Origin of the sequence: Gordonia bronchialis DSM 43247 (assembly GCF_000024785.1) — a bacterium.
In the GTDB taxonomy this organism is placed as follows: domain Bacteria; phylum Actinomycetota; class Actinomycetes; order Mycobacteriales; family Mycobacteriaceae; genus Gordonia; species Gordonia bronchialis.
Genome location: NC_013441.1, coordinates 626,562 through 684,232 on the forward strand (window position 1 = coordinate 626,562; position 57,671 = coordinate 684,232).

Below are 57,671 nucleotides of genomic sequence, written 5' to 3' on the forward strand. Positions count from 1 at the left end.
GAGTTTGCCCGGATCGACGCCGAGTTCCACCAGCTCATCGCTGCGGCCGGCGACAATCGGCTGCTGGCCGCCTTCTTCGTCAGTCTCGGCGAACGCCACCGCCGGATGACGACGCTCAGCGTGCACCGCGACGCCACGATCGCCACCCGCATCCTCGACGATCACGCGGATCTGGTGAGCGCCATCGCCGACGGTGACGCCGCCGCCTACGACGCCCAACTGGCTCGGCACCTCGCCGCCGTGCACGACCTGCGGGAGGCACGCTCATGACCGCCCGACTGTCCGCACTGGGCTGGCCGGCCGTCGCGCTCGCCGTCTTCGCGACCGCGTGGGGCGGCAATGAGTTCACACCGCTACTGGTGATGTACCGCGAGACGTCGGACATGTCGGCGGTCACCGTCGACGCTCTGCTGTTCGCCTACGTCCTCGGCATCGTGCCGGCGCTGCTGATCGGCGGTCCGCTTTCGGACCGACTCGGCCGGCGGCCGTTGATGCTGCCCGCACCTGTCTTCGCCGCGCTGGGGTCGGCGATGCTCGCCGCCGGAGCTGGATCGGCGGCGATGCTCGCAACCGGTCGCGTGTTCAGCGGTATCGCGCTCGGCCTGTCGATGGCGGTCGGCGGCAGCTGGATCAAGGAACTCGGCGACGCCGACGGCGCCGGTGCAGGCGTCGGGGCCAAACGCGCCGCAATGAGCCTGACCGCCGGCTTCGGCGTCGGTGCCGGCGTGGCCGGCGCGCTCGCCCAATGGGGACCGTGGCCGCATGTGCTGCCCTACCTGGTCAACATCACCCTGGCCGCGCTCGCCACATTGCTGCTGATCAGGGCACCGGAGACCCGGGCCCGGCAGACACAGTCCGGCCGCCTGATCGACGACCTCAAGATCCCGTCCGCAGGTCACCGCCGCTTCCTGTTCGTCGTGTTGCCGGTGGCGCCCTGGGTGTTCGGGGCCGCCGCGTCGGCGTACGCGGTGATCCCGGGACTCATGGCAACGCGGATCGCCGGCGTGCCGATCGCCTTCGCCGGCCTCTGCTGCGTGCTCGGACTGGCCGCGGGCTTCGGCCTGCAGTCGCTCGGACGGCGCATCGACCGGCCGTCCGGGGTGCGCGGCGTGGTCGTCGCGCTCGTCATGGTCGCGGCGGGAATGGCGATCGCCGCACTCGCCGCCCACGTGCTGACGGTCTGGGCCGCGCTGCTCGCCGCGGTCGTCCTCGGCTGCGGCTACGGCATGGCGATGATCGCCGGCCTGCTCGAGGTGCAGCGGATCGCCGGGCCCGACGACCTCGCCGGGCTGACCGCCGTGTTCTACGGCGTCACCTACCTCGGGTTCGCGGTGCCCGCCATCCTGGCCTGGATCTCCGAGACCTCGGTCAGCATCGGCTACCCGCAGATGTTCGGATTCGGCGTGGTGGCCGCCCTGGTCTGTCTCGCGATCACCGTCGTCGGGCACCGCACCGGCGCGGATGCGCAGTCGCCGGCGCAGGACTACGTCGATCGGGAGCTCACTCCCACCCGGTAACCTGCTGGTGTTTGATCACTGGCCGGCAGGAAGAAGGGCGCGCGCATGTTGCTGGGGGCATGGGTCGTCGTCGTCACCGCCCTGGTCCTGATCGTTCCGGGAGCCCTCGTCGGACGTCGGATGGCGCTGCCGTGGCCGGTCGCGCTGGCCGCCGGACCACCGATCACCTTCGGGCTGGTCGGCATCCTCACCGTGGTGTACGCCAAGGTCGGCTTTGAGTGGAATGCGATCAGCGCACTGGTCGGGCTGGTGCTCGCCATGCTCGGCGCGTGGGTCTACTCGGCGGCGCTGGGCACCCGCATCGGCCGTCGGCTCGCGCCGGCCCCCGACGTCGTCGACGACGAGAAACCGGCCTGTGCGAAAGCCATGTTGCGCGTGACCGCCGGGGTGGCCGTGGGCGGCATCATCATCGCCGTCACCTGCATCCGACCACTCGTCACCACCGCTTTCGCCGGACTGAACAACATCTCCCAGGTGTGGGATTCCCTGTGGCACGCAAGCTCATTGCGCTGGATCCACGAGACCGGCATCGGCTCGGGTCTGCGCATGGGCGAGCTGATGAACTACGACACCCACGGCTTCAACTACTACCCCAACACCTGGCATGCGTTGGGCGCGTTGCTCTTCCCGATCACCGGGGCCAACCCGGTGGAGCTCTACAACACGTATTCGCCTGCGGTGCTGGCCATCACGGTCCCGCTCGGCGTCGCATCGCTGGCCTACTGGTTTGCCCGGCACCGCTTCGACGTCGACACCTCGGCGGTCATCGCCGGTACCGGCGCGGCGATCAGTGCGCTGTTTCCTTCGTTGCCCTACGTCGAGGTGGAGTTGACATCGGTGCCCAACGCCGTCGGGGTCAGCCTCGCCCCGGTGGCCGCCATCCTGACGATCGGGGTGATCCGCGACCGACGGCGCATCGGACCGGCCGCACTCGCGATCGCCGGGGTCACCGCAACCCACCCGTCGGGCCTGATCCTCATCGCGGTGATTCTCGGACTCTGGTGGTTGTGCGAGGCGCTCTGGCATCCGGCGGCCGGACGCCTTCGGGATCTGGCGACGCTCGCGGTCACCGGCGTTCTCACGCTGGTGCTGATCGCGCCGGTCGTCTACGGGACGATCAATGTCGCCGACACCAATGATCTGCCCTTCTTCGACTTCCGCGTGGAGACCGTGAGCGTGGCGCGCGGCCTCGCACAGGCGGCGTTCAACGGGACGGTACCGCTCGGCGACTACTACCCGGCATGGGCGCTCATCATCGTGACCGCCCTCGGCCTGATCGTGTTCGCGTGGATGCGGTGCTGGACCGGACTGGCCGCCTGGGTGGTGTTCGTGCTGGTGACAGCCAACTCGGTGGTGTCGCTCGGGGCGCTGTCGTATCCGCTCGGCTCCATCGGCGGCTACTTCTACAACTCGCCGCACCGGCTGACCTTTGTGGTGGCGCTGTTCTCCGCGGCCGCCGCCGGGGTGGCGGTGGGTTCGGCGGGAATCTGGGTGGCGCGGTTGGTGAGTGGCCGGTTGTCCGCATCGGAAAGTAGTGACTCGCAACGATTCTCCCCGGCGGTAGTGTCGACGGCGGTGCTCGCGGTGCTGCTCGTGGGGATCGCCGGTGCCGGTGTCTGGAAGTATCCGCAGCACGCGCAGCTCGCGTCCAAGGAGCGCGGCGGCAAGTTCGTCGGACCCGACGATCTGGCCGCCTATCACTGGCTCGCCGGTCGCCCGGACGCCTGGAACTCGGTGATCCTCAACAACCTCGACCAGGGGACCGGCTGGATCTATCCGGTCACCGGTCTGACCCCGATGTTCCCGTTCTACCGCGCCAACGACTTCTCTCAGCGGCAACGCGACCTGTTCTGGGGCGTGGTCGACATCGGCGCCGATCCGCACATCGACCAGATCGTGCGGGACATGAAGGTGCACTACGTGATCGACTCGCCGCCCAGCTATTGGCCGTTCCAGCGCGGGGCCCCGGCGCCCGGGCATCAGGGCGACCCATTCCTCGCGGTGCGTCAGCACGGTGCGCCCGGGTTGACGGTGGTGTACCGCAAGGGGGATGTGACGATCTTCCGGGTCAATGAGTCGGTGTTGGCCGGGGGCTGAACCGCCGAATGCGTCGACGCCCGTGCGTTAGCATCCGAGAATGGTTGTCGAGGCGTGGATCTGCATGTTCTGCGGCAATGAGTATGTCGCCGACCTGCCGGACGTCTGTCACATCTGCGCCGACGACCGGCAGTTCATCCCGCCGGGTGGCCAGCGGTGGACTCTGCTGAGTGACGTCCGCGGGGGGGTCACCGCCGCCGAACTCGAGCCGGGTTTATTCGAGCTGACCGTCGATCCGCAGGTGGGCATCGGACAGAAGACCTATGTGGCGGCCACTCCCGACGGTTGCAACATCCTCTGGGAGCCGCCGGGATTCGTCGGGCCGGCGCTCCTGGACTGGCTGGCCGATCACGGCGGGGTCGGCGCGATCGCCGCAAGTCACCCGCACCTCGTCGGCGCGGCTGTCTCCATCAGCCATGAGTTCGGGCGGGTTCCGGTCTGGTACAACGCATCAGACCGGCGCTGGGTCACTCGCCCGGACCCGGTGGTGGCCTTCTGGACGGACCGGCAGGAGATCGCCGACGGCATCACGCTGGTGCAGTGCGGTGGCCACTTCCCCGGCAGCGCGGTGGCGCACCTGCGTGACGCCGCCGACGGGCGCGGCGCACTGCTGACCGGGGACACGATCATGGCGGTTCCGCATACGCAGATGGTGTCGTTCATGCGCAGCTATCCCAATCTCATCCCGCTGCCGCCGCGGCTGGTCCGGCAGATCGCCGACCAGGTCGGCACACTCGAATTCGACCGGCTCTACGCGGCTTTCGGCTCTCCGATCGAGCATGACACGGCACGGATCGTCGAGGAGTCCGCGCGCCGGTACATCGGCTGGGTCACCGACACCATCACCGATCCCGATGATCCGGGTGCACCGAACACCGGTCAGGCGTCGGGATAGCCGTTCGGGTTGCCCGACTGCCAGCGCCAGGTGTCGGCGCACATATCGTCGATGGTTTTGGTTGCGTACCAACCGAGTTCGGTGTTGGCGCGGGACGGATCGGCATACGATGCGGCGATGTCGCCGGGGCGACGGGGCGCGATCTCGTACGGGATCGGTCGTCCGCTGGCTCGCTCAAATGCCTTGACCACCTCGAGCACCGACAACCCTTGTCCGGTACCGAGATTCCACGTCGACATCCCCGGATCCGCCGTGCTGATGCGGTCGAGCGCGGCGACGTGACCGGCGGCGAGGTCGTCGACGTGGATGTAGTCGCGCACGCCGGTGCCGTCGGGGGTGTCGTAGTCGTCGCCGAAGACCGACAGCTTCTCGCGCCGGCCCACCGCCACCTGGGCGACGAAGGGCATCAGGTTGTTGGGGATGCCGCTGGGGTCCTCGCCGATCTGCCCGCTCGGGTGCGCGCCCACCGGGTTGAAGTAGCGCAGCGCGGCGATCCGCAGAGTCGTGTCGGCGGCGGCGACGTCGGAGAGGATCTGCTCGATCATCACCTTGGTCCAGCCGTAGGGATTGGTTGCCGAGGTGGGGAGGTCCTCGGTTATCGGCAGCTGGGGTTCGGCCCCGTACACCGTCGCCGACGACGAGAACACCAGCGTGTGCACGTCGTGCCGGTTCATCGCCCGCAACAGCGAGAACGTCGTGCCGAGATTGTTCTGGTAGTAGTCGAGCGGCTTGGCGACCGATTCACCGACGGCCTTGTACCCGGCGAAGTGGATGACCGCGTCCACATTCTCGTGGGCAAAGAAGTGTTCGGTCTTGTCGATGTCGGCGAGATCGAAGGCATGGACCGGGATCGAGGTGCCGGTGAGCCCCTCGAGGCGCCCCACCACCGTCGGCTTGGCATTGCTGAAATCGTCGACGACCACCACGTCGTGACCGGCCTCGATCAGCCGGATCACGGTGTGCGAACCGATGTAGCCGGCGCCACCACTCACGAGAACACGCATACCGACAACGGTAGGCGGGCGGCCTGGGCGTCGACCATGTGGCTGCTGTGTGTCGTCTACCACGGGTAGGCAGCCCGATGAACACGAGACCGTCTTCTCTGACGTCCTTGTTTCACGTGCTCTGCCGCACCGCTCACATCGTCATTGCCGCATGGTGACTTCGCGATCGAGTAGTGGCAGGGTGTACGGAGGCCGGTGGGGGCGGGCGTCGCAACTGTTGATGATCGATGACGGGGTGGGAATGCTGATGGCGCGATCCGATGTGTGGTTCGTTTCGGGCAATGCACGCTGCGCGGCCTGGTTGTATCTGCCCGAGGACGCCTCGACGCCGCCTCCGGTCATCGTGATGGCGCACGGTCTGGGTGCGGTCCGGCACATGCGCCTCGAGGCCTTTGCCGAGCGGTTCACCGCCGCGGGATACGCGTGCCTGGTCTTCGACTACCGGCATTTCGGCGACAGCGCCGGCCGGCCGCGGCAACTGTTGTCCATCCGCCGGCAGCTCGACGACTGGGCGGCCGCCATCGCGTATGCCCGGTCCCTGGATGTGGTCGATGCCGGCCGTGTGGTGCTCTGGGGGACGTCGTTCGGCGGGGGACATGTGATGGTTGCGGGGGAACGCGACGGTGCGGTGTCGGCGGTGATCGCACAGTGCCCGTTCACCAGCGGACCGTCGTCGACGCTGGCGATGGAACCGCTCAGCGCGATCAAGGTGACCGGTCGGGCGCTGGCCGATGTGGCGGCGATGGTGACCCGGCGCGCACCGGTGATGGTGGCCTTGGCCGGCGATCCCGGTTCGACGGCGCTGATGACCGCGCCCGACGTGGTGCCCGGTTATCTGCCACTGGTGCCCGACGGGTACCCGTTCACCAACGCCGTCGCTGCGCGCGTCGGCCTGAGCATTCCGCTGCACATCCCGGGGCGTGCCCTGCGTCGGCTGACCTGTCCGACGCTGGTGTGCGCCTGCGACGGGGACACGGTCGCGCCGGTCAAGGCGACCGTCAAGTACGCCTCGCAGAACCCCAACGTGCGGCTTCGGCGCTACGACGAGGGGCACTTCGACATCTACGTCGGCAACGGTTTCGAGCAGGTGATCACCGATCAGATTGCGTTCCTGCGCGACGTGGTGCGGGTCAGTTGATGACCTGCTGGGTCGCCGCGTAACCGGCCTCGACCGCCTGCTTGCCCGGCTGCCACCACGCGGTGTTGTCGCGGTACCAGTCGATGGTCGCCTGCACACCGGATCGGAAGTCGACATACTGTGGCCGCCAGCCCAATTCGGTGCGAAGTCGGGTGGAGTCGATGGCGTAGCGACGGTCGTGGCCGGGCCGGTCGGTGACGAAGTCGAAGGCGTCGGCGGGTTGACCCAGGAGTTCGAGTACGGTTTCCACGACGGTGCGGTTGTCCACCTCGCCGTCGGCGCCGATGAGGTAGGTCTCGCCGATCTGCCCGCGGTCGATGATGGTCCACACCGCGTCATTGTGGTCGTCGACGTGAATCCAGTCCCGCACGTTGCGACCGTCGCCGTAGAGCTTGGGGCGGATTCCGCTGAGCACGTTGGTGATCTGCCGCGGAATGAACTTCTCGACGTGCTGATACGGCCCGTAGTTGTTGGAGCAGTTGGAGATCGTCGCCGCGATCCCGAAGGACCGCACCCACGCGCGGACCAGCAGATCGCTGCCGGCCTTGGTGGACGAGTACGGGCTCGACGGGTTGTAGGCGGTCTGCTCGGTGAACCGGGCCGGGTCATCGAGGTTGAGGTCGCCGTACACCTCGTCGGTGCTGATGTGGTGATACCGCACGCCGTGGCGTCGGACGGCCTCCAGTAGGGCGTAGGTGCCCACCAGGTTGGTGTGCACAAAGGCCGACGGATCGGCCAGCGAATTGTCGTTGTGTGACTCGGCGGCAAAGTGGACCACGAGGTCGGTGTCGGCGATCAGCCGGTCGGTGAGCTCGACGTCGGCGATGTCACCCTCGACGAGGTCCACGCGGTCGGCGAGCGCCCGCACGGTCGCCGGGTTGGCCGCGTACGTCAGTTTGTCGAGCACGCGAATCTCGACGTCGGGACGGGTGGCCAGGGTGCGCAGCACGAAATTCGCGCCGATGAAGCCGGCGCCGCCGGTGACCAGTACACGCATGGCGCCCAACTCTACCGGCGACCACTATTGTGAGCCGCATGCGCGGAATCATTCTGGCCGGCGGCACGGGGAGCCGGCTGCACCCCATCACGCAGGGGGTCAGCAAGCAGCTCGTCCCGGTCTACGACAAGCCGATGGTCTACTACCCGCTCTCGACGCTGATGCTCGCCGGCATCCGCGACGTGCTGATCATCACCACTCCCCAAGACGCACCCGCGTTCCAGGGACTGCTCGGCGACGGCGGACAGTTCGGTATCAACCTGTCGTATGTCACCCAGGAATCCCCCGACGGGCTCGCGCAGGCCTTCGTTCTCGGTGCCGACCACATCGGCGACGACTCGGTCGCACTCGTCCTGGGCGACAACATCTTCTACGGTCCCGGACTCGGCTCACAGTTGCAGGGCTTCGAAAAGGTCGACGGCGGAGCGATTTTCGCCTACTGGGTGTCCAATCCGAGCGCCTACGGCGTCGTCGACTTCGACGAGAACGGGGTCGCGCGCTCCCTCGAGGAGAAGCCACTCGCCCCGAAGTCGAACTTCGCGGTGCCCGGCCTGTACTTCTACGACAACGACGTCATCGAGATCGCCCGCAACCTGAAGCCCAGTGCGCGAGGCGAATACGAGATCACCGACGTCAACGCCCACTATCTCGACCGCGGCAAACTCTCGGTCAAGGTCCTGCCCCGCGGCACTGCCTGGCTCGACACCGGCACCTTCGACTCGCTGCTCGACGCCGGCAATTTCGTGCGGACCGTCGAACAACGGCAGGGTCTCAAGATCGCGGTGCCCGAGGAAATCGCCTGGCGCCGTGGGTTCATCGACGACGACGGGCTGCGTGTGCGCGCCGAGAAGCTGCGCAAGTCCGGGTACGGTGACTATCTGCTCGAGTTGCTCCACCGCGGAAAGGGTTTCTGAATGCAAGTACGGCCGCTGTCCATCGACGGTGCGTGGGAACTCACACCGGTCCAGCACGGTGACGCCCGCGGACTGTTCGCCGAGGCCTTCAAGGCCGACCTGCTCGCCGAGGTGATCGGCCATCGCTTCGAACTCGCCCAGGTCAACCTGTCTGTCTCGGCCGCCGGCGTCCTGCGCGGGGTGCACTTCGCCGACGTGCCACCCGGGCAGGCCAAATACGTGAGCTGTGCACGCGGGGCGTTTCTCGACGTCATCATCGACATCAGGGTGGGCTCACCGACCTTCGGCGCCCACGACACGGTCCTCATCGACGATGCTGACCGGCGCGCGGTCTACCTCTCCGAGGGACTCGGGCATGCCATCTGTGCGCTGGAGGACAACTCCACGGTCACCTACCTGTGCTCCGCGGGCTACAACCCGTCCGCCGAACACGGCATCAACCCCCTCGACCCCGACCTCGGCATCGACTGGCCGACGACGGGCCGCGACGGCACACCGCTGCAGTACGAGCTGTCGGCCAAGGACACTGCCGCCCCCGGGCTGTTCGAGGCGCGCGACACGGGGTTGTTGCCGTCCTACGACGAGGTGACCGCATATCTGCGGTCACTTGCCGAGTCGTGACTTGCGCCGTGTCCGCAACCACCGGGCCGACGACGGTCGGTGTCGTGTTGTGGCACCAAAAATGGTGTCTCACTTGTGGTTTCGATACGCGTCGGGCTCGCAAGCTCGCTCGTCGCTACTCAACCAGCAAGTGAGGCGTCGGGCTCGCAAGCTCGCTCGTCGCTACTCAACCAGCAAGTGAGGCGTCGGGCTCGCAAGCTCGCTCGTCGCTACTCAACCAGCAAGTGGGGCGTCGGGCTCGCAAGCTCGCTCGTCGCTACCCCGCCGTCGACCGCCGGAACGCGAGAACCGCTGCCGTGTAACCGCCGACGAGATCGCGCACCAGACCAGCGCCCAGATCCACCGGTCGCCGAGTTCGGTGCCCATCAGCAACGCGCGGACCGTGTCGGCGATGGGACTGAACGGCTGATACTCGGCGAACTGCCGGATACCGTCGGGCATCGTGTCGGTGGGGACCAGTCCGCTGCCGAGGTAGGGGAGGAGCAGGAAGGGCACCGGAAGATTGCTGGCCGCTTCGGGATTGGGTGCGAGCACCCCGAGGGCGACGGCCACCCACACCAGCCCGACCATCAACAGCAGCACCAGACCGGCCACCGCGAGCCAATCGAGAACCCCCGCGTCGGTGCGGAAGCCGAAGGCGAACCCGGCGGCCACCACGAAGACCAGGGCGATGGCACCTTGAATGATCGCTCCCACAACAGGTCCGGCGAGGATCGCTGTCGCCGGTGTACCCAGCGAGCGGAGTCGGTTGATGAAACCGTCGGTGACGTCCTGATTGACCGCGACGGCCGCCGACACGGTCAGAAACGACGACACGAACAGCAGGATGCCGGGCAGCAGGTAGTTGATGTAGTTGCCGTGCAGGGGACTGTCGGCGCCGATGCCGGCCCCGATCGCACCGCCGAAGAAGAGGTTCATCATCGCGAGCACCACCACCGGCATGATGATCACGGAGAAGATCATCGCCGGATAGCGCCGAAGGCGAATCAGGTTGCGACGCACCATGAGCGTCGAGTCGGACAGCGTGTGGGTGAGCGTGGTGGTCATGATCGGGCTCCTGGTGTTCGAGTGGCGGAGATCAGGCCGCGGCGCGGCCGGTGAGGGTGAGGAAGACATCGTCGAGATCCGGTGTGTGCACGGACAATCCGGTCGCCTCGAGGCCGGCTGTGTCGAGGGTCTGCAGAATCGCGCGCAGGGCGTCGCTGCCGCCGTCCCCGGGTACGGCCAGGACGTGGGTTCCAGCGCGGGTGTCGACGACCGCCGTCGGAAACTGCTCGCGAGCGCGTTCCATTGTTTCGGCGTCGGCGAATTCGAGTGAGACGTGTCCGCCCGGGACGAGGCGTTTGAGTTGTGCCGCAGTACCTTCGGCGACGATTCGGCCTTGGTCGAGGACGGCGATGTGGTCGGCGAGCTGATCGGCCTCGTCGAGATACTGGGTGGTGAGGAAGACGGTGGTCCCACCGTCGACCAGGGCGCGGACCCGATCCCAGACCGCATGCCGGGAGCGGGGATCGAGGCCGGTGGTCGGTTCGTCGAGGAAGATGATCTGTGGATCGCTGACCAGTGTCATGGCGAGGTCGAGGCGTCGCGTCATACCGCCCGAGTACTCCTCGACGCGCCGGTCGGCGGCGTCGACGAGGTCGAAGTCGGCCAAGAGCGACTCCACTCGACCGCGGGCGACCGAACCAGGCAGATGTCGCAGACCGGCGATCAGTGCGAGATTCTCGCGGCCGGTGAGCTGGGTGTCGACGGCGGCGAACTGTCCGGTGAGACCGATGGCGGCGCAGACGGACAGGCGGTCGGCCTGCGGATCGAAGCCGGCGACGCGGATCTCGCCGGCGTCGGCGCGATCCAGCGTGGCCAGGATTCGGACGGTGGTGGTCTTGCCCGCACCGTTGGGCCCCAACAGGGCGTAGACGGTTCCGCGGGGAGGGAACTCCATTCATTCAGATTTGCGCGTATGTGCATGATTGGGAGACGTTCATCCCGGTGGGGATGACGTCGGTGGGTAGGTCGGGCAGGCGGGGTGTTACACGTCGAGATCTTCGATGTCGGGTCGCACCGCGGCGATCGCTCGTTCCAGAAGGCGCTGCGGCACCAGGTCTTTCAGTTCGTCGACGGTGTCGACGACGTGGACCTCGTAGTCGCCCCAGTCGGGGAGGTCTGCGGTGAACAGGCTGCGGACGCTGCTGATCCCGGTGAGGTCCTTGAACCAGTTGCCGGTGGGCTTGCGGTCTCGTCGGATCGGAAATTTCTCCCAGTCCACGTGGTGGACGGCGAGCACGATCCGCCCGGTCCGGCCCTCATAGATGGCTCGTTCGGTGGCGTTGCCGGTCTCGTCGTCGAACTCGGTCTCGTCGGCGAGCGGACGGCCGAAGAAGCGTTTTCGGCGCACGCCGTCGGGGCCGTCGCGCACAACGACCTCCTCGTATCCGGCGTCGCGGTAGTCGGCGGCGCGAACGTAGTCACGCAGCGCGGCGATGATGGCGCCGGAGATGGTGCCGCCGGCGACCTGCTGGGCGCGCTCGAGGACCGGCAGATCCTCGTCGGCGACGTAGATGGTCTTGTTGGGCATGAACCCAATATACGTAGCCGTATACGTATAGGCAAGAGCGTTGAGTCCTCCGGTTTCGGTCGGCCTCAGCTCTCGGGATCGCCCGACGGCTTCTCGGCGTTCTGCAGCGCGATGGCGCGGGCCAGGCGCGCGTAACGGACCTCGAGATCGCGGAACCGCAGATAGGTGGAGATGGTGGTGAATGCGAACGCCAAGACCAGCAGGAACAGGACCAGGTCCAGGCCGCGTTCGATACCGAACTTCTTGGCCACCCACGTGACGTCGTCCTGCCGGAGCATCGCGTACACACCGAACACGACGAACGCGACGAACAACAGCTTCACGCCGGCCGACGCCCGGGCGGTGCCCCGGTTGACGACGAAGAACGCCACCAGGGCGACGATGCCGAGGATCGCGACAATCTGGAACCAGATCACGCCGGCCTCACTTCCTCATCCTGGTGTGGAACAGTCCGTCGGCGACGATGTTGACCCCGTTGATGAGCGACTGCCCCTTGGCTCGTGAGTACTCGGTGTACAGGATCGTGACCGGCTGCTCGGCGACCCGCCAATGGTGATGGTCGATCAGCGCCACGAACTCCGACGCGTGACTCATGCCGCTCATCAGCAGATCGAGTTGGTCGGCGACCGTCTTGTTGAAAGCGCGTAGCCCGTTGTGCGCGTCGGTCAGGCCCAGTCGGCGGGTGCGTGGACTCAGGAAGACGATGGTGCGCAACGCGATTCGACGCAGCGGCGGTACCGAGTCGCTGCGTCCCTCGGCAAATCGGGTCCCGACGATGATGTCGACGGGTTCGGTGCGCAGGCGGGCGATCATCGCCGACACGTCGTCGACCTGATGCTGACCGTCGGCGTCGAAGGTGACGAAGAAGCGGGCGCCCGGCTGCGCACGCGCGTACTCGACGCCGGTCTGGATGGCAGCGCCCTGCCCGAGGTTGACCGGATGCCGGACCAGATGGACGCCGGCGGCCCGGATCTCGGCGGCCGTGTCGTCGGAGCTGCCGTCGTCGACGCAGACGATGTTGGGGAAGGTCTGTCGGGCATGGGTCACCACGTCGCGGATGACCTGTGCCTCGTTGTACACGGGGATCACCAACCAGACGTCGTCGTTGGTGGTGCCCGCTGTCATGGGCTAAACCCTAACCCGGGTGTCGAAGTGACGGCCTCGTAGGCTGGTCGGGTGCCGATCGACGTGATGATTCCCTTCTACGGCGACGTCGCACAGTTCCGGCAGGCCGTCACGAGTGTGCTGAATCAGGACGACCCCGAGTTCACGCTCACCGTCGTCGACGACTGCTACCCGAGTTCGCAGCCGCGCGAGTGGCTCGAGAGCCTCGACGATCCGCGGGTGCGCTACCTGCGCAACGAGGACAATCTGGGCGTCAACGGCAATTTCCGACGCTGCGTCGAGCTCGTGAAGCAGCCGTACTTCGTGGTCATGGGCTGCGATGACGTGATGCTGCGCGACTATCTCTCGACGGTGCGGGCGCTCGCCACCCAGCATCCCGACGCGGCGGTGATCGCGCCCGGCGTCGAGGTGATCGACGATGCCGACCGCCCGGTTCGTCCGCTCGGTGACCGGATGAAATCGGTACTCGCGCCCTCGCGGGCGAGCGTGCTGAGTGGGGAGCGCCTGGCGACGAGCCTCTATCACGGCAACTGGACGTACTTCCCGTCGTTGCTGTGGCGCACCGAGGTGGTCCGCGCGGTCGGATTCCGCACCGGCCTCGAGGTGGTCCTCGACCTCGCGCTCCTCGTCGACCTCGCCGCGACCGGCGCGTCGCTGGTCTACGACCCGACCGTCGTGTTCCGATACCGCCGCCATCGGGCGTCGGTGAGTTCGGTGCAGGCCGTCGACGGCCGACGCTTCGCCGAGGAGAACCGCTTCTTCGCCGACGAGGCCCGACGCTGCGCCGACCTGGGATGGCCGAAAGCCGCCCGCGCCGCCCGCCTCCATGCGACATCCCGTCTGCACCACGCTCAGGCCCGGCTCGGAGCCGCCGTCGTCCGGGTCCGCCACCTTCGCTGACCCGATCGATGGGTCAGCGGGCGGCGCGCAGACCGGCCAGATGCACGACGACGCCGGCCAGCGGCCCCACCACGAGAGCCGCGCCGACGCGCACGGTGACGTCGGCGGGCAGGGTCAGCACGACGATGGAGACCAGGGTCGCCACCCACCAGCCCGCGGCATACCACCGGTGGCCGCCGACGGCGATCGCCGCCGACCCGGTGACGGTGAGCAGCGCCAGGAAGGTGGCGCCGACGGTCAATGCGGCCACCGCACCACCGCCGAGCCGGAAATCGGCGCCGAAGACGGCCCCGAGCAACCACGGACCGAGCACCCAGGCCAGCAGCGACCCGAAAGCTCCCACCCCGGCGACCACCAGCAGCGGCGCGGCCAGCGCTCCGGCGAGCCGATGCCGGGCCTCGACAAATCGGGTGATCAACACGCCCTGAAAGCTGTTCAACGGCACCAGAAGCGGGGCCCGCGTCAGCGTGACAGCCAAGATCAGCGCGCCCACCACGCGCTCGTCGTCGGAGGGTGCGCCGAACAGGCCGAGTTCGCTGGTGAGTTTGATCAGCACCGGGAACCCCATGACCAGCACCGCACTCGCCGCAGCCGCGGTCATCGCGGTGAGGGTGTTGACGGACAGTCGCCGCGCCGGCACGTCGCCGCGCAGTCCGACGGCCCACCGCGCCACACCCGACGACGCCAGCAGCGCACACCACGACACCGAGCCGATCACCGTGATGATCAGGAACGCATCCAGGCCCCACCCGGCGAGGATGGCGATCAGCGCACCGGCCAGCCGGATCAGGGCGTCGGCGCTGAGCAGCGTGGCGAATGCCGTCCACGACGCGGCGCCCGCGAGTGCGCCGCACAGGTGCGCGTAGACGGCGAAGCTGATCACACCGATGGCCAGCAGGATCACCGACATCCAGCGCTGCGTGGTGAAGACCTGCCCGCTCCACAGTGGTGCTGTGACGGCCACCGCAACCCCGAGCGCGAGCCCGATGACGGCATTGACCCTGATCGGGCGCGCCATCAGCGGTTGCGGCACATCGGTTTTCGAGCCGCGCGCCGACCGGATCGCCCGCGTGGTCTCCTGCAACTGCCCGTTCTGCGCACCCGTCACCATGCCGTAGGCGGCCCAGAACACGGCGAACACGCCGTAGCCCGCGGCACCGAGATGGCGGGCGGCGATGAGCAACACCAGATAGCCCGACGCCGCCGCGATGATGGTCGCGATGGTGACCCGCCCCAGGGTGCCTGCGGTCTCACCGGTGGTGCTGCCCGTCTCCGACGTCATCGTCGCCCGTTCAGGCGGGAGTCGGGTACGGCGGCAGTGCAGCGCGGAAAAGCCAGGCGTCCCATAGGTTTTTGAGAGACGTGGTGGAGTAGTTCGCCGCCAGCGCGATGAAATCCTCGGTGCTGACCGAGCCGTACCGGTACTTGTCGGTCCAGCGTTGCAGCAGAGCGAAGAAGTTGCCGTCGCCGATCGTCAGACGCAGTGCGTGCAGCGTCAGGGCGCCACGTTTGTACACCCAGTCGTCGAACATCTTGCGCGGCCCGGGATCTGCGAGCGGGACGCGCACCGGCGTCGCCGCCAGCTTGGTGTAGTAGTGACGCGCCCACTCGTCGGCGCTGCGGCCGCCGGAGCGTTGGCTCCACAGCCACTCGGCATAGCAGGCGAAGCCCTCGTGTAGCCAGATGTCGCGCCAGCGCGCCAGGGTCACCGAGTTGCCGAACCACTGGTGGGCGAGTTCGTGCGCGATCAGCCGTTCGGCGCCGCGATGTCCGTCGCAGTGATTGGCGCCGAAGGTCGACAGGCTCTGGGCCTCGATGGGGATCTCCAGCGCGTCATCGGTGACGACCACCGAGTACTGCGGAAACGGATACGGACCGAACATCTCGACGAAGGCGTTCACCATCTCGAGTTGGCGGCCGAAGTCGTGCCGGAAGGTGGGTACCAGGCGCGGTGGCACCAGCGCACGTACCGGAAAAGGCTTGGTGGCCAACGAGATCTGCTTGTACTGACCGATCTGTACCGATGCCAGATAGGTCGGCATCGGCTCGATCTGCTGATAGACCCAGGTGGTCTGCCCGGCGCGCACCCGCTTGGATTCCAGGACCCCGTTGGCCAGCGCGTGGTACGGGCTGTCGGTGGTGATGGAGATCCGGTAGGGCGCCTTGGCGCTCGGATGATCGTCGCAGGGGAACCACGATGCGGCGCCGTTGGGCTGATTGGCGCACAGCGCACCGTCGGTCAGCTCTTCCCAACCGACCGCACCCCACGGGCTGCGGATCGGACGCGGGGTGCCGTGGTAGCGGATGACGATGGTCAGCGCACCGCCGGGCGGGACGCCGGCATCCGGGGTGATGGCCAGCTTGTTGCGGCGATGGCTGTAGCGGACCCGCTTGTCGTTCACGGTGATCCGGTCCACCGCCAGCGACGACGCCATGTCCAGGGTGAAGCGGTGCAGATCCTCATACGAGGTCGCGGTCAGTGTCGCGACGCCGGCGAGACGATTGCTCGCGACCTTGTATTCGAGGTCGAGATCATAGCGTGAGATGCGGTAGCCCAGGTTGCCGTTGTGCGGCAGATACGGGTCGACGGTGTCGTCGGGGGTACCGAGTACCGGCTGTCGTGTGTTCGATCCACGCGAACCCGAGCCAGACTTTCCCGGCACTGACGATGACTCCGATCGGTCTCGGGGCGTGCATCCACGCCACGGCGGTTACGACTTGGTTGCGGTTGGCGCCTACAGCGTCTCGATCTGAGTAGATCGTCGTGCAGGGTTCGCGCGGTCGCGGACACTCACACTACCTGCCTACGGTTGATCTCACCGGTTGGCCGTGAGGACACGCGTGAAGACATCGCGCGCAAGCCAGGACCTGTCGGGGAATATCCGGACCTCGGTCCGGTTAGTATCTGTTCGGGTCGGACTACCACGCAAGGAGACCAACGCATGGCCGGATTCAGTTCAGTGCCGCAGTTCCTCGCCCGTCTCATCCTGGGCATCATCTTCATCGCGCACGGCTGGCAGAAACTGCACACCAACGGCATGGACGCCACCAAGGCGTTCTTCAAGGGGCTCGACGTCCCATTCCCCGAGTTCACCGCGTACGCCGTGACCTGGCTCGAACTCGTCGGCGGCATCCTCCTCATCATCGGACTGTTGCTACCGCTGGTGTCGGTGCTGCTGATCATCGACATGATCGGCGCGATCTACTACGTCCACTGGGACAACGGCTTCTGGGCGGGCGGGGACAAGGTCGGCTGGGAGTGGCCGCTCGCGCTGATCGCCGGATTGCTCGCCGTCGGATTCTCCGGTGGCCTCGGGGCCGCCGACACGCATCTGTGGGCACGCCGGCGCCGGCGTCGGGAACCGGTGGCCTGACAGCGAACTCACGCAGGTCAAACCGTCTGTTCGGAGGGTATCGTGGGTCCGGGGTGGCCGATAGGCTCTCGGCATGTACTCCGACCCGCGGTATCAGCCGCCGTCGTACGGATCGTCTGTCGGCTACCCCCGCGGTCACGACCACTACGGCGTCCCGGTCATGGACCCGGTCGTCGCAGCGGCCCTGAATCGGCCGTGGCAGACCACGCTCTACGGTTGGTTGCAGGTCGTCGCGGCTATTGCCGGACTGCTCGGTGGGCTCGTGTGGGCCGCCGCGGCCGGGAGTAGCGCCATCGACTACCAGTTTGTGCGTGACGGCGGTCCGATCGTGTTGATCGGCATCGTGACAGTTGCCTTGCTGATCGTGATGAACGCACTGAACCTGTGGATCGCATCGGCCTTCCTGCGAGGATCGCGCGGCGCTTACGTCTGGTACTCGGTGCTCAACATCCTCGGATTCATCGGCACCGCACTCGTTCTCGCCGGTATGGCACTGTTCCTGTTCACCGTGAGTGCCGTCGACTCGGGTGGCGGAGACGACGAGATCGTCGCACTGATCCTGATGATCGCGGTGTCGCTCCTGGTTGCCGGAGTGTTCCACGCGATCCCGTGGTATCTCCTCTGGAACCGGAGCAGCAAGGCGTACTTCGACCGTGAGAGCGTGCAGATCCGCCGCGACGCGAGGGCGTGGTAGCGCCCTCGGTCAGGCGATGGCCAGCCCATCCCGCGTGATCGCGGCGTCGGAAGCGGGCAGGGCGGCGATCATCTGATTCAGCGACGTCAGCACGTCGGTGCTGTGACGCAGTTTCACGTCGTCGATCAGGCTGGGTGGGTCGTAGGCCGCCTGATAGACGGCCGCCGCGCCGAGTAGCCGGACCGCTTGGGCGGGATCGATGTCCCACAGTGCGTCGGCCGTCGTCAGGTAGAGCCGCAACGCGGGCGGATAGTCGTGCAGATGCACGAGCGCCCACGCCCAGTGCTTGGCGACGTCGACGGTGTCGGCCTCCCCGCGGCCGTGCGTGCGCACGTATTTGCCGTGGAGTTCGCTGCACAAGGGCGTGCAGTCCGACCACATCTCGAGCTGCGACGTGCAGCGGATGCAGTCGTGCAGATTCGACAGATATCTGGGCGAGTAGGGCCCTTCCCGGCGCGCGCGGATCTCACGCAGCACAGAGAATTCCGCCAGGGCGTGGGTGTACTCGCCGGCGGAGAGCAAAGCCTGGGCCTCGGCCTGCATTTCCTCGATCATCTTCTGCATTGTCGCCGATCAGCGGTGTCGCCGATGCCCGAATCGCCGAACCGATCCGAGCCGCGACGCACTCGGCCCGCCTACGCTGGAATCATGAGTGACGACATCGGCAGCACACCCGAAGGCTCCGACGGCGAATACAGCCTCGACGACGACGATCAGCTGCAACCCGAGGACACCCTCGACGACCGCGGCGTCGACGACGTTCTCGACGAGGGCTATTCGCCGCCCGACTACGCACCCAAGGGCGCGGTGCACGGACTGACCGCGCAGGAGATGCGTGAGGGAGAGACCCTGGACGAGCGGCTGGCCGAGGAGGAACCCGACGTCGGCGCGTCCGACCCCTCCGAAACGGGCGAATCCGATTGGCAGTCACACGAATACGACTCGGATGCGGAGTTTCCCAACCGTGCTGATGAGGTGGGCGCCGCGCGCGCCGGCCGGCTGATCGCACCGGATGAGGGATCGGGCATCGACACCGAATCCGATGTCTTCGCCTCCGACGCCGGAATCGACGGCGCCGGGGCATCCGCCGAGGAGGCGGCGGTCCACTACATCGACGACGACGAGCGGTAGGTCCTCACTTCGATCCGAGTTGCTCGAGCATCGCGGTGATCGACGCCCGTGCGCCGTCGGAGTCGACGCCGAGCGATCTCAGCTTCTCGGCGACGCCGTCGTCGGTGAACAAGCCGAGCAGTAGATGCTCGGTCCCGACGTAGTTGTGCCCGAGTTCCACCGCGATCGCGACCGTCGACTCGATGACCGCCTTCGCGGCGTTGTCGTAGGGCAGCAGGCTCGTCGCATCCGGGCCGCGGTCCGGGGCGATCGGCATCAGCGGTGCCAGTGCGGTGTGCAGGTCGTCGACGCCGATTCCGTTGTCCCGGAGCACCGCCATCGCCAGGGCGTCGGGTTCGGCGGCCAGGGCGTCGGCGATGTGAGCCGGACTCACCTGCGCCGCGTTCGCTGCGACCGCGCGGGAGTGCGCGGCCATCAGGACGTTCCCGGCGCGCGGGGTGAATCGGGAGAACGGGTTGTCGGCATCGTTGGCGGCGTTCGCGGCCGGGCTCGTCCGGGACACGAATCGCTTCTGCGCGGCCTGTTTGCTGACGCCCATGCTGGCGCCGATCGACGTCCACGACGCGCCTGCTCGTCGGGCCTGGTCGACGAAGTGGCCGATCAGGCTGTCGGCGATCTCGCCGAGGTGATCCGCGGCGACCATCGCGTCGGCGAGTTGATCGAGCGGATCGTCGTGTTGTTTGCGGATGGCGGCGATGAGGTCGTCGAGGCGGATTCGAGTCGGTTCGGTCATGTCGTCAACCCTAGGTTGACGCCTGTGCTTCGTCAACCTTGAGTTGACGAAGCTCGTTCTGTCGGTGGCGTCTGAAGGACTGTGGCGACGACGATCGTCCGCGCCAACCGGCCGTCGTTGACACGTCCGGAACGCGCGGACACGATGGAGACCACGCATCACGACCGAGGATGACGACACCGTCCGACGATCTGCAGCCCTTGCCACGGGAGGAAACCCAGTGAGCATTACCGAGCCTGTATCCAGCACTTCACCCAACGGGAACACCGTCACATCGCGTGGCGTCGACCCCGTCATCTCGCGATTCCTGCGAGTGCGGTCGATGACCGACACGTTGACCAGCAGTCTGTCGCCGGAGGATCAAACGCCCCAGTCGATGACCGACGCGAGCCCCGCCAAATGGCATCGGGCGCATGTCACCTGGTTCTTCGAGGAGTTCATCCTGCGCACCGACCCCGACTATGCCGTCTACGACGACACCTTCCGCTACCTGTTCAACAGCTATTACGAGGCTGTCGGCGCCCGGCATCCGCGACCCGAGCGCGGTCTGGTCACCCGGCCCGGGGTCACCGACGTCACCCGGTACCGGGAGTATGTCGACGCCGCACTCGTGTCCGCACTGGAACGCGGCCGCCTCGACGACGCCGCCCTCGAACTCGTCGAACTAGGCTGCAATCACGAACAGCAGCACCAGGAACTGCTGCTGATGGACATCAAGCACCTGTTCTCCACACATGCCTTCGCGCCGGTCTACGTCGACCGTGATGTCGACGAGTCGCTGCCGGTGCAACCTCTGTCGTGGCGACCCTTCACCGGTGGGGTGTACGAAATCGGCCACGCCGGAGAGGGTTTCGCCTACGACAACGAGGGGCCGCGGCACCGGGTGTTCTGCGAGGACTTCGAGATCGCCGATCGTGCCGTCACCAACGGTGACTGGCTGGCGTTCATGGCCGACGACGGATACCGGCGGCCCGAGTTGTGGTTGTCCGACGGCTGGGCGCACATTCGAGAAACCGGCTGGAACGCACCGGGTTACTGGCACCACGAGGACGGCGAGTGGTCGACGTTCACCTTGTCCGGCAGACGGCCGGTGGTCCTCGACGAACCCGTGGTGCACGTGAGCTTCTACGAGGCCGACGCCTACGCGCGCTGGGCCGGCGCGCGGCTGCCCACCGAATTCGAGTGGGAGATCGCCGCGGAGGCAACGGGTTCGGCGCGCGGCGGGCTCCTGGACCCGGCCCGATGTCATCCCGGTCGCGCCGGTGCGTCGATGGTCGGCGACGTGTGGGAGTGGACGGCCAGCGCCTACCTGCCGTATCCGGGATTCGTTCCGGCCAATGGTGCGGTCGGCGAGTACAACGGCAAGTTCATGTGCGATCAGCACGTCCTGCGCGGGGCCAGTGCCGTCACCCCGGCCGGGCACGAGCGGGTCACCTACCGCAACTTCTTCCCGGCCGCAGCGCGCTGGGCGTTCTCGGGTCTGAGGCTGGCCCGGTGACGGCCGAGTCCATGACCGCCGATCTCGAGACGGCCGCGCCGCAGAACCCGCTCGCGGCCGACGCGCTCGCCGGCCTGTGGGCCGACCCACCGACACTGCCGGTGAAATGGTTGTACGACGAGCGCGGCAGCAAACTGTTCGACGAGATCACCCGGCTGCCCGAGTATTACCCGACCCGCCGCGAGACCGCGATCCTACGTGCTCGCGCCGCCGAGATCGCTGCCGTGACCGAGGCGGAGATGATCGTCGAGCTGGGTTCGGGGACGTCCACCAAGACCCGGCTGCTGCTCGATGCCTTTGTCGCACACTGGGAGACGTGCGCCACCCGGTTGCGTTACGTCCCGGTGGACGTCAGCGACGAGATGCTCGCCGCCGCCTCGGAGATCCTGTCCGTCGACTACCCGGCGATCGACGTGGTGCCGGTCGTCGCGGATTTCACCGAGCCGCACATGCCGCTGCCGGCCGCTGACGGGCCGCGGCTGGCCGTCTTCCTCGGCGGTACGATCGGCAACTTCTCGGCCACCGATCGCACGGAGTTCTACCGTCGGCTGGCGGGGTCGCTTTCGCCCGGCGACTACTTTCTGCTCGGCGCGGATCTCATCAAGGACACCGGCCGCCTCGTCGCCGCATACAACGACAAGGCCGGGGTGACAGCCGATTTCAATCGCAACATGATCGAGGTGCTGCGCACGGGCCTCGACGCGCAACGCCTCTACGCCGACGACTTCGACCACATCGCGCGGTGGAATCCCGTCGAGCACCGCATCGAGATGTGGCTACGGGCCCGACGGGACGTCGCCGCGTACTTCGTTGTGCTGCAACGGACCTGGCGGGTTGCGGCCGGTACCGAGATCCTCACCGAGATCAGCACCAAGTTCTCTCGCGCCGACCTCGCCGCCGAACTCGACGCCGCGGGCCTGCCCGTCGTCGAGAGCTGGACCGATCCGGCGGGCGACTTCGCACTCACCCTGTGTCGTCGCTGACTCCGGCCGGACGCTACTCCGCGAGCAACTCGCGCACCCGCGGGATCACCTGCGTCCCATACAGTTCGATGCTGCGCATCAGTTCGTCGTGGCCGAGCGTGCCGTGCGAGTATTTGAGGTCGAAGCGGCTCAATCCCAGCGCACGCACGGTATCGGCGATCTTGCGGGCCACCGTCTCGGGTGATCCGGCGTAGAGCGATCCGCCCGGTCCGGTCGAGCGATCGAACTCGATGCGGGTCGGTGGCGGCCACCCGCGCTCGGCACCGATGCGTCCGACATAGGTTCGGTAGTGCGGCCAGAGTTGTTCGCGGGCAAGCTCATCGGTATCGGCGACGTGGCCGGGGGAGTGCACGCCCACCGGCTGTGACGGCTGCTCCATCTCCCGCAGGGCACGGTGGTACAGGTCGACGTAGGGCTTGAAGCGCAGCGGCTCACCGCCGATGATAGCCAGCATCAGCGGCAGCCCGTACCCCGCGGCGCGGATCACCGATTCGGGACTGCCGCCGACGGCGATCCACGTCGGCAGCGGTGGCGACTCGAGCCGCGGATAGACCACCTGACCCGACAGCGGGCTCCGCGTCGACCCGGACCAGGTGACCGGTTCTCCGGTGCGGAGCTGATCGAAGAGGGCGAGTTTGTCGGTGAACAGTTCTTCGTAGTCGGCGAGGTCGTAGCCGAAGAGCGGGAAGGACTCGGTGAACGAGCCACGGCCGAGGATCACCTCCGCGCGTCCCGACGACACCGCGTCGAGCGTGGCGAACCGTTCGAACACTCGGATGGGGTCGTCGGAGCTGAGCACGGTGACCGCCGATCCGAGACGCATGCGACTCGTGCGGGCGGCGATCGCGGCGAGGACGACCTCGGGGGCCGACACCGCGTAGTCATCCCGGTGATGCTCGCCGACGCCGAGGAAGTCGACGCCCACCTCGTCGGCGAGCACTGCCTGCGTGAGCACGTTGCGTAGGGTCTGCGCACCGGAGACGGGAGTGCCGTCGGAGTCGACGGTGACGTCGCCGAAGGTGTCGAGGCCGAGTTCGATCGCCGGTCCTGCCGGTTGCTGATCCATGCCTTTCACCCTTACCGGATGAAATCTCGGGCACAAGGTCCTGACTTGGTCCATTGTCGTAGAGATCGGTACGGACGTTTGACATGCTGCTCTGGTCAACGAGCGCCGCGTGCGGCCTCACATCTTCTAAGAAGGAGAACTCCCGTGTGGGACTCGTTCTGGGATTTCATCTGGTACACGATCGTCATCTTCGCGTTCGTCGCTTACCTGATCGTCCTATGGCACATCATCGCCGACCTCTTCCGCGACAAGGCGGCCTCCGGCTGGGCCAAGGCGGTGTGGGTGATCTTCCTGATCATCTTCCCGTACCTCACCGCCATCGTGTATCTCCTCGCAAAGGGCAAGGGGATGGCCGAGCGTCAGCGTGAGGCCTACGCCGACGCCAAGCAGGCGTCGGATGAGTACATCAAGTCCGTTGCAGGGTCGACGCCCGCGCAGCAGATCTCCGAGGCCAAGTCGCTGCTCGACTCCGGAGCCATCACGCAGGACGAATTCGACGCACTCAAGGCCAAAGCCCTGAGCTGACCTTCATTCGACGACACGCCCGCACCGGAACCGGTGCGGGCGTCGTCGTCGGTGCTGAGTTCTGTACGCCCCCGCGGACCGGGTGGACTATCCGCGCGCGGGCCTCCCGGGTTCAGTTTTCGACGGCGGCCACGGGACTCACGTCTCCACCGGAAACGGATCGCCGGTGCGCCCGACGAGATCAGCGACCGACTCGATCACCAGCGTCGGACGGTACGGGTACAGCTCCACCGAGGCTGCGGTCGAGATCCCGGACAGGACCAGGATCGTGTGCATGCCGGCTTCCATACCGGAGATGACATCGGTGTCCATGCGGTCGCCGATCATCAGCGAATCCTCCGAATGAGCCCCCATCCGCCGCATGGCGGTACGCATCATCAGCGGGTTCGGTTTGCCCACGTAATACGGCTCGCGGCCGGTCGCCCGGGTGATCAGAGCGGCGACAGCGCCGGTCGCCGGTAGCGAGCCGCCGGTCGACGGCCCGGTCGCGTCGGGGTTGGTGGCGATGAACCGGGCACCCTGCTCGACAAGGCGGATGGCGGTGGTGATCGCCTCGAACGAGTAGGTGCGCGTCTCGCCGAGGACCACGTAGTCGGGGTCGGAGTCGGTGATGACGTAACCGATCTCGTGCAGTGCGGTCGTCAGCCCCGACTCGCCGACCACATATGCGGTCCCTTCCGGTCGCTGTGATTCCAGGAACCGGGCCGTTGCGAGCGCCGAGGTCCAGATGGACTCCTCGGGGACGTCGAGTCCGGTCCGCAACAGCCGGGCCCGCAGGTCACGCGGGGTGCGGATCGAGTTGTTGGTGAGCACCGTGAATGGGGTCCCGGTGGCACGTAACTCACCGAGGAAGGCGTCGGCGCCGGGGATCAGGTGCTCTTCGCGGACCAGCACACCGTCCATATCCATCAGATACGTCCAGGACATGAGGCCGATTATGGTCGGGATTGCACGCCACCGCGCGGGGAAACAGGGCGCAACCGTCGGCGCACTGACACAATGGTCCTTCAGCCCGGGGGGTCGAGGAGATCTGTCCACCCCGGACGGCCCTGCCGACCGACCTGTGGAGCGGATGTGATCGCGTACCTGAGCAAGCGCCTTGCCGTGTGGGCCGTGCTGGTGTTTGTCGCGACCAATCTGACGTACTTCCTGGCGAACGCGATGCTCGACCCGCGCTCCAACTACGTGGCGCGCAGGCCCCCGCTACCCGACAGCGTGGTCGACGCGACGCTGAGCTCCTACAACCTCAACGACAAGGTCCCAGTGCTGGAGCGCTGGTGGACCTGGCTGACGGGGGTTGTGCTGCACTGGGATTGGGGAAAGACGCCCGTCGGGCTCAGTGTCAACGAGCAGATCAGCTTCCGGATGTGGTCGTCGGTGCAGCTACTCACCGCGGCGACGATCATCTCGATCCTGCTCGGCCTGGCCGTCGGTGTGTACACCGCGTTGCGGCAGTACAAGCTGTCCGACCGTGCGTGGCAACTAGTCTCGCTGGCCACGATCAACCTGCCCGTGCCGGTCCTCGGTCTCGGCATCGTGTTGCTCGGCATCTACCTCAACCAGGCACTCGGGCACACCGCGTTCTATGTGTCGGGGTCAGAGAGCGTGGACGTGCAGGGATTCTGGGCCTCACTCGCCGACCGCGCACAGCACCTCATCCTGCCCACACTCACCCTGGTGATCAGCGGTTATGGCGGGCTGCACCTGCTGCAGCGGTCGCTGCTGCTCGACACCATCAACTCCGACTACGTCCGCACCGCCCGCGCCAAAGGCCTCACCCGGGGCCGCGCCGTCCGCAAACACGCGCTGCGTACCGCGATCATCCCGGTCGCGGTGGGTATCGCCTTCGCGATCCCCGCGGTCTTCACCGGGGCCGTCCTGACCGAGACGATCTTCGCGTGGGAAGGGATGGGCCGCTACTTCGTGAGTTCGATCAACACCAACGACATCAATGGGGTGGTCGCGGTGGCCGCCTTCGGCGCGACGGCCACTGCCATCGGCGCAATCCTGGCCGACGTCGTGGTGGTCTATCTCGATCCGAGAGTGCGGGTGAGCTGAATGAGCATGATGCCTCCGGAACCGACCCGCCCGGGCGCCGGCGCACACGACGCAGCGTCGGTGCCGCTGATGGGTGAGACCGGCGGGGTCTTCGAAGAGAGTGACCACCCGTCGGCGCCGATCGCGCTTCGACGGTCGGGTCGCACCAAGATCCTGGCGAAGCGGTTCGCCCGCAACCGGCCGGCACTCGTCGGATCGGCGATCTTTGTGCTGTTGGTGCTGTTCTCCCTGTTCGGCGGCATGTTCACCGAGTATTCGTATACCGACACCGACTTCGCGGCCATCGGCTATCCGCCGTCACCCGAGCATTGGTTCGGCACCAACGACGCGGGCAATGACCTCTACGCACAGGTGGTCCACGGGCTGCAGCGTTCGCTGACCATCGCCGTGGCGGTGTCGGTCGGCACGGCGGTGATCGCGGCGCTGCTGGGCGGCCTGTCGGCCTACTTCGGCGGGACGACGCAACGCGTGATCCTCGGCACCATCTACATCCTGCTGGTGGTGCCGTCGTTCCTGATCCTTGCGCTGGTGTCCAACAAGACCGGAGGCGACTGGCGCTGGCTCATCGTGGTGCTCGTCGCCTTCGGCTGGATGATGCTGGCGCGCGTCATCCATTCCATGGCCCTGTCGATCAAGGAGCGCGATTACGTCACCGCGGCACGCTACCTCGGTGTGCCGGCGATCGTGATCATCGTCCGGCATATCCTGCCCAACATGGCGTCGCTGCTGGTGATCAACCTCGCGCTCGGTGTGGTCGCCACGGTGCTCACCGAGACGGGTCTGTCGTTCCTCGGATTCGGCGTCAAGATCCCCGACGTGTCGCTCGGTGCGCTGCTGCAGGCGGGGACCGGATCGCTGGAGGCCTCGCCGTGGCTGTTCTGGTTCCCGGCCGGGGCGCTCGCGCTGCTGACGATCTCGATGGCCCTGGTGGCCGACGGTCTGCGCGACGCCTTCGACCCGACGTCGACCCGCGGTGGCGCGTCGTGACGGGGGCATCGTGACAGAGGCTCTTGATCACGACGTTCTCGCCGAGGTAGCCGAACCGGGCGAGGTGGTCCTGCGCGTCGACGATTTGCACGTCTCCTTCGGCAGCGAAGCCGGCCGCGTGCAGGCCGTTCGCGGATTGTCGTATGAATTACGGGCCGGTCGGACAACGGCCATCGTCGGCGAGAGCGGTTCGGGTAAGTCGGTGTCGGCGATGGCGCTGCTCGGGCTGCTGCCCGACTCCGCCCGGATCAGCGGATCGGTGCGACTCGGCGATCGTGAACTCATCGGCCGGTCTGACAAGGAGATGTCGCGCATCCGCGGCAACGAGATCGCGATGATCTTCCAGGACCCGCTGTCGTCACTGACTCCGGTCTTCACCGTCGGCGCGCAGATCGTCGAGGCGCTGGCGGCTCATCAGCGCATCGAAAGCCGGCAGGCGTGGGACCGGGCGGTGGAACTGCTCGAGCTCGTCGGCATCCCCGACCCCGTGCGCCGAGCCAAGGCCTACCCGCATGAACTGTCCGGCGGGATGCGCCAGCGAGTCATGATCGCGATGGCGATGGCCAATGACCCGGCCGTGATCGTCGCCGACGAACCGACCACCGCTCTGGATGTGACCATCCAGGCGCAGATCCTCGATCTGCTGGCGACCGCGCAACGGGAGACCGGTGCCGCGGTCCTGCTCATCACTCACGATCTCGGTGTGGTGGCCGGTACCGCCGACGACGTCGTGGTGATGTATGCGGGCCGGCCGGTGGAGCAGGCCGACGTCGACACCCTTTTCCGTGAGCCGCGGATGCCCTACACCATCGGGCTTCTCGGTGCGGTGCCTCGCGTGGATCGACGCGTCGACGCCTTGGTGCCGATCCCTGGCTCGCCGCCGGTGCTGATCGACCCGCCCGATCAATGCATGTTCGCGCCCCGGTGTCCCCTCGCGATCGACGAATGTCGTTCTGCCGAACCGGCTTTGCATGATGTGGGTGGCCCCGGTGGGCACACCGCCGATGAACACACCGCCGCCGCGCATACGGCCGCGTGCGTGCGCTCCGCCGAGATCGTCGGCAACGGCGTACTGGTCGACGCGGCCGGCGCGCAACGGCCCGTGTATCCCGAACCCGAAGTGGTGGCGCGTGCCGAGGTCGTGTCCGTACCGCGAGCGCAACGGGACATCGTGCTCGACGTCGCCGGGATGACGAAACTCTTCCCGCTGACCAGTGGATTACTCAAGCGACGGATCGGGACGGTGCGCGCGGTGCGTGGGGTGTCCTTCGACATCCGGGCGGGTGAGTCGTTGGCCATCGTCGGCGAATCCGGCAGCGGGAAGTCGACGACGCTGCTCGAGGTGATGGATTTCGCTCAGCCGGCAGGCGTCGTGCGGATCGGCGGCGTGGACCCGGCGGCGGTGCGCAAGCGTGCGGCCCGGGCGTTGCGCCAAGACGTCTCGATCGTCTTCCAGGATCCGGCCGAGGCGCTCGACCCGCGCTTCACCGCCTTCGACATCATTGCCGAACCGCTTCGCGCCCTGGGGGTTCCGCGGTCGGAGGCCGCGCAGAAGGTGACCGATCTGCTCGCGCGTGTCGGGCTCGATCCGGTGCACTCCGATCGCTTCCCGGCGGCGTTCTCCGGCGGTCAACGGCAGCGGCTCGCGATCGCGCGGGCGTTGGCGACCGATCCGTCGCTGATCATCCTCGACGAGCCGCTCTCGGCGCTCGACGTATCGGTGCAGGCCGAGATCGTCAACCTCATCCGGCGCCTGCAGTCGACCGGTGATGTTGCCTATTTGGTTGTCGCCCACGATCTCTCGGTGATCAGGCATCTCGCCGACCGGGTGGCCGTGATGTATCTGGGCGAGTTCGTCGAGGTGGGGGAGACCGAGCAGGTCTTCGACGCACCCGCCCATCCGTACACCAAGGCGCTACTGTCTGCGGTGCCGATCCCCGATCCGGCGGCCGAGCGCGCCCGAACGCCGATCGTGCTGCGCGGTGAGCAGCCCAGTCCCACCGACGACATCGTCGGATGCTGCTTCACCGGGCGCTGCCCCCTGTATGTCACACTCGATCCCGAGCGCCAATCCCGGTGCCGGAGCGTTCATCCGGAGTTGCGTGCGATCGGCCCGGCCGACGACCACGTGGCATCCTGTCATTATCTGGAGGTCGACGCATGAAACGTCGGTTGGTGCTACTTCTCACGGTGATCGGCCTCGCGGTCGCCCTGGTGGCCGGGTGTGGGAGCACCCCCGAGGGTGCTCCGGTGAAGGTGACCGGCGCCGACCTCAACGAGCAACCGCGAGACAACATCCGTGATGGCGGAAGCCTGACGACCGCCGTGGTTGAGGTGTCCCCGCAGTGGAACACCTTCCAAGCCGATGGCACCGCCTACACGCTGACCTTGTGGCGTTGGTACAACCCGACTCTCGCGTTCTTCTCACCCGACGGTGAGTACCGTCCCAACCCGGACTACGTGACCCGAGTCGACAAGAAACTCGTCGACGGCAACACCACGGTCACCTACACGCTGAACCCGAAGGCGTTCTTCAACGACGGCACACCCATCGACTACCGCGCCTTCGAGGCCACCTGGAAGACCAGCAATGGCACCGATCCTCGCTATCTGGTCAGTTCCACCGACGGTTACCGCCAGATCGCCTCGGTGACCCGCGGCATCAACGACCGGCAGGTGGTGGTCCGCTTCCGCGGCGTCTATGCCTGGGTCGACGGTCTGTTCAACTATGTCCTGCACCCCAAGGCCGCCGATCCGGAGCTGTACAACAGTGGCTACCTGCAGAATCCGCATCCCGAGCTAGGTGCCGGCCCGTACACGATCGCGTCCTATGATCGCAATCAGGGGACCGTGGTCTTCGAACGCAATCCCAAGTGGTGGGGAAACCCGGGCAAACTCGATCGCCGAGTGTTCCGGCAGATGGAGTCGCAGGCAGCACTCAACGCCTTCCGTAACGGCGAGATCGACGCGAGCGGGGTGGGCACCAAGGACCGTCTGGCACAGGTCCAGTCCATGGACGGGATTCAGATCCGGACATCGGCGACCCCAGCACAGTCCCTGCTCGTGCTCAACATGCAGGCGGCCATCCTCTCCGACAGCCGCGTCCGCGAGGCGGTCCTGCGCGGCACGGATCGGGCCACTCTCGCCAAGATCGAGTTCAACGGGCTGAACTACTCCGAACAGTTGCCTGGATCGTTTCTGCTGTATCCATTCCAGCCCGGATATGCCGACAACGTCGCCGGCGTCATCGACTACGACCCGGAGAAGGCGAAACAGCTTCTCGACCAAGCCGGTTGGGTTGTCGGGGGCGACGGTATCCGCGTCAAAGGTGGACAGCGGCTTCGGCTGACGTTCCCCATCCTCGGCGACGATCCCACGCAGCAGAACATCGTCCGTGCCTACCAGTCGATCCTGAAGAACATCGGTGTCGACCTCAACGTCGTCCAGCGGCCGTCCTCGGACTTCTCAAAGGTGATCACCAACAAGGAATTCGACGCGTTCATGATGGGGTTCTCGTCAAGCGATCCCTTCGGACTGGCGTACTTCTGCCAGGTGTGGTGCAAGGGATCGCAGCTCAACAAGGCCGGTGCCGGATCGCCGGAACTCGACGCCGAGATCCGGCGGGTCGGGCAGATCGCCGACCCGCAGGCGCAGATCGCCGAGGGAAACAAGGTGGAGCGCACGGCTTTCGCTCAGTTCTCCAACCTTCCGCTGTCCAACGGACCGACGATGGTCGCGGTCAAGTCGGGGCTCGCGAACTACGGTGCCGGGCTGTTCTACGTCGGTCCCGTGGAGGATATCGGCTGGCAGAAGTAGTGTTTGCTGGTTGGAGCCAGCCCCCCTGCTGGTTGAGCCGTCCCGAGCCGCTAGGCGAGGGCGCGTCGAAACCTAGAGTGAGACAACAATGTTCGCCACCGCGATGTGTGCGGGTGGGGCTCGCGATGTCGACTCACTGGTGGTTTCGATACGGCGCGCACTCGCTGTCGCTCGTGCGTGCCGGCTCAACCAGCCGGAGGGGTGTTCGGGTTCAACCGGCAGGAGGGGAGGTCGGCGGGGCCGCGGTGAACTCCTCGACCAGCGCACGTTTGTCGATCTTGCCGACCGGTGTGACCGGAAGGCGGGTGGCCACGATCACCTGATCGGGGAGCTTGAAAGGGGCCACGCCCTGATCGGTGAGGAAGGTCCGCAGGGTGCGAAGGTCGGCGGCCGGCGATTTCGGCCCGTCGGTGGGTACCACGACCGCGCAGATACGTTCTCCGAGTGAGTCATCGGGTAATCCGATGACCGCCACCTGGCGAATCGACGGGTGGGCGAGCAGGCTTTCCTCCACATCGTCGGCGGCCACGTTCTCGCCGGCCCGCACGATGGTGTCCTTGATGCGCCCGGTCACGGCGACGTGTCCGGACGGCAGGACGCGTACGCGGTCGCCGGACCGATAGAAGCCGTCGTCGGTGAACGACCGGGTGTTGTGGTCGTCGGCCCGGTAGTAGCCGCGGATCGTGTACGGCCCGCGCACCAACAGTTCGCCCTCGGTGCCCACCGGCACGTCGACACCCGACTCATCGACCACGCGCAACTCGTCGTCGTCGGACATGGGTCGGCCCTGCGTGGTGTGGACGAGTTCACGCGGATCGTCGAGTCGCGTGTAGCAGATCAGTCCCTCGGCCATGCCGAACACCTGCTGCACGACGTCGCCGAGTGCGGCGTCGAGCGCGACGGCGTCGGGCTCGGCCAGCTTCGCGCCGCCCACTTGCAACAAACGCAGCGAACTGATGTCGGCGGGCTCCCATTCCGTTGCAGCACACCAGACCTGGGCAAGGGCGGGGACGAGGGCGGTCACCGTGACGCCGTAGGTCTCGATGAGGTCGAAGGCGGCGTCGGGACTCGGATCGGTTCCCAGCACGATGTGCCCGCCCGTCGAGATCACCCCCAGCATGCCGGGACAGCACAGCGGGAAGTTATGCGCCCCGGGAAGCGCTACGAGGTAGACGTCGGTGTCGACCAACCCGGCGATCTCGGCGGATCGTCGGGCGTTGAACGAGTAGTCGTTGTGCGTGCGGGGGATCAGCTTGGGCAGGCCCGTGGTGCCGCCGGAGATCAGGAAGAGAGCCGGCAGATTCGCGTCGATCCCGTCGGCGCTCGGCAACTCGACGCCGTCCGCGTCCGGCAAGGGCAGGAACCCGCCTGGGTCACCGTCGATGAAGACGTGCGCGAGGGACTCCACGTCGTCGACGAGATCGGTTGCCAGCGTTCGATGATCGAAGCCGTGCCGACCGTCCTCGGTCACGTAGGCGCTGGCACCGGAGGTGCGTGCAAGGTGGGTGATCTCGGCTCGACGGTGCGCCGGTAGCGCCATGACCGGCAGCAACCCGGCTCGCATCAGGGCGAACACGTTGACGACGAGTTCCGCGGTGTTGTTCTGTTGCACCACGACGCGCTGCCCCGGCCGCAGCCCGGCGCGCAGGAAACCCCCGGCACGACGGCGGGTGGCCGCAAGAAGTGCTGCGTAGGTCAAGGTGCGTGGCGGTTGGGCGCCCGGGTCGGTGAGGGCGGGGCTGTCCGGAGACGATGTCGCGGCGTCGTCCAACAACTGCCACAGTGGGGCGTCGAGGTAGCAACCGCGCGCGCGATACCGGTCGATGAAGTCGGCGGGACGGGGGACGAAACCGGTGGTCACAGCTGTCGGCGTCGACTCGACGGTCGGTTGATCGGGCATTGATGGGACCTCTCACCTGTGTGCGTCCCGCAGCGGGTGGGCTGGGGCACACAATTCTGGGGTTACCACGACCGGCAACCTCGGTTAGGGTTACCTTAACCGGTCGAGCGAGCACGGAGGTCTGCGTTTTGTCGTTGACAGTGGGTGTCGAGGTGGCCGCCGCCGCGGCGGGTGATCGCACCAGGGACGATGAGGCTCGTTGGGACTCGGCATCGGTGATCGCCGGGTGGGCGGCCGACGGAGGTTTCAGCGACTACGTCGCCTACGAACGGGACGGCGAATGGACCTTTGCCGCCGGTGCCCGCGCACGTGTGGTGCTGACTGCCGAGTCGATCGCGATCACCGAAGACGGGACCACCGTCGAATCGCCGTGGTCGGGACGCGCATCCACTGCGCTGTCGAGAGCGCTCGGCGCACTCGAGAGCGACAACTGGGATGCGCTCGGCTATCTCAACTTCGACTTCTGCGCGGCCCACCACGACCTGGCCCACCTCGTCCCGTCCGGGTCGGTGCTCGCCCACCTCATCGTCCCCGAGGTCACCGTGGTCGTGACCGCCGACGACATCCGATTCGGACGCTGTGACAGCGCGACCCGAGCACGGCTGACGGCCCTTGCCGAGCGGGGGTGGATTGAACCCACACCGTCGCCGGTCGACGTGCGGACCGATGCGGACGGGTTCACCGAACGCGTGGGCCGCGCCCTGGCTGAGATCGACCGCGGTGATTACCAGAAGGTCATCCTGTCCCGGCAGGTCGCCGTCCCCTATGACATCGATCTGCCCGCCACCTATGCCCTCGGCCGTCGCCACAACAATCCCGCCCGCTCGTTCCTCTTCTCGCTCGACGGCATGTCCGCGGCCGGTTTCAGTCCCGAACTCGTTGTCTCCGTAGATATCAACGGTTCGGTGACCACCGAGCCGTTGGCCGGAACCCGGGCGATCGGGGCTTCTGCCGAGGATGACGCCCGGCATCGACGGCAGCTGATGACCGATGCCAAAGAGATTGCCGAACATGCTATTTCGGTCAAGGCCTGCTATTCCGAGATCGAGTCGGTCGCGGCGCCGGACACCACGGCGGTGACCGAGTTCATGGCCATCCGGCGTCGTGGCAGCGTCCAGCATCTGGCGTCGACGGTACGCGGGCAGCTCGCCGCGCACCACGATCCGTGGCAGGCACTGGAGGCGCTGTTCCCGTCCATCACTGCTTCTGGAATTCCGAAAACACCTGCGCTGGAAGCGATCTACCGACTCGAGGAGCACCGCCGAGGTCTGTACTCCGGTGCCGTGCTCACCGCGTCGTCGGCGGGGCAACTCGAGGCGACCCTGGCACTGCGCACCGTCTTCGCGTCCGCGGAGGGCGCATGGATTCGGGCCGGTGCCGGGATCGTCGGGCAGTCGACGCCGGAGCGTGAGTACGAGGAGACCTGCGAGAAGCTGAGCAGCGTCGCACCCTTCCTGGTGCGCCGCGCCGAGGTGCGGGAAGGTGCCGGGAAGTGAGTTCGCAGACCGACGTCCGCCAGAAAGTGGCTGAGGCCCTCGGTATCTCAGAATACGAGATCGGCGACGCCGATGACCTCATCGAACTCGGGCTGGACTCCATCCGGATCATGAAGATCGCCGGCGGATGGCGCAAACAAGGGCACCGCCTGAACTTCGCGCAACTCGCCGCCGAACCGACCGTGGCGGCATGGGCGGCACGGCTCGACGAGACCCGGCCCGAGACCGCCACATCGCCCGCTGAGGACGAGGCTCACGTGGCGCACGAACCGTCGGCGCAGGAGTCGGTGGACCTGGAGTCGGTCGACCGGGCCGACGATCCGTTCCCACTCGCGCCCATGCAGCACGCCTTCTGGATAGGTCGTTCCGACGTCGCCGAGCTCGGTGGTGTCGCCGCGCACCTGTACGTCGAATTCGACGGCGACGGAATAGATCCGGCACGACTCGGCGAGGCCATGCGGAGGCTCGTGCGCCTGCACCCGATGCTCCGGGCCCGGTTCCTTCCCGACGGCACCCAGCAGGTCCTCGACGACCTGCCGCACAATCCGTTCCGGGTTCACGATCTGCGCCAAGCCGGCGCCGAACAGGTGGCCGACGAACTCGACCGGCGCCGCGAGGAGAAGAGCCATCAGGTTCTCGATGTCGCCGCCGGAGAGGTTGTCGACCTCACCGTCACCCTGCTGCCCGACGGCCGCCACCGCATCCACTTCGACATCGACATGCTGGCCGCCGACGCCATGAGCTACCGGTTGCTGCTCGCCGATCTCGTCGCACTCTACGACGGCGCCCAACCGGCACCCGCGGCGTTCACGTACCGGGATTACCTGAATCATCGTGCCGCCCATCCTGATCCGGACCGGGAATCCGATCAGCAATGGTGGCGTCGACGTCTCCCCGAACTGCCACTCGGCCCGGCGCTACCCGCACGCACCGGCGGTCCCGCCGACAGCACACGGGTCGTCCGCTTTCACCGCTGGCTGGACCCCACGGTCAAACAGCAACTGCTCGATGCCGCCCACCGGCAGGGCATCACCCCGGCGATCGCCCTCGCCGCGGTCTTCGCCGCGACCATTCGCGGCTGGTCCGGCGCGGACCGATTCCTGCTGAATGTCCCGCTGTTCCATCGCGAGCAGATCCACCCGGACGTGGACAGACTGTCCGGCGATTTCAGTTCCTCGGTGCTGATCGACGTCGACGCCGACAGTGCCGATTCGCTGCTGTCACTGGCGCAGGCAATGCAGAAGACGATGCACGCCAACGGGTCCCATGCCGGCTACGGTGCTCTCGACGTCCTGCGTGATCTCGGCCGGCAGCACGGTGAGCACGTGCTGGCGCCGGTCGTCTACACGAGCGCGCTCGGGCTGGGCGAGTTGTTCTCCGACGACGTGCTCGACCGGTTGGGTGAGCCGACGTGGATCATCTCGCAGGGTCCGCAGGTGACGCTCGACGCACAGGTGACCGAGGTACGCGGTGGGCTCCTGCTCAACTGGGATGTGCGATCGGCAGCCTTCCCCGACGGCGTGGTGGACGCGATGTTCACCCGTTACACGTCGATGATCGACGAACTCATCGGCACCGACGGCGGCTGGGACCGGCCCGTCGTCGACGCCCTACCCGCCGAGCAGCGAGCGGTCCGCGACCGGGTCAACGACACCGCCGGTCCGTCGACTGGCCGTGTGCTGCATCAGGAGTTCTTCGCCATCGCCGGACGTGAACCGCACCGGACCGCGCTGCTCTGGGACGGGGGCAGCGCCACCTATGGGGAACTCGCCGACGACGCGCTCGCGGTCGCGGCGGCGTTGCATGCGGCCGGCGCGGGTGTCGGTGATGCCGTCGCCGTGCAGGTGCCCAAGGGTCCGGATCAGGTAGCGGCCACTCTCGGTGTGTTCGCGGCGGGGTGCGTCTGGGTGCCGATTGCGCACGACCACCCGCCCGCCCGACGCGCCACCATCCTGGACACCGGAGGGATTCGCCACCTGCTCGGCGTCGATGTGCCTGCGGGAGTGCCGGATTCGGTCACCGTCATCGATCTCGCGTCGGCGCGTACCGCGGTGCCGCGCGACGCGCCGGTCGTCGGTGATCCCGAAGATGTGGCCTACGTACTGTTCACCTCCGGCTCCACCGGTACCCCCAAGGGTGTCGAGGTTCCGCACCGTGCGGCGATGAACACCATCGACGACGTCAACGAGCGCTTCGGCGTCGGACCCGACGACCGCTCCCTCACCGTGGCCGCACTCGAATTCGACATCTCCGTCTACGACATCTTCGGCCTGTACAGCGCGGGCGGTGCCGTGGTCGCCGTCAGTGGTGACGCCGCACGTGACCCCGCAGCATGGGCGGAACTCATTCGGCGGCACCGGGTATCGATCCTCACCTGCGTACCGAGTGCGCTGGACATGTTGCTGACCGCCGCACACACAGACCCGCTCGGCCTCGGTGATTCGTTGCGCGCCACTCTCCTCGGCGGCGATTGGGTGGGCACCGACCTGCCCGGGCGGTTGCATGCGCTGGTCCCGGGGGCGCGCTTCGCCGGCCTCGGCGGTGCCACCGAGATCGCCATCCACGGCACCGTGTGCGAGGTGCCGCCGACCTCGGCGGTACCCGAACACTGGCGGGCGATCCCGTTCGGCACGCCGTTGCGCAATGTGGTGTGCCGGGTGGTCGACGCCGCCGGCCGTGACTGTCCCGACTGGGTGACCGGCGAGCTGTGGGTGGGCGGCGCCGGCGTCGCCCACGGCTACCGAAACGACCCCGAACGAACCGCGCAGCGATTCGTCACCGTCGACGGAATCCGTTGGTACCGCACCGGTGACCTGGCCCGCTACTGGCCGGACGGGACCATCGAGTTCCTCGGGCGTGCCGATCACCAGGTGAAAATCCGTGGCTTCCGAGTCGAACTCGGTGAGGTCGAGGGTGCCCTGCGCGCTCTGCCCGGCGTGCGCACCGCGGTCGCGAGTCTGGTCGCCGACGGTGGCCGGTCGCTGGCAGCGGTGATCACCGTCGACGACGACGGGCCATCCGATGGGGCGGCCGTGGCGGACGCGTTGCGCGCGGTCCTGCCCGCCTACATGGTGCCGTCCACCGTCGTGATCGTCGATGCCATCCCGTTGACCTCCAACGGAAAGCATGATCGGCGCGCCATCACGACGCTGCTCAGCCGGCAGACGGCGAGAAATGAGATCGTCGGCCCGGCAGGCGATCTGGAAGAGGCGTTGCGTGCGGTCGTCGCCGAGCTGATCTCCCGGCCGGCCGACGAGATCGGTGTCACCGACGACTTCTTCGCCATCGGCGGCGACTCCGTGTTGGCCACCACTCTGGTTGCCCGGGTCCGGGAATGGCTGGACGCACCGCAGGCCGGTGTGCGTGATGTGTTCGCCACCAGGACAATCCGTGCCCTCGCCCGACGACTCGATGAGACGGATGAGCGCCCGGGACGGCTCGCCGAGGTGGCTGCGCTCTACCTCGAGGTCGCCGCCATGGATGACGAGGCCGTCGCGGCCGAGGTGGGTGGCCTGCCCTAGTGGCCCGTGTTTGAAATTCGTTTACGTTTGATTTTGTCGAGTATTTCATTCGCGGGTTTGGTCCACACAAATGGTTCGCAGCGGGTGTTCCAGCTGGTGACGAATCGGCGGATGGCGGCGACGAGGTCGGGAACGCTGGTGAAGGTGCCGCGGTGGATCGCTTGGCGTTCGATGATGGCGAACCAGGCCTCGATCATGTTCATCCAGGATCCGGAAGTCGGTGTGAAATGCACTGTGATCCGGGGGTTCTGGGCGAGCCAGTCCTTTACCTCGGCTTTCTTGTGGGTGCCGTAGTTGTCCATGACCAGGTGCAGGTGGTGGTCGGGATAGGTTTTCGCGACGTGTTTGAGGAACGCGAGGAACTCTTGATGGCGGTGACGCGGTTTGCATTGGGTGGTGACCTCGCCGGTGGCGATGTTTAGTGCGGCGAACAAGGTCGTGGTGCCGTGACGAATGTAATCATGCGTGCGTTGCTCGCAGTGCCCCGGCGCCATCGGCAACGTCGGTTGAGTGCGGTCGAGAGCCTGGATCTGGCTTTTCTCATCGATGCTGAGCACGATCGCATTCTCCGGCGGATTCATATACAGGCCAACAACATCGACCACCTTGGCGTCGAGGTCGGGGTCGTTGGAGAACTTGAACGTCTCGCTGCGCCAGGGGGTGACCTTGTACTTGCGCCACACCCGCGAGACCGTGGTGTGATCGACCCCGACCCGCGGCGCCAACAAGCGGGCCGACCAGTGGGTGACTCCCAGAGATTTCGGTGGCCGCTGCAAGGTGGCGGCGATGATCTTGGACTCGTCAATCTCGGTCGGGCGCCCCGAGCGCTGCTCATCGACCAACGCCTCCACCCCACCAACCCGGTAGCGCTGCAGCCACTTGTCGACCGTCGGCCGTGACACCCCCACCACCGCGGCAATGTCGGCCTTCGCTGTTCCATCGGCTGACATCAAACACATCCGAGCCCGCCGCGTCAGACCGGCCGGCGTCGTCGAAGCCCGCACCAACCCCTCCAACCGTGCCCGATCCCCATCAACCAACAACAGCGGAGCCGCAGCACGATTCACCATTCCCACATACTATCAAACGTAAACTATTTTATCCCCCGGACCACTAGTGTCCCGTGTTGGAAATTCGTTGACGATTCCGACGCCCAGGCGGCGCCGCGCTGCGTTGGCGTCGTCGCAGGTACATCCAGTAGCTGCGTCCTCCGCCGCCTTGCGATGCATCCACCTGGATCGCCGGACTCGCGCAAACGAATTTCCAACACGGGACACTAGTCGCGGTGACCTCTACGACCCTGTGCAGCCGACCCGCTCGGTCCGACCCCGGACCAACCGACCATCGAAGGACGATGATGACCGACGCCATGACCGAACGCCGCAAGCAACTGCTCGAGGAGCGATTGCGGGAGAGGAATGTGAAGTCGTCGAGCCCGGAACCGGTGGTGGCCAATGAGCCGGGTACGCCGAGCCCGCTGTCGGACGCGCAGCGCCGGATGTGGTTCGTGCAGAACCTCGATCCCACCGACACCACGCTCAATGTGTGTGTGGCCTACCGGCTCTCCGGGCCGCTCGACGCCGCCCGACTTCATCAGGCGTGTGCCGATGTGGTCGCACGGCACGAGATCCTGCGCTCCACCTATGGCGTGGACGAGAATGGCGAACCGTTCCAGGTATCGGCCGCGGCCGTCGAATTGCCCTGGCAACAGGACGATCTCCGGGAGCTTCCGGTCGATCGGCGAGAGTCGCAGGCACACGAGTGGGCGCGCCGCGAGTTCGCCCGGCCGTTCGACCTTACCGCCGACATCCCCATCAGGGTGAGCCTGCTGCGCATCGCCGACGAAGAACACATCCTGGTTCTGGTGGTCCATCATGTCGGCTGGGACGACGAGTCGTGGCCGGTGTTCTTCACCGAGGTCAACGCCGCCTACCGTGGTGAGCAGGTGCCGGTGCCGCCGGTGCAGTACGTCGACGCCGCGCTGGGGAACCGACCGGCCGACGACGCCGAACTCGACTTCTGGCGTGGGGAACTCTCCCCGCCACCGGGCCGGGTGGAGTTTGGGCGCACACAACCCGGTACGGCGCGGTCCCGGGATGCCGGCTGTGCGAGCAGGCAGGTGTCACCCGCACTCACCGAGCAGATCGTAGGACTGGCGCGTGCACATGCCACCACGCCGTTCACCGTGCTGCTCACCGCCTTCGAGGCTGCCATCCAGTTCTACTCGGGCGCGACCGATTTCCTGGTCTCGGTGCCGGTGGTCAACCGCGGCGCGAACGCGGAGAAACTGATCGGTTACTTCGGCAACGCCGTCCTGCTCCGCGCACAACCCGAGCCGACCTCGGACTTCGCGGCACTTCTCGACCGGGTGCGGGACGCATCGTCGGCTGCCTTCGCCCACCAGAACGTCGGCCTCGATCGCGTTGTACGAGAAGTGAGCCCGCCGCGGTCCGGGGGTGGTGACGCCCTGACTCAGCTCGTGCAGGTCAGTTTCAGCAGCCGCAGCGCCGCAGGCGGATTCGACCTCGACGGCGTCGACGTGGCCGAACTGCCCTGGCATTCGGCGGTGGCCCCCGAGGATCTCGGGCTGCTGATCGTCGGCGACGGCTCAGGGGGGCTGCGGGTCGAGGCGACATATCAGACCGCCGCGCTGACACCGGAACTCGTGGAGCAGTTCCTCGATCACTACCTGCGGCTGCTGACGGCCGCCGTCGGTGATCCGTCGACGCCGTTGCGCGACATCGACATTCTGGGGGAGGCGGAGCGTGCGCGACTGTCGGCGGCCTCACACGGCCGGCAGGTGGACACCCCGGCGACCACGATGGTCGCGCTCGTCGAATCCCAGGCGGCGTCGACGCCGACGAATGATGCCGTCATCTCCGACACCGATCACCTCACCTTCGCCGATCTCGATACGAGGGCGAACCGGCTGGCGCACTGGATGATCGGTCAGGGCATCGGGACCGAGGACATCGTCGCCCTGCGGATGACCACCTCGGTGGAATTCATCGTCGCCTCCCTGGCGGTCCTCAAGGCCGGTGCCGCCTACCTGCCGATGGACCCGGCCTATCCGGCCGATCGCATCGACTATCTGCGCGCTGACGCCCGGCCCGCACTCGAACTCGACTTCGACGGCTACGGACACGCCGTGACATCGGCGTCGGCGTATCCGGCCACCGATCCCGTCGACGCCGATCGGGTGCGGCCCCTGCGGCCCGCGAACACCGCCTATGTGATCTACACCTCCGGTTCCACCGGTCAGCCGAAGGGAGTGCCGGTACCGCACAACGCGATTGCCGAACACCTGCTCGGCTTCAACGACGAATGGGCACTCACCACCGACGACCGGGTGCTGCAGTCGACATCGGTGAGCTTCGACGCGTCGCTGCTCGACATCTACGTGACACTGACCGCCGGTGCGTGCGTGGTGGTGCCCAAGGCCAACGCGTACCGCGACATCCCGTACGTGGCCGATCTCGTGTCCCGGCAAGGTGTCACGGTGCTGCACATGGTGCCGTCGATGCTCGCCACCTTCCTCATGCTGCCCGAGGCGGCCGACTGGAGCACCCTGCGTCATGTGCCGGTGGGAGGTGAGGCGCTCGTGGGTGAGATCGCGGACCGATTCGCCACACAGTTCGACGCGCATCTCCGAAACCACTACGGCCCCACCGAAGCCGTGGTCTCCTCCACGCACATGGAGGTCGAGGGGCCGCAGGGGGCGGGCGTGGTCCCGATCGGAATCCCCAACCAGAACGTCGATCTCTACATCCTCGACGACGCTCTGCGGCTGGTTCCCGACGGCGTGGCCGGCGAGATCTACCTGGGTGGAAATCAGCTGGCACGTGGCTATCTGCATCGGGCGGGCCTGACCGCCCAACGCTTTGTCGCCGACCCGTTCCGACCCGGTGCCCGCCTGTACCGAACCGGTGACCTGGTGCGCCGCAAACCCTCCGGCGAGATCGACTTTCTCGGCCGCGCCGACGAGCAGGTCAAGGTCCGCGGGTTCCGAATCGAACTGGGCGAGGTGGAGACGACGATCACCGAGCATGACGACGTCGCGCACGCCGTCGTCATCGTGGTCGACGACCCGGTGGCCGGACCGGCGCTCGCCGCCTACCTGGTCGCCGGGCCGGACTCGTCCCCCGACGTCGAGGCGATCCGTTCGTATGTCGCCGGTCGACTGCCCGCGCACATGGTTCCCGCCACTTTCACCGTCATCGAGGAGGTGCCGCTCACCGCGCACGGAAAGCTGGACAAGCGTGCCCTACCCGCGCCGGAAGCGGTTGCCGCACCGGAGTATCGGGAGCCGACGACGTCGGCCGAGAAACGGGTGGCTGCGCTGCTGGGCAGTCTGTTCCAGCGCGATCAGGTGGGTGCCGACGACTCGTTCTTCACCCTCGGCGGACATTCATTGCTCGCGGCCCGGCTGATCACCATGGTCCGCGCCGAGTTCGGCGTGGAACTCGACATGCGGGTCCCGTTCGACAGTCCGACGGTCACGGCACTCGCCGCGGCCATCGGTGAGGCCTTCTTCGATGAATTCGGGATCTCCCTCGACGAATTCGACGGTGACCCGGAACTCGACGTCGACACGGGTGCGTACGGTGCGGCCACAGCCGACGCCGATGCTGCGCCGGCGGTGGGGATGGTGCCGACTCCGCAGACGCGTTCCGAGTACATCCCGTTGTCGTATTCCCAGCGTGCCTACTGGATGCAGCGTCGCATGGAGGGGGCCGTCGACGGCGAGAACGTGACCTATCCGTTGCGTCTCGAAGGTCCGATCGACCGTGAAGCACTCATCGCAGCGGTGAATGATGTTGTGGCCCGGCATGAGTCGCTGAGGACGACGTTCCCCGAGCACAATGCGACGCCCTATCAGCTGATCCATCCCGCCCAGCCGATCGAGGTGCCGGTGGTGGAACTCGACGGCAGCGAGGAGCGCCTCGACCGCGAGCTGGATGCCGACGCCGGCTACGTCTTCGACCTGGCGGCCGAAACGCTGTTGCGGGTAAGGCTTCTTGTTCTCCACGAGCAGGACTGTGTGCTGTCGGTCCTGCTGCATCACATCATCGCCGATCGCAGTTCCTGCGAGATCTTTGCCGCCGATCTGATCACCGCCTACCGGGCGCGGGTGCGCGGCCAGGCACCCGAGTGGCCGGCCCTGCCCATCGGGTTCGCCGACTTCGCCATCTGGCAGCGGGCGGCTTTCGACCGCGGGCCGGGTCGCGAGCTGAGCGACGTCGGCCGCCGGCAACTGGACTACTGGCGCGAGGCGCTGGCCGGTCTACCCGACGAGATCAATGTCGCGCACGACCATCCTCGACCACAGATCCTGGGGCACAACGGGATCAGCACCGCGCGGCGGGTTCCGGCGGAGATCTGGAACCGGGCCATCACCAACGCCGAGAGCGTGGGCGCCACCGAGTTCATGCTGTGCCAGTCGGTGGGGGCGAGTGTGCTGAACGCGCTCGGTGCCGGTGACGATCTCGCGATCGGCGCTGCGGTGGCCAATCGCCTCGGTGAGGCGACCGACCAGGTGATCGGTCTGTTCGCCAACGTCGTCGTGCTGCGCAGCGACCTGTCGGGTGATCCGACGCCGCGGACTGTCCTCGAGCGGGTGCGCAACTCGGCACTCGACGCCATCACTCATCAGGGTGTGCCCTTCGAACGGCTCGTCGAGACCCTGAATCCGCCGCGGTCGTTGGCCCGGAACCCGTTGTTCCAGGTCATGATGCATGTGCGTCATCGGGCGACGCCGGAACCGTTCAGCGAAGACGGTTCCACCACGTTCCGGGACGTCGCGAAGTTCTACGAGGTCTCGTTCATGGACTTCCACTTCGACTACACCGTCGACGTCAACGGAGACCTCATCCTGCGGATCGTCGTCAACCCCGACCTCTACGACGCCGCGACCGGCGAGGTCTTCGCCGATGTCACCGTGGGCGTCCTCGAGGCCTTTGCGAACCGGGTCGACGCGCCTCTGAGCGCACTCGACGTCCTTCCGGACGGCTGGGACACGTCCCGCTGCGTCGTCAAACATGCTTCGGCGACGCCGGATTCGGCAGGACCCGAGTTGTCTGCCGACACCCCGGTGACCGAGACCGAACGCACGCTGATCGCCCTGCTGGAGGAGCTTCTCGACATCGAGGACGTAGAACGTGAAGATGGCTTCTTTGCGCTCGGCGGGGACAGCGTGATCGCGATTCAGTGGGCAGGCCGCGCCGCAGCTGTCGGGCTGCCACTCACCCCGCAGATGGTCTTCGAACACTTCACCATGTTCGAACTGGCCGCCGCCGTGGACGATGCCATCGCCAACCCGCCCGAACCCGACGGGACCTCCGATGAGACCGCGCCCGCCGAATCCGCACCCATGTCGGTCTCCGGTTTGGGTGACGATGCCCTTGCCGCACTGAAGGATTCGTGGGCCGCCCGAGGGTGACCCAAGTCCGGTTCTCCTCTGTTGGTTGAGCCGCGACCGCTGTTGGTTGAGCCGCGACCTCTGTTGGTTGAGCCGCGACCGGCGAGCGTAGCGAGACGGCTGCGCGTCGAAACCCGTAGTGAGACAGCTGTATTCGCGCTACGGGATGTCGGTGGGTGCCGACATCGTTGTCTCGCAGGTGGTTTCGACACGCGGCGGACGTCGCTTCGCTCGTCCGTCGCGGCTCAACCAGCAGGATGGGCGGTCGGCTCAACCAGCGGGGGTGGGTGGCCGGCTCAACCAGCAGGCCGGGCGGACGCTCAGCGTCGAACCGGCTTGATGATGCTCAGGTTGCCGGCCTGGTGCTGCGTTCCGTAGACGGTGCCCGTCCGTGGGTCGACGACGATGCTGTGGATCGGTGCGTTGACCGGCACGGTGGTGATGACCTGGTTGGTGTCCAGGCTGATCACGGTGAGCGAACGCTTCTGCAGGTTGGACAGGTAGATGAGGCGGCGCTGTGCGTCGATCGCGAGCTTGTTGGGTGAGCCGTTGGTCTCGATGGTCTTGATGACGCGCAGGGTCTGCGGGTCGATGACGAGGACCTTGCCGGTGTCGAAGCTACCGGCGTAGATGCGGCCGGTGACCGGATCCACCTTGGGGCGTGCGTTCGCCGGGGTGGGGATCTTCTTGATGATGGTGTTGGTGCGGATATCGAGGACCGCGAGGTAGTTGTTGCGCTTGTCGTTGTCGGCGTTACCGATGTAGAGGCGGTGCCTCGCGGTGTCCAGGTCGACGAAGGACGGTGCGAACGTGGGGATACGCCGGATCTCGCGGCGAGTGTTGGTGTCCACGATCGCGAGTTGGTTGATGTAGTTCAGTGCGACGTACGCGATGCCGTTGGCCTCGTTGATGGCGATGCCCATCGGATGGCCGCCCGGTACCGAGATGAGGTTCGCGGGGCCCGTGGTGCGGGCATTCATCGGGAAGATGCTGATGCCGTTGGCGTGCGAGTTGGACGTCACCACCCGGTGGCGTTTGGTGTCGAGGGCGATGCCGTCGGGAACCTGGTTGATCGGCATCAGCGGGACCGGACCGGCGTAGAGCACGCCCAGGGGCTGACCGGCGAAGGAGATGGTTCGCGTGGTGCGGCGCGTGTCGATGTCGAAGACGGCGACCTTGGGATTGGTCGGCTTGGTATTGATGCTGAAGTTGGTTCCGCCGCGGGACCCGATGGCCGAGTCGGCGTCGGTGATGAACAGATCGTGCGAGCCACTGTCGAGTGCGAGTTCACTTCCGCTCTTGAGCCCGGCGGGCGCCGAGGAGACCGTGAAGGTCCAGCCCGATGTCGGCGCGGCATGCGCCGCAGCCGGTGCGACGAGCGCGAGCGTGGTCGCGGTGGCGACCGCCGCGACTCCCATGACGTTGCGGACACGGTTCAGGTGCATTTTCATATACCGGATGCTAGCTGTTGCTGGCCATGAGGTTGTTGACGGCGTCGCACCGACTACGGATCCCTCCGATCCGCTGCCTTGGAGGTGGCGTCTTAGGCGAACGCTTGCCGAAGGGGGGCCGCGTCTCCGCGGAGTTCTCCTGCATCGAGCGCTTGGTCGGTGGTGAGAGCGCCGGCGACGAAGCCGACAACGGTATCGGCCTCGGCCGCTAGGACGGTGTTCGGTCGATTCTTGTCACCGATCCGCGCGCTCGGACCACCCTCGTCGATGCGGAGAACGATGAGCAGACCCTCCACCTCAAAGCCGATCTCGACGGGCGGCGCTGCCGTCCTCCCGTGGAGAATGGCGGGCAGGGCGAGCGTCAGCCACCGGGGCCGGAACTCGTCATCACCGCGCCCGGCGGCCAGCAGAGGCACGCCCCACCGGCCCAGGGCCTCCATCGGCTCCTTGAGCTCCGTGCCCCATCGCGTCAGTCCGTAGACGACGCCTGTGTCTCCCAGCGCTCGCTCCACAACGCCGGTCTCCTCCATCGTCCGCAACCGCTCGGCGAGGAGGTTGCTCGCCACGCCCGGCAGGGATGCTTTGAGCTCGCCGTATCGCAGGGGTCCGGGCAGCAGCTCGCGCACGATCAGGAGGTTCCAGCGGTCTCCGACGACGTCGAGCGCGCGCGCCAGCCCGCAGAACTGACCGTAGGATCGACGTGATGATGCACGATTGACATTTTCAACCATGCTTGATGGTATCAATGTACCGTCGTCGTTGCCAGGGCTGTCCGTGCTCCGGCCGTCAAGGAGGTATGAGCATGGAGATCAGCTGGATTGGTGTGCTCCTCGCGTTCGTCGCGGGGATGGTCGTCGCGATGGCCTGGTACTCAAAGGGAGCCATCGCGGACGCCTGGGAAGGACTCACGGGCATCACACCGGAGAAGAACAGACCCGTCCGAACACGGAACCTCGTCCTGCTCGCCGTGTCCAACGCGGCGACCACTTTCGGACTGGCGTTCGCCGTCGGGCTCACGTCGGCGGCCACCGGCAACGACTCCGTGTGGCTGGCGGTGGTGGTTGGGTTCGTCGCCTGGCTGACGCTGTCCGCATCGACTCTTCTCCAGCACAACTCGTTCGAGCAGAAGCCTCTGAAGCTGACGATCATCAACACCGGCTATCAGCTCGCGCTATTCCTGGCGATCACGCTTGTGCTGGGTCTGTTCTAGGCAGGTCGATCCATGACGGGACGATGGGCACGCGCAGCCACAAGAATGCGCCACTCACGCCCGAGGGTCGCCGACGTCTCGTGGAGCGATGCCGCACCCGGCCGATCGCGCACGTGGCGGCCGAGATCGGCATCTCGCGGGCGACCGCATCGAAGTGGGTGAACCGCTACCGGAAGTTCGGCGAACTCGGGCTGCTTGATCGCTCGTCTGCTCCGGTCCGACAGTCAACCGCGACACCCGGCCAGACGGTGGCGAGGACCGAGCAGCTACGACGCGAGAAGAAATGGTCGGCGTCCCGCATCGCATTCGAGCTTCACGCGGACGGCACCACCGTCAGTCGGCGCACGATCACCCGCCACCTGGCTCAGCTCGGCTTGAACCGCCGTCGGTTCATCGACCCCAACGGCGAGAACCCGAGAGATCAAGACCATCACCGCCAAGCATCCCGGGCACATGGTGCACCTGGACGTGAAGAAGGTCGGGCGCATCCCCGACGGCGGCGGCTGGCGAGTGCACGGGAAGAACAGCCCCGAGGCCAGGGCCGCCGCCCGCGCGAAGACCCGCGGCGCGCGAGCGGGATACGCATACCTACACTCTGCGATCGAAGCAGGCGGCTCGAGGAGCAGTGCGGTCACTCTTTGATCGCGACGAGGAGGCGCTGCTCGAGCAGGGTCAGCGGGTGGCCCGGCCGGGGCAGGGTGACCGCCGGCCGCAGTCCCGCTGCCCGTAGTTCGTCGGTCCATTCGTCGTCGGTGAGGAAGATCCGGCGGCCGGCGCGGACGTCGTCGGCGCCGGCGTGTGGTTGACCCACCGCCGGGGACATCAGGAACTGCACCGAGGTGAGCAACTGTGCGTAGGCACGCGTCGACTCGATGATGACCACGGCACCGCCGGGGTCGAGGAGGTCGTGCAGTTCGGTCAGCGTCCGCCCGATGTGGTGCGCATTGTGGAGCACATTCGACGCGATGACGATGTCGTAGCGCGCGGAAGACGCGGACAGCGCGCGGAGATCGGCGTTCATGTCCAGCAATCCGTAACGCATCCAACCGAATCCGGCGTAGTGCTCGCGGGCGGCCGACAGGAAGAACTCGGAGACGTCGGTGAAGTGGTAGTCGAGGGGCACGCTCAGCTCGGCCAGCCCGTCGACGACGTCGGTGGTGGTGCCACCGACACCGGCGCCGAGTTCGAGGATGCGCACCGGCTGTCGACGCGCGCCGATGGTGCCGGTGAGGTCGACGACGGCGGCACGCGCCGCCCGGTTCAGGTAGGCGCTCACCAGGTTCTCGCGGTAGGCCGCCTCGGCGGTGTCGGTGCCGCCGCCGACGAACAGCAACTCCTGCACCCGCATCTCGTCTCGGGCGAGGGCGGTGAGGTTCTCGTTGCAGCCGCGCAGGAACTCGGCCAGCACGGGCCGGTATCCCATGACCGCGCAGACCTTTTCCAAGTCGGTTTCCTCGGGCGGGGGTACCGATTGCGCGATCCGGTACCGATCCTCTGCGGTGCGGACGAGGACGCCGGCGGTCTCCAATGCGAGCAGCCACTGCCGCAGCAGCCAGTGATGGCGTGGTGCGAATCCGAGGCCGGCGGCGATCTCGTCGGCGCTGCGGGCGTCGGCGCCGGTGAATGCCGGGCGAAGCGCCCGCAGCATGGCGTCGAGTCCGATGCGGTCGATGTCGACGCGGGCGGCCTGCACGCGGCGATAGTCGACGGTGTCGGGCACGAGCCGCTCGGCGACCGTCTCGGTGTGTTCGGCGAGGGACGTGCCCGCCTCGGGTGGCGGCGCGGGTTGTCCGACTGCCGGTTTCGGCGGTGGCGGGCCGGCAGCCGCGAGACTCGGTGCGGTGGCGGTGAGGGCGGCTCGATCGCCGAGGAGTGCGATGACGTCGTCGAGGCTGGCACCACCGACGAGTTCGGTGACGGGGAGTTCGTAGCCGAATTCCTCGGTGACCTTGCGTCGCAGGTCGAGTGCCTGCAGGGAGTCCAGGCCCAGCGCGACCAGTGGTCGCGTCGTGTCGATGGCGTCGACGTCGGTCGCGCCGATGACCTCGGCGACGAGTGCCGGAATCCGCTGTCCCGGTGACACCGTCGGTGCGGTTGTCGCGGGACCCGTCGTGGGCCACGTGGGCTCGCTGCTGTTGGATTCGGTACTGACCGGAGTCGCGGCGTGCTGTCCGAGGAGCGCGGTGACGTCGTCGAGGCTGGCGCCGCCTACGAGTTCGGTGACGGGAAGCTCGTAGCCGAACTGCTCGGTGACCTTGCGTCGCAGGTCGAGTGCCTGCAGGGAGTCCAGGCCCAGCGCGACCAGCGGGCGGGTGGTGTCGATGGCGTCGACGTCGGCGGCGCCGATCACGTCGGCGACCACCGCCAACGCTGCGGTACGTAGGTCCCGAACGGGTTGCGGTGCTGCGGGTCCGGGGGTGGAGTCGGCGGCCGGCCGAGTGGATGGTCGTGGTGGTGCGGGTTCAGCCGACGCGAGGTCGGACAGCAACGGTCCGTACCCGAAGTCGCGGAGGACCTCGTGTCCGCGCTGCCAGTCGAAAGCGGCGACGATCGCGTTGTGGCGCACCGCGAGTCCGGCACGGATGGCGGATTCGGACGGCATCGTCCGGTAGCCGACGGCGGCCAGGGTGGCAGCGTCGGCCGCCCCCGAGCCGTCGTGAACCGCCCACTGACCCCACTGCACGGATGCGCAGTCGACGCCGTCGGCACGCAGAGCCGTCGCCACCGCGTCGAGCATGCGATTGGCCGCGGAATAGACGATGGTGCCCCGCCCGCCGATCGTCGCGGCGAACGACGAGCACAGCAGGACCCGCACGTCGTCGGAGGTGGGCACGGCGCCCAGGATGCGGTGCACGCCAGCCACTTTCGCGTCGCACAGCCGTGACACGACGTCGCCGGTGATGTCCTCGAGACCGATGCCGCCGGTGCCGGGTGGCAGGTCGGCGGCGGCGTGGATCGCCACGTCGACCGGTGCGTCGGCCAACGATTCGCCCAGGGCCCGGACCTGGGCGTCGTCGGTGATGTCGCAGCGCTGGACGACGACCTCGGTTCCGTTGCGCCGCAGAGCATCCAGCCGACGCTGCACCTCGGGGGTCGCGCCGCGTCGGCTCACCAGCGTCAGCCGCGTAACACCCTGGGCGGCAAAATGATCGGCGAACTCCAGGCCGACCTTACCGGTGCCACCGGTGATCAGCACATGTCGGCCGGCGGCCGGGGTTTCGGCGGTGGCCGTGTCGTCGGCGGGTGTGAGTCGTTTGACGAACAGATCCTTGCCGCGTAGCGCGATGTCGGGTTCGCGGGCGATGTGCAGGGCCGCCACGATCTTGTCGGCGACGGCCGCATCCACGGTGCCGGTCTCGAGGAGAGCCGGATCGAGATCGAGATGGCCGAAGGACGCGTTCGGGTACTCCGCACCCAGACAACGGAATCCGGCCGCGATACCGGCCGCCCCGATCTCGGGTGACTCGTTGTCCGTCACGGCCTCACCGCCGACGGTCACCAACCAGTGGTCGCGCGGCGGGTCAGCCGCCGACCACCAGCGGCGCTCACCGAAGAAGTCGGCGGCCTGCCCGATCGCCTCCCGTGTACGCGCGTCGGCCCGCGGCTCACGCGCACCGGCCGGTCCCAGCACGACCACCGTGTCGACGCCGTCCAACAGCGTTGCATCATCCGATGATTCGGCTGCGACATCGATCCGACGCGCCGCGGCGCCGAAGTCAGGTGCGTGCTCGACGATTGCGTCGGCGAGCCCGGGGAGTGCACCGAGATCGACGATGCCCATCGTCTGCGGCGCCACCATGGATCGGCGGGGGATGCGGACCCACCGCTGCGCCACCGTCATCGTCGGATCGGGTACGGCGGCGGGCGTCGCAGGCGCACTGGTCCCGGCGTGCGGCGGCGAGACCTCCGGCCGGTTCGTCGCATAGGTCATCCACAGGAACGAATCGTTGGTGATCGTATGCGGAAAGTCGGGAAGCGGCAGCGCAGCAGACCCGCGGGCGGTGTCGTCCTCGACGAGGAGACTCGTCCAGTCGAAGTCGAGGTCGCCGACCGCGATCAGCACGAGGTTCCGGGCGATGACCGACATGTCCTCCGCCTGGCGCCGCGATGTCCCGACCACTGTTGCCGTCGCGTCCGCGATCGACTCGAGCGTCTCGCCGATCGGCAGCTGCAGCGTCGGGTGCTCGGACAATTCCACGAATGTGTTGGCGCCCAACGCAACGGCACGCGCAACAGCCTTGTCGAATCGGACGACGTTGCGCAGATTCCAGAACCAGTACTCGCCCAGTGGAAGATCGGGGGTGATCTCCTCCCCGAGTGTGGAACCGATGCAGGTGATCGGGGTGGCGGTGAAACCCTTGTCGCTCAGGCGTTCACCCGTGGCGTCCAGGATGGTGCGGGCGACCTCGTGCATGACGGCGGTGTGCGCCGGGTAACGGACGGCGATGACGCGGCTGAATCGCCCGGCCTCCGCCAGTTGGTCGACGACGCTGGTGATGATGGGCGTGTCGCCGGACACCCCGGTCATCCGCGGCGAATTGATCACCGAGATCTCCGCCCACCCGGACCGCCGGGCCAGCAACGATTCCGCCTCGGCGCGGTCGGTATCGAGGACGGCCATCGAATATTGTTGTGAGGCAGTGGTGTCGACGGATCGCGCGCGGGTGGTCAGTACGGTGATCGCGTCGTGCAGGTCCATCACGCCGGCGACATAGCACGCGGCGATCTCGCCCTGGGAATGCCCGACGACGATCTCGGGCACCACACCGAAGGAGCGCCACATCGCCGCGAGCGCAGCCATCTGCATGAACAACGCGGGCTGTATCAGCGCAGCGGTGTCGTCGGCGGATGTGTCGCGATCGGGATCGTCGTCGAGGAGATACGACCGCGGGGAGCACCCGGCAACTTCCTCGAAGACCGCGTGGAGACGTTCGACCTCCGCGGCGAAGGCCGCGCTGTGCCGGTGATACAGCGCACCCATACCGGGCCGCTGTCCGCCCTGCCCCGGAAAGACCAGGGCGATGCGCGACCGCCGCGCCGGACCGTCGGAGCGTACGACGGCCGGGTGGTCGGTTCCGGTGGCGACGGCCCGCAGTCCCTCGACGAGCGCGGCAGCGTCCCGGGCCGACACCAGCGCCCGGAACCGCCGGACTGGCCGCGATCGAAACAGCATGCGGCTCAGCTGATCCGGGCTGACATGCGGCGCCCGGGTCAGATAGTCGGCGAGGGATGCGCCCTCGGCCCGCAACAGCGCAGGGGTGTCGGCGGACACCACTACTGGACTCGTTCCGTCCGGGAGTCGCAGGGTGGCCATCGTGGTCCTCACCGGCGGGCGGGGGTGGCCGCGTCAGCCACGAGCAGGTCGGCGACGTCGCGGAGATGGTCGTTCACATAGAAGTGCCCGCCGTCGAAGACGGTCACCTCCACATCGGGGCTGTGGTTGCGCCACGCGTTCAGATCGGCGAGGCCGACGAGCGGATCGGAGTCCCCACCGAGCGCGTGAATCCGGGTGGAGATGCGCACATCCTGCGGACACCGGTATGCGTCCGCGGCGGCGTGGTCGGCTTTCAGGACCGGCAGGGTCAGGCGCATGAGTTCGCGGCTGGCGAGGACGTCGGCACCGGTACCCTCCAGGCTCGCAAGATGATCGAGGAGCTCCTCGTCATCGGTGGGGGCAGGCGGCCGGAACGCGCCCCGGGACGGTGCCACGGCGGCCGAGATCGTCGCCTGATGCTGCGGCAGACCGGCCGCCTCGGCCAGACGCGCGAACTCGAAGGACGTCACCCCGCCGAGGGAATGCCCGAAGGTCATGAACGGGACACCGTTGTTGTACTCCGACGCCTCGAACTCGGTGAAGGCGCCCGCAGCGATGTCGGCCAGATCGGTCATCGGGGGCTCCGCGACCCGATCCTGCCGTCCCGGGTACTGAAAGACGATCACGTCGAAGTCCGTGGACAGCAGTTTGGACAACTCACGGTACGTCGACGCCCCTGCCCCCGCATGCGGGAAGATCAGCATCGGAGTGGTGACCTCGGGTGATGTCTTGTGGAACTTACGAATCCAGCCGGGCTTGGCCATCAGGAACTCCCTTTCTCACCCATCTCAGGGCTTGTTCTTCTCGAATGCCGAGGCCACCGCGGACACATGGGTCCGCCACAGCCGGGCCAGGTCATCGATCTGCTCCGCGTCGAACAACACCGAACTCCACCGCCAGGTGGTCACCAGTTGTGGGCCGTCATCACCGGCCTGCACGGCGGTGACCAGATTGAGCGGAAAGCGCAGTGTCAGATCCGGTTCCGGAGACGACGGGATGGCGTTGCTCAGTTCGGGATCGGTGACCGGTGACCAGTCGCCGCCGGTGCCGAGCCCGAGGTCGAAGCGGCCCAGATAGTTGAACTCGACCTGCGGCTCGGGCGCCGAGCACAACGACTCCACCCCGGCGATGTCCCGCAACAGCCCGTAACCCAGTCCGTCGCCGGGTACCGCGGCGAGTGCCGCGCACACCGAATCATGCAGTGCGCGAACCTCGGACCCGTCGGTCGCGTCGACCTGCGCGACGCCGGTGAGGTCACCGAGCCGAACCGGGTAGACGGTGGTGAACCAACCGACGGTGCCGGAGACGTCGAGTGCCTCGATGCCGCCGCGTCCATGCGATTCCAGGGCCACTGTCACGCCGCCACCGTGGACGCCCTGCTGTCGACGCCAGGTGGTCAGCGTCAACGTGAGTGCGGTGAGCAGCAATTCGCGGATTCCGCCGGGACCGGCCGCCGCCAACAGTGCTGCCGTCTCGGCCGGCGTGCTGCCCGCTTCGGTGGTCCGGACGTCTCCCCACCGCAGCGGACCGGACGTCTCGGTGGCCGTCGCGGCGTCGTCGAGCTGCGCGGTCCAGAACGCTTCCTGGGCAGCCAGTTCCGGCGAGCGTGCATACTCGTCGAGCACCGCACACCACCGACGGTACGACGTCCCGACCGGTCTGCCGACGCTGATGTCACCACCGGAACACACCTGCTGATAGCGCTGTGCGAGTTCCGGGATCACCAGGCTCCATGACACGACGTCGATGGCGAGGTGATGGATCGTGATGGCAACGAGGTCGCCGCCCGGGACACCACGCAACAGACCGACCCGCATGACATCGCCGGTGCGCGGGTCGATTTCGTCCGCGGCGAACAACACCCGCCGGCGCACCTCGGCGATGTCGCCGGCCGGCACCTCACGCACGATGCCACTCGCCGCCACCGTGCCTCGCGCGCCGATCACCTGCCGCGGGCCGCGCTCGGTGTCGATCACCGAGGACCGCAACACGGGGTGCGTGTCCAGCAGGGTCTGAATGATCGTCTCCAGGACGTCCACCGTGAGATCGGCCGGGGCACACAGCAGTACGGTGTGCGACAACCGGCGATGGCTCCCCTGACGGAACATCCACGCCGGGTAGGGCAGTGGTGTGATCTCACCGAGGTCGTCGGTCCCGTCGGCCTCGTCGGTCTCGTCGCCACCCGCGTCGATCGCGGCGGCGAGGTCCCGGATGGTCGGCGACGACGCGATCATCCGGACACTGACCCCCAGGCCCCGCGCGCGAGCCGCCGCGGCCAGCGCGATGGCGACGATGCTGTCGAGTCCCAGATCGAAGAAGTCGTCGTCGATGCCGGGGGACACCCCGCCGAAGACCTCGGCGAGGGCATCGGCCAGGGTACGCTGCGTCTCCGTCTCCGGTTCGTCTGTGTCCGAACGGGATTCCAGCGCGGTGCGGGCGAGGTTCGTCAGCGCGTGCGAGTCCAACTTGCCGTTGACGGTCACCGGCAACTCCGCCACCACGAGCAGCCGCGCCGGAATCATGTACGACGGCAGACGATCGGCCATTCCGGTGCGGATGGCGATCGGATCCGCGGACCCGTCGGCGACCGGGACGACAAAACCCACGAGAACGGCGCCGACGGGACGGCGCACCACAACAGCAGCCGCATCGCGCACGCACGCCGCACCGCGCAACGCCTTCTCGATTTCGCCGATCTCCACCCGGTAACCGCGCACCTTCACCTGATCGTCGGCCCGTCCCAGGTAGTGCAGCGCGCCACCGGGGCGGCGGCGCACCAGGTCGCCGGTCCGATACATCCGCCGGCCGGGCGGCCCGAACGGGTCGGCCACAAACCGTTCCGCGGTCTGGGAGAACCTGCCCAGATAGCCGCGGGTGACCTGCGGCCCGGCGAGATACAGCTCGCCGGTGACGCCGTCGGGCACCTGACGCAACCCGGAATCGAGCACGTATCCGCTCATGGCGGCGGTCGGTCGGCCGATGGTGGCCGTCGGCGAGGAGGCGTCGGCACCGGTCACGTCGGCCACCACCGCCTCCACGGTGGTCTCGGTGGGGCCGTAACAGTTGTGCACCGCCACGCCGGTCAGTGAGCGCAGCCGGTCCCAGAGGGCGTCGTCGATGGCCTCACCACCGAGCGCCAGCACGGACAGGGGCGCGTCGTCGGTGCCGGCGGTGGACATCGTGTAGCCGTCGACCAGACCGGCATGGGCGAGTTGCCGGAACATCGACGGCGTGGTGTCGATCATGTCGATGCGCTGGTCGCGGATGCCGGTCACCAGTAGGTCGGTGTCGCGCATCGCGTCGTCGTCGAAGAGATGGATCGTGTGTCCGTCGAACAAGCCGATCATCGGCTGCCACGACGCGTCGAAGGACAGTGACCAGGCATGGGCGATGCGCAACGGACGACCGAGTCGCGCCCGCGCCGGCCGATATACTCGCTCCCGATGGTCGGCGAAGTAACTCGCCAGTGCCGCATCGGAATTGACGACACCCTTGGGCTCTCCGGTGGAGCCGGAGGTGAAAATCGCGTAGGCGGCCTGGGCCGGCTGCCGCCGCGTCGGCAACCCGGTCATCGGACTGCGTGCGCGGTCCCGGATCACGGGGTCACCGAGGTCGACGATGGTGGCCGCGTCTGGTTGCAGCGCAACATGACCCGGGTCGGTCGAGGTGTTGATGATGATCGCGGCGGGACGTACCTGGGTGAGGATCGAGGAGATCCGCTCCGCCGGCAAGGTGATGTCGACCGGTACGTACGCACCGCCCGCTGCCAGGGAGGCCAGGATGGACACGATCGAGTCGACGCCTCGCGGCAGACAGATCGCCACGAAGTCCTCCGGGCCGACTCCCGCGGACCGCAGCACGTCCGCCAACGACAGTGCGTCGTCGAGCACTTCCCGGTACGTCAGCCGTGTGTGCCCGTCGGTGAGGGCAATCGCACCCGGCGTCGAATTCACCTGACGAACAAAGAGTTCGACGATGTCCTCGGTGCCTGTTCCCGGCGTCGGGGGTGTGGTGGATTCGGCGATCAGGGCGCGGCGTCGCTCGGGACCGACGATGTCGACGTCACCGACACTGCGCTCACCGGACACCGGCAGGCGGTCCAGTGTGTCGAGGAGAAGCGCGGCCAGCGCGTCTGAGTCGACCGGCAGGACGCTCTCGATGGCCTCGACCGCGACCAACAACTCATCACTGTGCAGATAGGCGACCACGGTCAGTGGGTAATGAGTCAGGTTCTGGGCCATGGCCGGTGCAAAGGTGACACCGTCGGGAGTGGTGGTGTCCCCGGCCTGATCCATCGGTGCGTTCTGGAAGACGAACATCGTGTCGAAAAGCGCCGAATGCCCGGCCGCGCGTTGCACAGCCGACAAACTCAGATAGCCGATGTCGCGGAGCTCGGCCGACTCTCGTTGCAGGCGACGGCATTCCGCGGCCACGTCGGCATCCGGATCGAGCGTGAACGCCACCGGGATGGTGTTGAGGAACAAGCCGATCATCCGGTCGGCGTCGGTCACCTGATGGGGTCGCCCGGTCACGACCGTGCCGTACACCACGTCGCGACGGTCCATCAGACGCGAGAGCACGAGTGTCCACGCGAACTGGACCGCGGTGTTGAGCGTGATGCCCTGTGCGCGTGACCAATCGATGAGGCGGGCGGTTCGTTCGGCATCCACGGTGTAATGCCAGGCCACCGGGGTGCGGGTGTCGGTGGCGTCGAGTCCGGTACTGGCCACCTCGGCGAACATCAGCGGCCCCGACAACTGACCGAGCACCGCGGACCAGCGCGCGATCATGGCGGCCTGGTCCTGGGCGTTGAGCCAGGCGATGTAGTCGCGGTACGGGCGGACCGGGCCGAGGGCGTCGGCGCTGCCACCGGCCCGGTACATCTGCAGCAGTTCGGCGAAGAAGACTCCCACCGACCAGCCGTCCATCAGGATGTGGTGCACGGTCACGATCAGCCGGTGACGGGGTGCGGGGACATCGGTGATGCGGATCAGGGTGAATCGCAACGACGGTCCGTCACGCAGATCGAAGACCCGACGGACCTCCCGCTCGGTGAACGCATCTGCGGCCTCCTCGGACAGCTCGTGGTCTGCCCACGGCATGCTCACCTCGGTGGGCACGATCTGCACCGGCTTAGGAACGTCCTTGTCCCAGAACACAGCTCGCAGATTGGGGTGGCGGATGAGGATGTTCTCGCACGCGGTGCGCAGTGCGGCGCGGTCCAGTGGGCCGGAGATGTCCACGATCAGCGGGATCGTGTACACATCTCCCTCGGCGTCATCACCACCGGGGCCATCTCGTTCGGTTGCCAGCCGGGCAAGGGAGAACAGGCCCTCCTGCAGGGGGCTGAGGGCGATGACGTCGTCGATACCGCTCACTGGTGTCCTCTGCTGGTCGGATCGGCCGCCGGAAAGAGCTCGGACAACCGTCGGTCGGAGGCGGTCACGAACTGGTCGAGGACGTGGCCGATGGTGGTGGTCCACGCCCCGATCTCATCCTGCCCGAACCGATCGGCGGGTGCGGCGGCGGTGACCGCGATGGTCCCGTCGACCGGCCGGCAGGTGACGAGCACGCCGTCGGGGGCTGGGGCGTCGGGGGCAGGGACGTCGGCGACCGCTACGTCGGCGAGTGTGTCGCCGAACTGGACGGTGTCGGGTGTGGCGGGTATGAACCGGATCGTGGCGGCGAGGGCCGGCTCGCCCGGGAGATCGGC

43 protein-coding genes and 1 pseudogene (2 of these 44 cut by a window edge) are annotated in these 57,671 nt (G+C 67.2%); 23 read left to right on the forward strand and 21 right to left on the reverse strand.

What is annotated here, in order from left to right; genetic code table 11:
• The 4 genes in view from GBRO_RS02895 to GBRO_RS02910 are tightly spaced (at most 45 nt apart) and all read left to right on the forward strand, a layout consistent with a single transcriptional unit that may run on beyond the window.
• Positions 1-270 carry the 3' end of a GntR family transcriptional regulator gene (locus tag GBRO_RS02895; protein WP_012832504.1) on the forward strand. 381 nt of this gene lie to the left of the window's left edge, so 270 of the gene's 651 nt are visible here — the last part of the coding sequence; the start codon falls outside the window, past its left edge; its stop codon occupies positions 268-270.
• On the forward strand, positions 267-1,517 hold the full coding sequence (locus GBRO_RS02900; RefSeq protein WP_012832505.1) for an MFS transporter: 1,251 nt from the start codon (positions 267-269) through the stop codon (positions 1,515-1,517). Before GBRO_RS02895 ends, GBRO_RS02900 begins: the two co-directional genes overlap by 4 nt.
• Before the next feature lie 45 nt (positions 1,518-1,562).
• Positions 1,563-3,614, forward strand: a complete 2,052-nt coding sequence (locus tag GBRO_RS02905; RefSeq protein WP_012832506.1) for a DUF6541 family protein — start codon at positions 1,563-1,565, stop codon at positions 3,612-3,614.
• A 40-nt stretch (positions 3,615-3,654) separates the two neighbouring features.
• Positions 3,655-4,509 carry an MBL fold metallo-hydrolase gene (locus GBRO_RS02910; protein WP_012832507.1) on the forward strand — a complete coding sequence of 285 codons (855 nt, stop codon included), beginning with the start codon at positions 3,655-3,657 and terminating at the stop codon, positions 4,507-4,509.
• Here the strand turns inward: GBRO_RS02910 and galE are convergent.
• Positions 4,494-5,513 carry a UDP-glucose 4-epimerase GalE gene (gene galE / locus GBRO_RS02915; RefSeq protein ID WP_012832508.1) on the reverse strand — a complete coding sequence of 340 codons (1,020 nt, stop codon included), beginning with the start codon at positions 5,511-5,513 and terminating at the stop codon, positions 4,494-4,496. The two genes, GBRO_RS02910 and galE, sit on opposite strands and share 16 nt — an antisense overlap.
• A 247-nt stretch (positions 5,514-5,760) precedes the next feature.
• Here galE and GBRO_RS02920 point away from each other — a divergent pair, with 247 nt between their 5' ends.
• The gene (locus GBRO_RS02920; protein ID WP_041920172.1) at positions 5,761-6,651 is read left to right on the forward strand and encodes an alpha/beta hydrolase; all 891 of its coding nucleotides are present in this window, start codon (positions 5,761-5,763) and stop codon (positions 6,649-6,651) included.
• Here the strand turns inward: GBRO_RS02920 and rfbB are convergent.
• Complete coding sequence (rfbB, locus tag GBRO_RS02925) at positions 6,644-7,648, reverse strand: dTDP-glucose 4,6-dehydratase (RefSeq protein ID WP_012832510.1); 1,005 nt, start codon at positions 7,646-7,648, stop codon at positions 6,644-6,646. The genes GBRO_RS02920 and rfbB overlap by 8 nt on opposite strands.
• A gap of 38 nt (positions 7,649-7,686) precedes the next feature.
• Between rfbB and rfbA the strand changes: the two genes are divergently transcribed.
• Positions 7,687-8,562, forward strand: a complete 876-nt coding sequence (gene rfbA / locus GBRO_RS02930; RefSeq protein WP_012832511.1) for a glucose-1-phosphate thymidylyltransferase RfbA — start codon at positions 7,687-7,689, stop codon at positions 8,560-8,562.
• Positions 8,563-9,183 (forward strand): dTDP-4-dehydrorhamnose 3,5-epimerase family protein, encoded by a 621-nt coding sequence (locus GBRO_RS02935; RefSeq protein ID WP_012832512.1) that lies wholly within the window; start codon positions 8,563-8,565, stop codon positions 9,181-9,183. It begins immediately after the preceding gene.
• 213 nt (positions 9,184-9,396) lie between these two features.
• Here the strand turns inward: GBRO_RS02935 and GBRO_RS02940 are convergent, their stop codons facing one another.
• The 5 genes from GBRO_RS02940 to GBRO_RS02960 form a co-directional block, all read right to left on the reverse strand.
• Positions 9,397-10,230, reverse strand: a complete 834-nt coding sequence (locus GBRO_RS02940; RefSeq protein ID WP_012832513.1) for an ABC transporter permease — start codon at positions 10,228-10,230, stop codon at positions 9,397-9,399.
• A gap of 31 nt (positions 10,231-10,261) precedes the next feature.
• On the reverse strand, positions 10,262-11,125 hold the full coding sequence (locus GBRO_RS02945) for an ATP-binding cassette domain-containing protein (protein ID WP_012832514.1): 864 nt from the start codon (positions 11,123-11,125) through the stop codon (positions 10,262-10,264).
• A gap of 87 nt (positions 11,126-11,212) precedes the next feature.
• A complete protein-coding gene (locus tag GBRO_RS02950; RefSeq protein ID WP_012832515.1) occupies positions 11,213-11,758 on the reverse strand; it encodes an EXLDI protein in 546 nt (181 codons plus the stop codon).
• Between the two features lie 65 nt (positions 11,759-11,823).
• Positions 11,824-12,174, reverse strand: coding sequence for a DUF2304 domain-containing protein (locus tag GBRO_RS02955; RefSeq protein ID WP_012832516.1), 351 nt, complete (start codon positions 12,172-12,174; stop codon positions 11,824-11,826).
• A gap of 7 nt (positions 12,175-12,181) precedes the next feature.
• Positions 12,182-12,883 carry a glycosyltransferase family 2 protein gene (locus GBRO_RS02960; protein WP_012832517.1) on the reverse strand — a complete coding sequence of 234 codons (702 nt, stop codon included), beginning with the start codon at positions 12,881-12,883 and terminating at the stop codon, positions 12,182-12,184.
• A 51-nt stretch (positions 12,884-12,934) separates the two neighbouring features.
• Here GBRO_RS02960 and GBRO_RS02965 point away from each other — a divergent pair, with 51 nt between their 5' ends.
• Positions 12,935-13,783 (forward strand): glycosyltransferase family 2 protein, encoded by an 849-nt coding sequence (locus tag GBRO_RS02965; RefSeq protein ID WP_012832518.1) that lies wholly within the window; start codon positions 12,935-12,937, stop codon positions 13,781-13,783.
• 13 nt (positions 13,784-13,796) lie between these two features.
• Here GBRO_RS02965 and GBRO_RS02970 read toward each other — a convergent pair whose 3' ends face one another.
• Positions 13,797-15,065 carry a lipopolysaccharide biosynthesis protein gene (locus tag GBRO_RS02970; RefSeq protein ID WP_012832519.1) on the reverse strand — a complete coding sequence of 423 codons (1,269 nt, stop codon included), beginning with the start codon at positions 15,063-15,065 and terminating at the stop codon, positions 13,797-13,799.
• A gap of 10 nt (positions 15,066-15,075) precedes the next feature.
• Positions 15,076-16,446 (reverse strand): M1 family metallopeptidase, encoded by a 1,371-nt coding sequence (locus GBRO_RS02975; protein WP_012832520.1) that lies wholly within the window; start codon positions 16,444-16,446, stop codon positions 15,076-15,078.
• Positions 16,447-16,725: 279 nt separating this feature from the next.
• Here GBRO_RS02975 and GBRO_RS02980 point away from each other — a divergent pair, with 279 nt between their 5' ends.
• Both GBRO_RS02980 and GBRO_RS02985 read left to right on the forward strand, forming a co-directional pair.
• Positions 16,726-17,157, forward strand: coding sequence for a DoxX family protein (locus tag GBRO_RS02980; protein WP_012832521.1), 432 nt, complete (start codon positions 16,726-16,728; stop codon positions 17,155-17,157).
• Positions 17,158-17,230: 73 nt separating this feature from the next.
• Entirely contained in the window at positions 17,231-17,851 is a 621-nt protein-coding gene (locus GBRO_RS02985; protein ID WP_012832522.1) for a hypothetical protein, read from the forward strand.
• 9 nt (positions 17,852-17,860) lie between these two features.
• On the opposite strand, the gene GBRO_RS02990 is transcribed toward GBRO_RS02985, so the two are convergent.
• Entirely contained in the window at positions 17,861-18,406 is a 546-nt protein-coding gene (locus GBRO_RS02990) for a hypothetical protein (protein ID WP_041920174.1), read from the reverse strand.
• Between the two features lie 93 nt (positions 18,407-18,499).
• Between GBRO_RS02990 and GBRO_RS02995 the strand changes: the two genes are divergently transcribed.
• The gene (locus tag GBRO_RS02995) at positions 18,500-18,982 is read left to right on the forward strand and encodes a DUF5709 domain-containing protein (protein ID WP_012832524.1); all 483 of its coding nucleotides are present in this window, start codon (positions 18,500-18,502) and stop codon (positions 18,980-18,982) included.
• Between the two features lie 4 nt (positions 18,983-18,986).
• Here the strand turns inward: GBRO_RS02995 and GBRO_RS03000 are convergent, their stop codons facing one another.
• On the reverse strand, positions 18,987-19,715 hold the full coding sequence (locus GBRO_RS03000) for a Clp protease N-terminal domain-containing protein (protein ID WP_012832525.1): 729 nt from the start codon (positions 19,713-19,715) through the stop codon (positions 18,987-18,989).
• 220 nt (positions 19,716-19,935) lie between these two features.
• Here GBRO_RS03000 and egtB point away from each other — a divergent pair, with 220 nt between their 5' ends.
• Both egtB and egtD read left to right on the forward strand, forming a co-directional pair.
• Positions 19,936-21,213 carry an ergothioneine biosynthesis protein EgtB gene (egtB, locus tag GBRO_RS03005; RefSeq protein ID WP_012832526.1) on the forward strand — a complete coding sequence of 426 codons (1,278 nt, stop codon included), beginning with the start codon at positions 19,936-19,938 and terminating at the stop codon, positions 21,211-21,213.
• An 11-nt stretch (positions 21,214-21,224) separates the two neighbouring features.
• Positions 21,225-22,196, forward strand: a complete 972-nt coding sequence (gene egtD / locus GBRO_RS03010) for an L-histidine N(alpha)-methyltransferase (protein WP_041920175.1) — start codon at positions 21,225-21,227, stop codon at positions 22,194-22,196.
• A 13-nt stretch (positions 22,197-22,209) separates the two neighbouring features.
• On the opposite strand, the gene GBRO_RS03015 is transcribed toward egtD, so the two are convergent.
• Positions 22,210-23,262 carry an LLM class flavin-dependent oxidoreductase gene (locus GBRO_RS03015; RefSeq protein ID WP_012832528.1) on the reverse strand — a complete coding sequence of 351 codons (1,053 nt, stop codon included), beginning with the start codon at positions 23,260-23,262 and terminating at the stop codon, positions 22,210-22,212.
• Positions 23,263-23,406: 144 nt separating this feature from the next.
• Here GBRO_RS03015 and GBRO_RS03020 point away from each other — a divergent pair, with 144 nt between their 5' ends.
• A complete protein-coding gene (locus GBRO_RS03020; protein ID WP_012832529.1) occupies positions 23,407-23,787 on the forward strand; it encodes an SHOCT domain-containing protein in 381 nt (126 codons plus the stop codon).
• Positions 23,788-23,925: 138 nt separating this feature from the next.
• Here GBRO_RS03020 and GBRO_RS03025 read toward each other — a convergent pair whose 3' ends face one another.
• The gene (locus GBRO_RS03025; protein WP_012832530.1) at positions 23,926-24,714 is read right to left on the reverse strand and encodes an HAD-IIA family hydrolase; all 789 of its coding nucleotides are present in this window, start codon (positions 24,712-24,714) and stop codon (positions 23,926-23,928) included.
• A gap of 147 nt (positions 24,715-24,861) precedes the next feature.
• On the opposite strand from GBRO_RS03025, the gene GBRO_RS03030 reads away from it, so the two are divergent.
• From GBRO_RS03030 to GBRO_RS03045, 4 genes are read left to right on the forward strand one after another with little or no spacing between them, the layout of a single operon-like run.
• Positions 24,862-25,845: an ABC transporter permease gene (locus GBRO_RS03030; protein ID WP_012832531.1), complete on the forward strand. Its 984-nt coding sequence runs from the start codon at positions 24,862-24,864 to the stop codon at positions 25,843-25,845.
• Complete coding sequence (locus tag GBRO_RS03035; RefSeq protein ID WP_041919694.1) at positions 25,846-26,832, forward strand: ABC transporter permease; 987 nt, start codon at positions 25,846-25,848, stop codon at positions 26,830-26,832.
• Between the two features lie 10 nt (positions 26,833-26,842).
• A complete protein-coding gene (locus tag GBRO_RS03040; protein ID WP_052298354.1) occupies positions 26,843-28,996 on the forward strand; it encodes a dipeptide ABC transporter ATP-binding protein in 2,154 nt (717 codons plus the stop codon).
• Positions 28,993-30,648 (forward strand): ABC transporter family substrate-binding protein, encoded by a 1,656-nt coding sequence (locus GBRO_RS03045; protein WP_012832534.1) that lies wholly within the window; start codon positions 28,993-28,995, stop codon positions 30,646-30,648. The genes GBRO_RS03040 and GBRO_RS03045 overlap by 4 nt, the downstream gene beginning before the upstream one ends.
• Before the next feature lie 211 nt (positions 30,649-30,859).
• On the opposite strand, the gene GBRO_RS03050 is transcribed toward GBRO_RS03045, so the two are convergent.
• Positions 30,860-32,548, reverse strand: a complete 1,689-nt coding sequence (locus GBRO_RS03050; protein WP_012832535.1) for a (2,3-dihydroxybenzoyl)adenylate synthase — start codon at positions 32,546-32,548, stop codon at positions 30,860-30,862.
• Positions 32,549-32,676: 128 nt separating this feature from the next.
• Here GBRO_RS03050 and GBRO_RS03055 point away from each other — a divergent pair, with 128 nt between their 5' ends.
• A complete protein-coding gene (locus GBRO_RS03055) occupies positions 32,677-34,044 on the forward strand; it encodes a salicylate synthase (RefSeq protein ID WP_012832536.1) in 1,368 nt (455 codons plus the stop codon).
• Positions 34,041-37,565, forward strand: a complete 3,525-nt coding sequence (locus tag GBRO_RS03060; protein ID WP_012832537.1) for a non-ribosomal peptide synthetase — start codon at positions 34,041-34,043, stop codon at positions 37,563-37,565. Before GBRO_RS03055 ends, GBRO_RS03060 begins: the two co-directional genes overlap by 4 nt.
• On the opposite strand, the gene GBRO_RS03065 is transcribed toward GBRO_RS03060, so the two are convergent.
• On the reverse strand, positions 37,562-38,635 hold the full coding sequence (locus GBRO_RS03065; RefSeq protein WP_012832538.1) for an IS630 family transposase: 1,074 nt from the start codon (positions 38,633-38,635) through the stop codon (positions 37,562-37,564). The genes GBRO_RS03060 and GBRO_RS03065 overlap by 4 nt on opposite strands.
• Before the next feature lie 284 nt (positions 38,636-38,919).
• On the opposite strand from GBRO_RS03065, the gene GBRO_RS03070 reads away from it, so the two are divergent.
• Entirely contained in the window at positions 38,920-44,004 is a 5,085-nt protein-coding gene (locus GBRO_RS03070) for a non-ribosomal peptide synthetase (RefSeq protein WP_041919695.1), read from the forward strand.
• Positions 44,005-44,303: 299 nt separating this feature from the next.
• Here GBRO_RS03070 and GBRO_RS03075 read toward each other — a convergent pair whose 3' ends face one another.
• Complete coding sequence (locus GBRO_RS03075; protein WP_012832540.1) at positions 44,304-45,434, reverse strand: YncE family protein; 1,131 nt, start codon at positions 45,432-45,434, stop codon at positions 44,304-44,306.
• 92 nt (positions 45,435-45,526) lie between these two features.
• Positions 45,527-46,165 (reverse strand): winged helix-turn-helix transcriptional regulator, encoded by a 639-nt coding sequence (locus GBRO_RS03080; RefSeq protein WP_012832541.1) that lies wholly within the window; start codon positions 46,163-46,165, stop codon positions 45,527-45,529.
• A gap of 65 nt (positions 46,166-46,230) precedes the next feature.
• Here GBRO_RS03080 and GBRO_RS03085 point away from each other — a divergent pair, with 65 nt between their 5' ends.
• Entirely contained in the window at positions 46,231-46,644 is a 414-nt protein-coding gene (locus tag GBRO_RS03085; RefSeq protein WP_223373243.1) for a DUF1761 domain-containing protein, read from the forward strand.
• Positions 46,645-46,667: 23 nt separating this feature from the next.
• Positions 46,668-47,250, forward strand: a pseudogene (locus GBRO_RS25075) (helix-turn-helix domain-containing protein); the annotation flags it as partial.
• A 25-nt stretch (positions 47,251-47,275) separates the two neighbouring features.
• Here the strand turns inward: GBRO_RS25075 and nbtC are convergent.
• The 4 genes in view from nbtC to GBRO_RS03110 are tightly spaced (at most 24 nt apart) and all read right to left on the reverse strand, a layout consistent with a single transcriptional unit that may run on beyond the window.
• Complete coding sequence (gene nbtC, locus GBRO_RS03095; RefSeq protein ID WP_012832543.1) at positions 47,276-51,958, reverse strand: nocobactin polyketide synthase NbtC; 4,683 nt, start codon at positions 51,956-51,958, stop codon at positions 47,276-47,278.
• An 8-nt stretch (positions 51,959-51,966) separates the two neighbouring features.
• Entirely contained in the window at positions 51,967-52,722 is a 756-nt protein-coding gene (locus tag GBRO_RS03100) for a thioesterase II family protein (protein ID WP_012832544.1), read from the reverse strand.
• A gap of 24 nt (positions 52,723-52,746) precedes the next feature.
• The gene (locus GBRO_RS03105; RefSeq protein ID WP_012832545.1) at positions 52,747-57,336 is read right to left on the reverse strand and encodes a non-ribosomal peptide synthetase; all 4,590 of its coding nucleotides are present in this window, start codon (positions 57,334-57,336) and stop codon (positions 52,747-52,749) included.
• Positions 57,333-57,671 carry the final stretch of a non-ribosomal peptide synthetase gene (locus GBRO_RS03110; RefSeq protein WP_012832546.1) on the reverse strand. It continues 4,101 nt past the right edge of the window, so 339 of the gene's 4,440 nt are visible here — the last part of the coding sequence; its start codon lies off the right edge, out of view — the gene reads right to left on this strand; it ends in the stop codon at positions 57,333-57,335. Before GBRO_RS03110 ends, GBRO_RS03105 begins: the two co-directional genes overlap by 4 nt.

Excerpts from the sequence above, each read along its gene's own strand:
- rfbB (WP_012832510.1), bottom strand. The coding sequence starts at position 7,648 with ATGCGTGTACTGGTCACCGGCGGCGCCGGCTTCATCGGCGCGAATTTC.
- GBRO_RS02940 (WP_012832513.1), bottom strand. The coding sequence starts at position 10,230 with ATGACCACCACGCTCACCCACACGCTGTCCGACTCGACGCTCATGGTG.
- rfbA (WP_012832511.1), top strand. The coding sequence starts at position 7,687 with ATGCGCGGAATCATTCTGGCCGGCGGCACGGGGAGCCGGCTGCACCCC.
- GBRO_RS03100 (WP_012832544.1), bottom strand. The coding sequence starts at position 52,722 with ATGGCCAAGCCCGGCTGGATTCGTAAGTTCCACAAGACATCACCCGAG.
- GBRO_RS03000 (WP_012832525.1), bottom strand. The coding sequence starts at position 19,715 with ATGACCGAACCGACTCGAATCCGCCTCGACGACCTCATCGCCGCCATC.
- GBRO_RS02980 (WP_012832521.1), top strand. The coding sequence starts at position 16,726 with ATGGCCGGATTCAGTTCAGTGCCGCAGTTCCTCGCCCGTCTCATCCTG.
- GBRO_RS03025 (WP_012832530.1), bottom strand. The coding sequence starts at position 24,714 with ATGTCCTGGACGTATCTGATGGATATGGACGGTGTGCTGGTCCGCGAA.
- GBRO_RS02900 (WP_012832505.1), top strand. The coding sequence starts at position 267 with ATGACCGCCCGACTGTCCGCACTGGGCTGGCCGGCCGTCGCGCTCGCC.
- GBRO_RS02985 (WP_012832522.1), top strand. The coding sequence starts at position 17,231 with ATGTACTCCGACCCGCGGTATCAGCCGCCGTCGTACGGATCGTCTGTC.
- GBRO_RS02970 (WP_012832519.1), bottom strand. The coding sequence starts at position 15,065 with ATGACGTCGGAGACGGGCAGCACCACCGGTGAGACCGCAGGCACCCTG.
- GBRO_RS03080 (WP_012832541.1), bottom strand. The coding sequence starts at position 46,165 with ATGGTTGAAAATGTCAATCGTGCATCATCACGTCGATCCTACGGTCAG.
- GBRO_RS03065 (WP_012832538.1), bottom strand. The coding sequence starts at position 38,635 with ATGGTGAATCGTGCTGCGGCTCCGCTGTTGTTGGTTGATGGGGATCGG.
- GBRO_RS02905 (WP_012832506.1), top strand. The coding sequence starts at position 1,563 with ATGTTGCTGGGGGCATGGGTCGTCGTCGTCACCGCCCTGGTCCTGATC.
- GBRO_RS02995 (WP_012832524.1), top strand. The coding sequence starts at position 18,500 with ATGAGTGACGACATCGGCAGCACACCCGAAGGCTCCGACGGCGAATAC.
- GBRO_RS02960 (WP_012832517.1), bottom strand. The coding sequence starts at position 12,883 with ATGACAGCGGGCACCACCAACGACGACGTCTGGTTGGTGATCCCCGTG.
- GBRO_RS03035 (WP_041919694.1), top strand. The coding sequence starts at position 25,846 with ATGAGCATGATGCCTCCGGAACCGACCCGCCCGGGCGCCGGCGCACAC.
- GBRO_RS02950 (WP_012832515.1), bottom strand. The coding sequence starts at position 11,758 with ATGCCCAACAAGACCATCTACGTCGCCGACGAGGATCTGCCGGTCCTC.
- galE (WP_012832508.1), bottom strand. The coding sequence starts at position 5,513 with ATGCGTGTTCTCGTGAGTGGTGGCGCCGGCTACATCGGTTCGCACACC.
- GBRO_RS03075 (WP_012832540.1), bottom strand. The coding sequence starts at position 45,434 with ATGAAAATGCACCTGAACCGTGTCCGCAACGTCATGGGAGTCGCGGCG.
- GBRO_RS02935 (WP_012832512.1), top strand. The coding sequence starts at position 8,563 with ATGCAAGTACGGCCGCTGTCCATCGACGGTGCGTGGGAACTCACACCG.
- GBRO_RS03050 (WP_012832535.1), bottom strand. The coding sequence starts at position 32,548 with ATGCCCGATCAACCGACCGTCGAGTCGACGCCGACAGCTGTGACCACC.
- egtD (WP_041920175.1), top strand. The coding sequence starts at position 21,225 with ATGACCGCCGATCTCGAGACGGCCGCGCCGCAGAACCCGCTCGCGGCC.
- GBRO_RS02945 (WP_012832514.1), bottom strand. The coding sequence starts at position 11,125 with ATGGAGTTCCCTCCCCGCGGAACCGTCTACGCCCTGTTGGGGCCCAAC.
- GBRO_RS03045 (WP_012832534.1), top strand. The coding sequence starts at position 28,993 with ATGAAACGTCGGTTGGTGCTACTTCTCACGGTGATCGGCCTCGCGGTC.
- GBRO_RS03015 (WP_012832528.1), bottom strand. The coding sequence starts at position 23,262 with ATGGATCAGCAACCGGCAGGACCGGCGATCGAACTCGGCCTCGACACC.
- GBRO_RS02910 (WP_012832507.1), top strand. The coding sequence starts at position 3,655 with ATGGTTGTCGAGGCGTGGATCTGCATGTTCTGCGGCAATGAGTATGTC.
- GBRO_RS03085 (WP_223373243.1), top strand. The coding sequence starts at position 46,231 with ATGAGCATGGAGATCAGCTGGATTGGTGTGCTCCTCGCGTTCGTCGCG.
- GBRO_RS02920 (WP_041920172.1), top strand. The coding sequence starts at position 5,761 with ATGGCGCGATCCGATGTGTGGTTCGTTTCGGGCAATGCACGCTGCGCG.
- GBRO_RS02990 (WP_041920174.1), bottom strand. The coding sequence starts at position 18,406 with ATGATCGAGGAAATGCAGGCCGAGGCCCAGGCTTTGCTCTCCGCCGGC.
- GBRO_RS03070 (WP_041919695.1), top strand. The coding sequence starts at position 38,920 with ATGATGACCGACGCCATGACCGAACGCCGCAAGCAACTGCTCGAGGAG.
- nbtC (WP_012832543.1), bottom strand. The coding sequence starts at position 51,958 with ATGGCCACCCTGCGACTCCCGGACGGAACGAGTCCAGTAGTGGTGTCC.